General features: G+C 66.4%; 57 protein-coding genes and 5 tRNA genes (2 of these 62 cut by a window edge). 2 read left to right on the top strand and 60 right to left on the bottom strand.

What is annotated here, in order from left to right:
* From B5F70_RS01360 to B5F70_RS01250, 23 genes are all read right to left on the bottom strand, one after another.
* Window positions 1-948, bottom strand: the 5' portion of a protein-coding gene (locus B5F70_RS01360) for a MerR family transcriptional regulator (RefSeq protein ID WP_239463020.1). 45 nt of this gene lie to the left of the window's left edge; 948 of the gene's 993 nt are visible here — the first part of the coding sequence; the start codon lies at window positions 946-948; its stop codon lies beyond the left edge, outside the window.
* 1 nt (window position 949) lies between these two features.
* A complete protein-coding gene (locus tag B5F70_RS01355; protein WP_204554514.1) occupies window positions 950-1378 on the bottom strand; it encodes an FHA domain-containing protein in 429 nt (142 codons plus the stop codon).
* A gap of 93 nt (window positions 1379-1471) precedes the next feature.
* Window positions 1472-2179 (bottom strand): CDP-alcohol phosphatidyltransferase family protein, encoded by a 708-nt coding sequence (locus B5F70_RS01350; RefSeq protein ID WP_087203754.1) that lies wholly within the window; start codon window positions 2177-2179, stop codon window positions 1472-1474.
* A 111-nt stretch (window positions 2180-2290) separates the two neighbouring features.
* Window positions 2291-2367 (bottom strand) — tRNA-Pro (locus tag B5F70_RS01345).
* Between the two features lie 87 nt (window positions 2368-2454).
* Window positions 2455-3678: a bifunctional phosphopantothenoylcysteine decarboxylase/phosphopantothenate--cysteine ligase CoaBC gene (gene coaBC, locus B5F70_RS01340; protein ID WP_087203753.1), complete on the bottom strand. Its 1224-nt coding sequence runs from the start codon at window positions 3676-3678 to the stop codon at window positions 2455-2457.
* Window positions 3675-4394 carry a C4-type zinc ribbon domain-containing protein gene (locus tag B5F70_RS01335; protein WP_143753900.1) on the bottom strand — a complete coding sequence of 240 codons (720 nt, stop codon included), beginning with the start codon at window positions 4392-4394 and terminating at the stop codon, window positions 3675-3677. The genes coaBC and B5F70_RS01335 overlap by 4 nt, the downstream gene beginning before the upstream one ends.
* Complete coding sequence (locus B5F70_RS01330) at window positions 4391-5200, bottom strand: Nif3-like dinuclear metal center hexameric protein (RefSeq protein ID WP_087203751.1); 810 nt, start codon at window positions 5198-5200, stop codon at window positions 4391-4393. Before B5F70_RS01330 ends, B5F70_RS01335 begins: the two co-directional genes overlap by 4 nt.
* A gap of 34 nt (window positions 5201-5234) precedes the next feature.
* Window positions 5235-6398, bottom strand: coding sequence for an aminotransferase class V-fold PLP-dependent enzyme (locus B5F70_RS01325; RefSeq protein WP_087203750.1), 1164 nt, complete (start codon window positions 6396-6398; stop codon window positions 5235-5237).
* Between the two features lie 8 nt (window positions 6399-6406).
* Complete coding sequence (gene rpe / locus B5F70_RS01320) at window positions 6407-7084, bottom strand: ribulose-phosphate 3-epimerase (protein ID WP_087203749.1); 678 nt, start codon at window positions 7082-7084, stop codon at window positions 6407-6409.
* 3 nt (window positions 7085-7087) lie between these two features.
* Window positions 7088-8107: an NAD(P)H-dependent glycerol-3-phosphate dehydrogenase gene (locus tag B5F70_RS01315; RefSeq protein ID WP_087203748.1), complete on the bottom strand. Its 1020-nt coding sequence runs from the start codon at window positions 8105-8107 to the stop codon at window positions 7088-7090.
* Entirely contained in the window at window positions 8104-8772 is a 669-nt protein-coding gene (plsY, locus tag B5F70_RS01310; RefSeq protein WP_239462992.1) for a glycerol-3-phosphate 1-O-acyltransferase PlsY, read from the bottom strand. The genes B5F70_RS01315 and plsY overlap by 4 nt, the downstream gene beginning before the upstream one ends.
* Before the next feature lie 2 nt (window positions 8773-8774).
* Window positions 8775-10109 carry a ribosome biogenesis GTPase Der gene (gene der, locus B5F70_RS01305; RefSeq protein ID WP_087203747.1) on the bottom strand — a complete coding sequence of 445 codons (1335 nt, stop codon included), beginning with the start codon at window positions 10107-10109 and terminating at the stop codon, window positions 8775-8777.
* A 22-nt stretch (window positions 10110-10131) separates the two neighbouring features.
* On the bottom strand, window positions 10132-11541 hold the full coding sequence (locus tag B5F70_RS01300; RefSeq protein ID WP_087203746.1) for a DUF512 domain-containing protein: 1410 nt from the start codon (window positions 11539-11541) through the stop codon (window positions 10132-10134).
* Window positions 11538-12383 (bottom strand): 4-hydroxy-3-methylbut-2-enyl diphosphate reductase, encoded by an 846-nt coding sequence (gene ispH, locus B5F70_RS01295; RefSeq protein ID WP_087203745.1) that lies wholly within the window; start codon window positions 12381-12383, stop codon window positions 11538-11540. The genes B5F70_RS01300 and ispH overlap by 4 nt, the downstream gene beginning before the upstream one ends.
* Window positions 12384-12385: 2 nt before the next feature.
* Complete coding sequence (locus B5F70_RS01290; RefSeq protein ID WP_241145861.1) at window positions 12386-13111, bottom strand: lysophospholipid acyltransferase family protein; 726 nt, start codon at window positions 13109-13111, stop codon at window positions 12386-12388.
* Window positions 13108-13794 (bottom strand): (d)CMP kinase, encoded by a 687-nt coding sequence (gene cmk / locus B5F70_RS01285; RefSeq protein WP_087203744.1) that lies wholly within the window; start codon window positions 13792-13794, stop codon window positions 13108-13110. The genes B5F70_RS01290 and cmk overlap by 4 nt, the downstream gene beginning before the upstream one ends.
* The gene (locus B5F70_RS01280) at window positions 13795-14652 is read right to left on the bottom strand and encodes a pseudouridine synthase (RefSeq protein ID WP_239462993.1); all 858 of its coding nucleotides are present in this window, start codon (window positions 14650-14652) and stop codon (window positions 13795-13797) included.
* Window positions 14645-15358 carry an SMC-Scp complex subunit ScpB gene (scpB, locus tag B5F70_RS01275; protein ID WP_087203743.1) on the bottom strand — a complete coding sequence of 238 codons (714 nt, stop codon included), beginning with the start codon at window positions 15356-15358 and terminating at the stop codon, window positions 14645-14647. Before scpB ends, B5F70_RS01280 begins: the two co-directional genes overlap by 8 nt.
* 42 nt (window positions 15359-15400) lie before the next feature.
* On the bottom strand, window positions 15401-16201 hold the full coding sequence (locus B5F70_RS01270) for a segregation/condensation protein A (RefSeq protein ID WP_087203742.1): 801 nt from the start codon (window positions 16199-16201) through the stop codon (window positions 15401-15403).
* Window positions 16202-16255: 54 nt separating this feature from the next.
* Window positions 16256-16936 carry a site-2 protease family protein gene (locus B5F70_RS01265; RefSeq protein WP_087203741.1) on the bottom strand — a complete coding sequence of 227 codons (681 nt, stop codon included), beginning with the start codon at window positions 16934-16936 and terminating at the stop codon, window positions 16256-16258.
* A 9-nt stretch (window positions 16937-16945) separates the two neighbouring features.
* Entirely contained in the window at window positions 16946-17245 is a 300-nt protein-coding gene (locus B5F70_RS01260) for a hypothetical protein (protein WP_087203740.1), read from the bottom strand.
* Complete coding sequence (locus B5F70_RS01255) at window positions 17232-19268, bottom strand: ABC-F family ATP-binding cassette domain-containing protein (RefSeq protein ID WP_087203739.1); 2037 nt, start codon at window positions 19266-19268, stop codon at window positions 17232-17234. Before B5F70_RS01255 ends, B5F70_RS01260 begins: the two co-directional genes overlap by 14 nt.
* Window positions 19269-19363: 95 nt before the next feature.
* Window positions 19364-19438, bottom strand: a tRNA-Val gene (locus tag B5F70_RS01250).
* Between the two features lie 233 nt (window positions 19439-19671).
* Between B5F70_RS01250 and B5F70_RS01245 the strand changes: the two genes are divergently transcribed.
* Window positions 19672-19747, top strand: a tRNA-Ala gene (locus B5F70_RS01245).
* A 1260-nt stretch (window positions 19748-21007) separates the two neighbouring features.
* Here the strand turns inward: B5F70_RS01245 and B5F70_RS01240 are convergent.
* The 26 genes from B5F70_RS01240 to rpsP all read right to left on the bottom strand — a co-directional run bounded on the left by B5F70_RS01240 (window position 21008) and on the right by rpsP (window position 43945).
* Window positions 21008-21080: transfer RNA gene (locus B5F70_RS01240), tRNA-Ile, on the bottom strand.
* A 50-nt stretch (window positions 21081-21130) separates the two neighbouring features.
* A tRNA-Ala gene (locus tag B5F70_RS01235) sits at window positions 21131-21203 on the bottom strand.
* An 81-nt stretch (window positions 21204-21284) separates the two neighbouring features.
* Window positions 21285-23009 (bottom strand): proline--tRNA ligase, encoded by a 1725-nt coding sequence (locus B5F70_RS01230; RefSeq protein ID WP_087203874.1) that lies wholly within the window; start codon window positions 23007-23009, stop codon window positions 21285-21287.
* A gap of 30 nt (window positions 23010-23039) precedes the next feature.
* Window positions 23040-24104 carry a flavodoxin-dependent (E)-4-hydroxy-3-methylbut-2-enyl-diphosphate synthase gene (gene ispG / locus B5F70_RS01225; RefSeq protein WP_087203738.1) on the bottom strand — a complete coding sequence of 355 codons (1065 nt, stop codon included), beginning with the start codon at window positions 24102-24104 and terminating at the stop codon, window positions 23040-23042.
* A 12-nt stretch (window positions 24105-24116) separates the two neighbouring features.
* Complete coding sequence (locus B5F70_RS01220; RefSeq protein WP_087203737.1) at window positions 24117-25484, bottom strand: site-2 protease family protein; 1368 nt, start codon at window positions 25482-25484, stop codon at window positions 24117-24119.
* 30 nt (window positions 25485-25514) lie between these two features.
* Entirely contained in the window at window positions 25515-26681 is a 1167-nt protein-coding gene (gene dxr / locus B5F70_RS01215) for a 1-deoxy-D-xylulose-5-phosphate reductoisomerase (RefSeq protein WP_087203736.1), read from the bottom strand.
* Window positions 26678-27571 carry a phosphatidate cytidylyltransferase gene (locus tag B5F70_RS01210; protein WP_087203735.1) on the bottom strand — a complete coding sequence of 298 codons (894 nt, stop codon included), beginning with the start codon at window positions 27569-27571 and terminating at the stop codon, window positions 26678-26680. The genes dxr and B5F70_RS01210 overlap by 4 nt, the downstream gene beginning before the upstream one ends.
* A gap of 3 nt (window positions 27572-27574) precedes the next feature.
* Window positions 27575-28366 carry an isoprenyl transferase gene (locus tag B5F70_RS01205; protein WP_087203734.1) on the bottom strand — a complete coding sequence of 264 codons (792 nt, stop codon included), beginning with the start codon at window positions 28364-28366 and terminating at the stop codon, window positions 27575-27577.
* 3 nt (window positions 28367-28369) lie between these two features.
* Window positions 28370-28903, bottom strand: coding sequence for a ribosome recycling factor (gene frr, locus B5F70_RS01200; RefSeq protein WP_087203733.1), 534 nt, complete (start codon window positions 28901-28903; stop codon window positions 28370-28372).
* Between the two features lie 3 nt (window positions 28904-28906).
* A complete protein-coding gene (gene pyrH / locus B5F70_RS01195; protein ID WP_087203732.1) occupies window positions 28907-29629 on the bottom strand; it encodes a UMP kinase in 723 nt (240 codons plus the stop codon).
* Between the two features lie 111 nt (window positions 29630-29740).
* On the bottom strand, window positions 29741-30613 hold the full coding sequence (gene tsf, locus B5F70_RS01190) for a translation elongation factor Ts (protein WP_087203731.1): 873 nt from the start codon (window positions 30611-30613) through the stop codon (window positions 29741-29743).
* Between the two features lie 55 nt (window positions 30614-30668).
* The gene (gene rpsB / locus B5F70_RS01185; protein ID WP_087203730.1) at window positions 30669-31415 is read right to left on the bottom strand and encodes a 30S ribosomal protein S2; all 747 of its coding nucleotides are present in this window, start codon (window positions 31413-31415) and stop codon (window positions 30669-30671) included.
* Between the two features lie 194 nt (window positions 31416-31609).
* The gene (locus tag B5F70_RS01180) at window positions 31610-32551 is read right to left on the bottom strand and encodes a tyrosine recombinase XerC (RefSeq protein ID WP_204554165.1); all 942 of its coding nucleotides are present in this window, start codon (window positions 32549-32551) and stop codon (window positions 31610-31612) included.
* A complete protein-coding gene (trmFO, locus tag B5F70_RS01175) occupies window positions 32544-33884 on the bottom strand; it encodes a methylenetetrahydrofolate--tRNA-(uracil(54)-C(5))-methyltransferase (FADH(2)-oxidizing) TrmFO (RefSeq protein WP_087203728.1) in 1341 nt (446 codons plus the stop codon). Before trmFO ends, B5F70_RS01180 begins: the two co-directional genes overlap by 8 nt.
* A 30-nt stretch (window positions 33885-33914) precedes the next feature.
* Window positions 33915-34844, bottom strand: coding sequence for a DNA-protecting protein DprA (locus B5F70_RS01170; protein WP_087203727.1), 930 nt, complete (start codon window positions 34842-34844; stop codon window positions 33915-33917).
* A complete protein-coding gene (locus B5F70_RS01165) occupies window positions 34844-36349 on the bottom strand; it encodes a YifB family Mg chelatase-like AAA ATPase (RefSeq protein ID WP_087203726.1) in 1506 nt (501 codons plus the stop codon). Before B5F70_RS01165 ends, B5F70_RS01170 begins: the two co-directional genes overlap by 1 nt.
* On the bottom strand, window positions 36349-36843 hold the full coding sequence (locus tag B5F70_RS01160) for a YraN family protein (protein ID WP_087203725.1): 495 nt from the start codon (window positions 36841-36843) through the stop codon (window positions 36349-36351). Before B5F70_RS01160 ends, B5F70_RS01165 begins: the two co-directional genes overlap by 1 nt.
* A gap of 161 nt (window positions 36844-37004) precedes the next feature.
* Window positions 37005-37793 (bottom strand): ribonuclease HII, encoded by a 789-nt coding sequence (locus B5F70_RS01155; protein ID WP_087203724.1) that lies wholly within the window; start codon window positions 37791-37793, stop codon window positions 37005-37007.
* 65 nt (window positions 37794-37858) lie between these two features.
* Complete coding sequence (rplS, locus tag B5F70_RS01150; protein WP_087203723.1) at window positions 37859-38200, bottom strand: 50S ribosomal protein L19; 342 nt, start codon at window positions 38198-38200, stop codon at window positions 37859-37861.
* A 124-nt stretch (window positions 38201-38324) separates the two neighbouring features.
* Entirely contained in the window at window positions 38325-40421 is a 2097-nt protein-coding gene (glyS, locus tag B5F70_RS01145) for a glycine--tRNA ligase subunit beta (RefSeq protein ID WP_087203722.1), read from the bottom strand.
* Between the two features lies 1 nt (window position 40422).
* Entirely contained in the window at window positions 40423-41334 is a 912-nt protein-coding gene (locus tag B5F70_RS01140; RefSeq protein ID WP_087203721.1) for a glycine--tRNA ligase subunit alpha, read from the bottom strand.
* 103 nt (window positions 41335-41437) lie between these two features.
* Window positions 41438-41995 (bottom strand): signal peptidase I, encoded by a 558-nt coding sequence (lepB, locus tag B5F70_RS01135; protein ID WP_087203720.1) that lies wholly within the window; start codon window positions 41993-41995, stop codon window positions 41438-41440.
* Window positions 41996-41997: 2 nt separating this feature from the next.
* The gene (trmD, locus tag B5F70_RS01130; RefSeq protein ID WP_087203719.1) at window positions 41998-42768 is read right to left on the bottom strand and encodes a tRNA (guanosine(37)-N1)-methyltransferase TrmD; all 771 of its coding nucleotides are present in this window, start codon (window positions 42766-42768) and stop codon (window positions 41998-42000) included.
* A complete protein-coding gene (locus tag B5F70_RS01125) occupies window positions 42768-43289 on the bottom strand; it encodes a PRC-barrel domain-containing protein (RefSeq protein WP_256363438.1) in 522 nt (173 codons plus the stop codon). Before B5F70_RS01125 ends, trmD begins: the two co-directional genes overlap by 1 nt.
* Window positions 43290-43324: 35 nt before the next feature.
* Window positions 43325-43606, bottom strand: a complete 282-nt coding sequence (locus B5F70_RS01120) for a KH domain-containing protein (protein WP_087203717.1) — start codon at window positions 43604-43606, stop codon at window positions 43325-43327.
* A 3-nt stretch (window positions 43607-43609) separates the two neighbouring features.
* A complete protein-coding gene (gene rpsP, locus B5F70_RS01115; protein ID WP_087203716.1) occupies window positions 43610-43945 on the bottom strand; it encodes a 30S ribosomal protein S16 in 336 nt (111 codons plus the stop codon).
* 223 nt (window positions 43946-44168) lie between these two features.
* Here rpsP and dinB point away from each other — a divergent pair, with 223 nt between their 5' ends.
* Window positions 44169-45482 carry a DNA polymerase IV gene (gene dinB, locus B5F70_RS01110; protein WP_204554167.1) on the top strand — a complete coding sequence of 438 codons (1314 nt, stop codon included), beginning with the start codon at window positions 44169-44171 and terminating at the stop codon, window positions 45480-45482.
* Between the two features lie 38 nt (window positions 45483-45520).
* On the opposite strand, the gene rsfS is transcribed toward dinB, so the two are convergent.
* The 11 genes from rsfS to mrdA form a co-directional block, all read right to left on the bottom strand.
* Window positions 45521-45988 carry a ribosome silencing factor gene (rsfS, locus tag B5F70_RS01105; RefSeq protein WP_087203715.1) on the bottom strand — a complete coding sequence of 156 codons (468 nt, stop codon included), beginning with the start codon at window positions 45986-45988 and terminating at the stop codon, window positions 45521-45523.
* Window positions 45985-46626 (bottom strand): bis(5'-nucleosyl)-tetraphosphatase (symmetrical) YqeK, encoded by a 642-nt coding sequence (gene yqeK / locus B5F70_RS01100; RefSeq protein ID WP_241145859.1) that lies wholly within the window; start codon window positions 46624-46626, stop codon window positions 45985-45987. Before yqeK ends, rsfS begins: the two co-directional genes overlap by 4 nt.
* A 19-nt stretch (window positions 46627-46645) precedes the next feature.
* Window positions 46646-47299: a nicotinate-nucleotide adenylyltransferase gene (gene nadD / locus B5F70_RS01095; protein ID WP_087203714.1), complete on the bottom strand. Its 654-nt coding sequence runs from the start codon at window positions 47297-47299 to the stop codon at window positions 46646-46648.
* A gap of 21 nt (window positions 47300-47320) precedes the next feature.
* A complete protein-coding gene (gene obgE, locus B5F70_RS01090; protein WP_241145858.1) occupies window positions 47321-48736 on the bottom strand; it encodes a GTPase ObgE in 1416 nt (471 codons plus the stop codon).
* An 83-nt stretch (window positions 48737-48819) separates the two neighbouring features.
* Complete coding sequence (gene rpmA / locus B5F70_RS01085; RefSeq protein ID WP_087203712.1) at window positions 48820-49086, bottom strand: 50S ribosomal protein L27; 267 nt, start codon at window positions 49084-49086, stop codon at window positions 48820-48822.
* A 38-nt stretch (window positions 49087-49124) separates the two neighbouring features.
* A complete protein-coding gene (gene rplU / locus B5F70_RS01080; protein ID WP_087203711.1) occupies window positions 49125-49487 on the bottom strand; it encodes a 50S ribosomal protein L21 in 363 nt (120 codons plus the stop codon).
* Between the two features lie 105 nt (window positions 49488-49592).
* Window positions 49593-50360 (bottom strand): TIGR03936 family radical SAM-associated protein, encoded by a 768-nt coding sequence (locus B5F70_RS01075; RefSeq protein ID WP_087203710.1) that lies wholly within the window; start codon window positions 50358-50360, stop codon window positions 49593-49595.
* Window positions 50357-52234 carry a TIGR03960 family B12-binding radical SAM protein gene (locus tag B5F70_RS01070; protein WP_087203709.1) on the bottom strand — a complete coding sequence of 626 codons (1878 nt, stop codon included), beginning with the start codon at window positions 52232-52234 and terminating at the stop codon, window positions 50357-50359. The genes B5F70_RS01075 and B5F70_RS01070 overlap by 4 nt, the downstream gene beginning before the upstream one ends.
* 2 nt (window positions 52235-52236) lie before the next feature.
* Entirely contained in the window at window positions 52237-53181 is a 945-nt protein-coding gene (locus B5F70_RS01065; protein ID WP_087203708.1) for a hypothetical protein, read from the bottom strand.
* 28 nt (window positions 53182-53209) lie between these two features.
* The gene (locus B5F70_RS01060; protein WP_087203707.1) at window positions 53210-54415 is read right to left on the bottom strand and encodes an FtsW/RodA/SpoVE family cell cycle protein; all 1206 of its coding nucleotides are present in this window, start codon (window positions 54413-54415) and stop codon (window positions 53210-53212) included.
* Window positions 54416-54427: 12 nt separating this feature from the next.
* Window positions 54428-55969: the 3' portion of a penicillin-binding protein 2 gene (gene mrdA / locus B5F70_RS01055; RefSeq protein ID WP_087203706.1), read on the bottom strand. The gene runs 516 nt beyond the window's last position; only the last 1542 of its 2058 coding nucleotides appear in the window; its start codon lies off the right edge, out of view; its stop codon occupies window positions 54428-54430.

Below are 55969 nucleotides of genomic sequence, written 5' to 3'. Positions count from 1 at the left end.
GCCGGGAAGCGGCAGCGGTTCTATGCCGTGCGCATCATGGTCCGCGGAACCCGTTGCCGTGTGCGCCCGCTGCGCGCCTGCGGGCTTTTTCTGAGAGGTGGGGCGGGGTGAGGGTGCGGACGGAGCGTCCTCACCCTCGGCACGCGAGTCGGCGACGGTGGCGGACGCGTCCTGTGCCTTTCGCCCCTCGCTTTGATCGAGTTTCTCGTCGATCTCATCCATATCGGCATCTTCGACAACGGCGTTGAGGGACTCGTAGACACGGTTTTTGAGCAGGGCGGTCCGCACCCCGTCGGTCAGGTCGTGCAGCTTCTTGAACGCCCGCTCGATCTTGGTGTTGCGGTCGCCCTCGGAGGTGTCCATGCCGAGCATGCCGGTGAGGACCTGCTCGAACATCGTCGACTCGCGGTTGGCGGCGACGACGTACTGGCGCAAGTTGCGCGGCTCGATATGAAAGCGGGCGAGTTCGGAGGCGTACCGAATGATCTCGAAATCGCGTCCGTCTATGAGCTCGCGGTTCTTGGGGCTCCGCACGATCTTGATGAGGTCGTTTTCGGCGAGCTGTCGCAGGAAGGAGATCTTCACCCCGAGCAGGTCGGGGATGTCCTCGATGGGATGCAGTTTCTGCTGCGTCTCCTTCGGTTCCGTCTTCAGCGGCACGTCGGAGAGCAGGCCGACCTCATAGGCGAGCGTAGAGAGGTCGCTGGCGCTCTCCAAACGCTGCTTGATGACGTTGAGCGGCATGTAACGCGTCTTCTGAAGATGCAGGATGACCTCGAGCCGGTCGACATCCTCCTTGGAGTACTGGCGGTACCCCTTGGGCGTGCGATGAGGCGTGATGAGACCCTCGTCCTCCAGGAAGCGGATCTTGGAGTTAGAGAGGTCAGGATAGGAGCTGCGCAGGTAGTTGACGACCTGACCGATGCTCAGATAGCTGCGCTCGGCCAAGCTACTCACCCGTTTCGATGCGCTCCGGCTTGGTCTCGTGATAAATCAGCGTGAAGGTACCGATCTGCACCGAGGAGCCGTCGCGCAGGGGCGCCGCGTTCACGATGGCGCCGTCGACCCATGTCCCGTTGAGCGATCCCAGGTCCTCGATGACCATGCCGGTGGGCTTGCGCAGGATCTTGGCGTGCGCGCGGGACACCGTCATATCGTTCAGAAAAATCGCGTTCGCGGGATCGCGGCCGATCGTCGTCTCGAGGGCGTCGAGCTCGAAGGTGTTTCCCGTCTGGGGCCCCTTGATGATGGTGAGGACCGGCTGCGTAAGCGTGGCGCTCTTAAGCAGGTCTGGAGCCGTGGCGTCGTCGGCAGGCATACGGAAGACGCGGGTCTGATCGCTGGTGTGCTGGTCCGGTGCTTGCATATCTGGTGACATGGCCATAAGAACTCCTATCGGCTACGCGCTGCGCGTTTGCGGTTTAATCCATTGTACCCCACGGCCGGGGATTGAGCCGAATCTCTACCGTCCTCAGGATTCAACGATATCGGGATTCAGGAAATCCTCCTCTTCCTCCTCGGGGTGCAGGCGGGCCTGATGGATGGCGGAAGCCCCCTTGAGGGTGTAGATCACCGCCGTGAGAAGGGAGAACGCCACGCCGAGGTACACGAGGTAGATCCCTACGGGCTGGGCGGTCCCATCGAGCCCGGGGAGCCATGCCCCGGCATCGGGAAGAAGCGCGGGCCCGGCTACGAGCGGAAGGCCGAGGAGCATGAAGGAGAAGCCGGTCATGAGGAGGGCCGTCGCGGCCTTGCCCGTGTAGACGACGTCGATGGGGCGCTTGTGGAACCGGCGCACCACCGCGTTGCCGAGCGCGAGGTACACGTCGCGCAGGATGATGACCGCGCAGATCCACACGGGAAGCTCCCCGCGCCATACGAGCCCGACGACACCAGTGAAGAGAAGGGCACGGTCCACCACGGGGTCGAGAAGCTTGCCGAGCCAGCTCACCGTCTGCGTGAGGCGGGCAATCTGACCGTCGAGCCAATCCGTCGAGGCGGCAACCGCGTAGATCACCAGGGCTACATAGCGGTTGAAATCCGTCACGAACAGGTACAGGAACACGAAGGTGAGCACCAGGCGCAGAAAGGTGATGAAGTTTGAGATCGTGAAAACCTGGTTCGAGGGGTATTCGGAGGTGCCGATGAGCTCCTTCTTGATTTTTTTCCGCAGGCCCACAGGTCTCCCCCACCTCGGTTTCGCTGACACTAGACGGCATGATACCCAACGGAGGCGCTCTCATGCCGTACATATGAAAAGGGCATCGGATACCCGATGCCCTGAAGCTTCTGGTCGGGACGACTGGATTCGAACCAGCGACCCCTTGACCCCCAGTCAAGTGCGCTACCAAGCTGCGCCACGTCCCGAAGCGATTGCTGCTCGCGAGCAGCAAGTGATACTTTACTCAACTCTTCCGGTGAATGCAAGGACTATTTTGCGATTCACCACAGGAGCTATACAGCGGCCGCCAACGCATGGGCTCGGGTGAGGATTTCCTCGGCGAGGGCGCGCTTGGTGAGCGTGGGGAGCTCCTCCTCCCCCTGCGCGTCGATCCACCACGCCTTATTGGTGTCGCTTCCGAATCCCGAGTCGGGGCGCGTTACGTCGTTGGCGACTAGGGCGTCGCAGCCCTTGCGCGCCAACTTCGAACGCGCATGGACCAGCAGGTCGTCCGTCTCGGCGGCAAATCCGATGACCCGCCTCGGGCCCTTCTCACGCGCGAGCGCGGCGAGGATGTCCACGGTGGGGACAACGGGGATGTCCTCGAGCGGCCCATCCTCCTTCTTCAGCTTATGCTGAGACAGCACGGCGGGTCGATAGTCGCTCACCGCGGCGGCGCATACGGCGAGGGTGGCGCGCTCGAACGCGGCTCTCGCGGCGTCGTGCATCTGGGACGCCGTCTCGACGGAGACGACGCGTACGCCGGAGGGCGCGGCGATCGCCGTCGGCCCGAGCACGAGCGTCACCTCGTCGGCGCCCAGATCGCGCGCCGCCTCAGCGAGTGCGATGCCCATCTTGCCCGAGGAGCGGTTGCCGATGAAGCGCACGGGGTCGATGGGCTCGAAGGTGGGCCCAGCCGTGATGAGGACGCGCTCGCCGGCGAGTTCGCGGGAGCGCGGGAGCGCGTCGAGCGCCGCCCGTGCGATGCGCTCGGAATCGGCGAGGCGGCCCTCGTCGATGTCGCCGCATGCAAGATATCCGGAATCGGGACCGACGAAGGCGATGCCGCGGCCCTTGAGCACGGCGACGTTCTCGCGCGTCGCCGCGGCACGCCACATTCCGGAGTTCATGGCCGGCGCCACCACGATAGGAGCCGGCGTGGCGAGCAGTGTGGTGGACATCAGGTCGTCGGCGATCCCATGCGCCATCTTGGCTAGGATGTTCGCCGTCGCCGGCGCCACGAGGACCACATCGGCCTCCTGAGCGAGCGAGATGTGGTGGATGGGGTCCTCGGGGTCATCGAAGAGACCGAGGGCGACCTTCTCGTGCGTGAGGGCGCGGAACGTGACGGGGTCCACGAACCGGGTGGCGTGCTGGGTCATGAGCACCTTCACCCGGGCGCCCGCCTTCTGCAGGAAGCGCACGATCTCGCAGGATTTGTACGCGGCGATGCATCCCGTCACGCAGACGAGGACGCGGGGTTGCGCGACGGCTGAGGTTTCCGGCTGATCGTTCATGCGCGCTCAGGCTCCTCTCGAAGCAGGAGACGGCCGCAGTACGGGCACGTGGCGATATCCCCCTCGCGGACGAGGTCGTCGAGCGAGGCCTCGGTCAGCTTCATGCGGCAGACGGAGGGTGTGTCGCCGTGTAGCACCTCGACGCCGATGCCGTGGTGCGCGCGCACGGAGGCGGTGTAGCGCTGCAGCAGCCCCTCGTCGATGTTAGCGGCGCAAGCCTCTCGCTCGCGGCGTGCGGAGGCGACGCGCTCCTGCACTTCGGTGGCCGCCTCCTTGGTGGCCTGCGCCTCGGCGATGAGGCTCTCCTCGAACTTCTGCGTATACTGCGACACCTTGGTCTCGCGCTCCCGAGCCTCGGCGAGGGCGCGGCGCTTGTCGTTCAAAGAGAAGGCAATCTTATCGAGCTTCTTGGCCAGATCGGAGAGCTCGACCTCCAGCGCCTGCACCTCGCGGTAGTCCTTAAGGCGCTGGGCGTCTTCCTGGGTGATGGTCACCTCGTCCTCCGTCGCCTTCTGCTCGGCAACGAGGTCCTCGATCTCCGCCTCGAGATCCTTGCGCACACCCAGTAGACGCGCCTCCTCGCTCTTGAGCTTCTGATAGGCCGCGCGCTTGCGGGCGAGCTCCTTGAGCGCGGGCAGCTCGCGCAGGGTCTGCTCATCTCGATCGAGGGCGAGGTCGAGTTCTTGCATCTTCATAAGAATCGCAGCGGGGGTCATCGAATCTCCTCTTCCCGATAGGAACGCCATTGGCGATGCTCGTTAAGTATACTAACCTGCTCCGTCTGAACGCCCGCTTCACGCGCACAGGCGGCGAGGACCGACGCAAACGGCAGCTCAGACGCATCGTGGCCGATGAGTATCACCGAGCAGCCGCGCGCCGTCAAGTCCTGGCAGACATGATAGCCGGCTTCGCCGCAGATGACGGCTCCCGCGCCGTCCGCAAGGGCGTATGCGCCCACGTCGCCGAGAGATCCGCCGAGAAGGGCGTAGCGCGTGACGGGCATATCGCTTGCCCGCCAGATGCGCGGAACGCTCATAAATGCCGTGGCCGCCCGACCTGCAAGATCGTCCAAGAGCACGGGGCGCGTGTCGATAAGGGCGCCTAGCCCCGGTGCTTCGGGGTCGCGGGGATGCTCCAAAGAGCTCACCGGCACGGCCCCCATGAGGCCCGCGAGGCAGCGGCGCGCTTCGACCGAGCGGTCGAGGTTCGTGTGAAACGAGAGAATCGCGACGCCGCTTTTCACGGCGGCCCACACCGTTGCCGCAGCCATGGGCGTCGAGGCGCCGGGAACCGGGCTAAAGGTGTCGGGCGCCTTCAGATAGACCGGATGGTGCGTGATGAGGACGTTCGCCCCCCGGGCCGCGGCCGCCTCCACGTGGGCGGGCGTCGGGTCGAGGGCGCAGGCGACGCCCGCCACCTGCGCCTCGGGGTCGCCGACCGATAGGCCCACATGGTCCCACGGCTCGGCATCCGAGACGGGAAAACGCGCGAAGAGCCGGGACTCGAGCTCTTTGACGAGCATGCGCTTCAGCTCCTTTCCAAGATGCGGGGATACCCTACACCATATCGCGGAGAACATCGGCAAACCGCGTGAGCGACGAGGGGTCGACGCGGTCATCGAACGAGATGCGCAGCGAGCCCGCCGCCTCATCTGCGGTGAGACCCATGGCCCGAAGGACGTGGCTCGCCGCGGTGGAGCCGCTCGAGCAGGCAGACCCCGCGGAGACGGCGAAACCGGCGGCATCGAGCCTAAGCACGAGCTCCTGGCTGTCGGCGCCCTCGATGAGCACCGAGACGATACCGGGCAGGCGGTCCACCTGAAAGGGATCCCCCATGCTCGCACGGATTCGAGGATGCGAGAGGAGGCGCCGGTAGAGGTCGTCGGCAAGGGCCCCGACGCGACATCTCTCCTCGGCGACATGCGGGCCGAGCGCGCGGGCCACGGCCGCCAGGGCGAGCGCACCGCGCACATCCTGCGTCCCCGCACGGCGTCCCGCCTCCTGTCCGCCTCCGAAGACGCGCGGACGCAGCGGCGTGCGTGAGGCGAGGTAGAGCGCGCCCGTCGAGACCGGTCCACCGACCTTGTGGCCGGCGAGGGACAGGGCGTCGACGCCGAGCTCCCCCACATCGAAGGGGATGTGCAGGTATCCCTGGATGGCATCGGTGTGGATGCGGGCACCCGCCTCGTGGGCTACGGCGGCGAGCTCGCGCACGGGCTGGATGACGCCCGTTTCGTTGTTGGCGAGCATGATGGAGACGAGGGCGACGTCGCGGCCCATGAGGTCCCGCAGCGCCCCCGGCTCGACAACGCCCTGCCGGTTGGGGTACACGAGCGCGGTCTCAAAGCCGGCGGCGCGCAGGAGCGGCAGGTTGTCGAGGATCGCGTCGTGCTCGATAGCGGAGACGACCACGCGCGTGCGCGTACGGTCGCGCTCGCGCACGCCCTCGGCGATCCCCAGCAGGGCGAGCTGGTCCGCCTCCGTGCCGCCTCCGGTGAGTACCACCTCGGAGGGCCTGATGCGCGCACCGAGCGACCGGGCTATAGAGCGCCGTGCCTCCTCGAGTGACTGCGCGGCGGCGCGTCCGAGGCGGTGCAGCGCGTTGGGGTTCGCGCCCGCGATCGGTGAGGCATCGTAGGTGCGCTCCGCCTCGCGCGCCTCGTGCCTGAGAGGCGTTGAGGCGGCGAAGTCGAGGTTGACGATTGGGGCGACGTCGGCCATCAGGGGCCCTATGCGCGCGGAGCGCGCGCGGCCTCGCCGGCGTCGCGCAGGTCGCGCACCATCTGGGCGGGGTCGTCGGCACCGAAGACGGCTGAGCCCGCTACGAGCAGGTTGGCGCCGGCCGCGACGACGCGATCGATGGTGGCGAGCGAGATGCCGCCGTCGACCTCGATGAGCGGGTCTGCGTCATGGGCGCGGCAGAGCTCGGTGAGCTTACGGAGCTTCGCCACGGTGCCCTCGATGAAGCTCTGACCGCTGAATCCCGGGTTCACGCTCATGAGCATGACCACATCGACATCGTCGATGATGTCCTCGAGCATGCACACCGGCGTCGAGGGGTTGAGCACAACGCCCGCCTTGATGCCGCGGCTCTTGATGTGGTTCACGACGCGGTTCAGGTGCGAGGCGGTCTCGTAGTGGACGGTGACGAGGTCGGCGCCGGCATCGATGTACCAGTCGATGGTCTCGTCGGGGTTCGTGATCATAAGGTGCACGTCAAGCGGCAGGTCGGTCAACCCCTTGCAGGCGCGCACCATCTCGGGACCGAAGGTGAGGTTGGGGGTGAAGTGCCCGTCCATGACGTCGATATGTACGTAATCGGCGCAGCTGATGCTCTCAAGGCTGTGGGCGAGGTGGCCCAAGTTGACTGAGAGTATGGAGGGTGCGATCCGGATGGGGTGCGTCATGGGTTAGCCTCTTTCCGTGGGAGTGATGCCGTAGAACTCTTCTGTGGGGAACCGGTCGGTGAGGATGCCGAGGGCCTCGTCGATACCCATGCCGTGGTAGAGCGTGTTCTCGAGCGCGAAGGTGAGGGGCGCGTCGACGCCGAGCGCACGGGCGAGCTCGGCGGTGCTGCGCGCCGCGGCGGCGCCCTCGACCACCATATGGGTGCGCCTCTGGTACTCATCGAGCGACTCTCCTTGGGCGAACGCGACGCCGAAGGAGCGGTTGCGGGAATGCGGCGAGGTGCACGTTGCCACGAGGTCGCCCATGCCGGCAAGACCCATGCAGGTCATGGGATCCCCGCCGCGGGCGGACACGATGCGGCTGATCTCGGCGAGGCCGCGCGTCATGATGAGGGCGAGCGTGTTGTCTCCGTATCCCACACCGGCGGCGATGCCGCAGACGATGGCGATGACGTTCTTCACGGCGGCGCATGTCTCGACGCCGATCATGTCCTGCGAGGTGTAGATGCGAAAGACCGGCGAGATGAGGAGGGTCTTGAAGAACTCCGCGACGACGGGGTCCGGGGAGGCTACCACGGCGGCGGAGAGGCTGCCGCGGCAGATCTCCTCGGCATGATTGGGTCCGGAAAGGGCCGCCACGCGCTCGGGGCGCCCGATCTCGTCGGCGACGACCTCGCTCATGAGGGCCCCCGTACCGGCCTCGATGCCCTTCGTGAGGCAGAGGACGGGCGTGTCCTTAGCGATGTCGGGCGCCGCGCCGCGGATGGTCGAGCGGATGAAGGGCGAGGGCACGACGACGATGATCCCGTCGGCCCCGGCAAGCGCGTCCGCATAGGATCCCGAGGCGGTGACGTTCTCAGGAAGCTCGTAATCGCTGAGGTAGAGCGGGTTCACGTGGCGTTCGTTGATGCCGCGCGTCGACTCCTCGTCAAACGACCAGAGCTCGACTTCGTCGGCGTGAGCTGCCGCCACGCCTGCGATTGCCGTGCCCCATGAGCCGGCGCCGATGACCGTTATCTTCACTTGGGCTCCCCTTTCTTCTTGAACGAGAGCTTCGATTCCGTACCCGCGCGCAGGCGGCTGATGTTTCCTCGATGCGCCCACACGACGGTCCACCCCAGCAGCGCCCAGACCGCGAGCGCGGCGAGGGGCAGGTATGGGAACGCAAGGTGCACGGTCAGGGGTACCACGGCTGCTGTGGCGATGGAGCCCACGGACACGTAGCGCGTGAGCGCGACGAGCACGATGAAGATGGCGAGATGGATGAGGGCGAGCGGCCAGCAGAAGCCGAAGAGGATGCCCACGCCCGTGGCGATGCCCTTGCCCCCGTGGAACTTGAGGTACGGAGAGAAGATGTGGCCGTAGAGCGCGGAGAGCGCTACGAGGGCGACCATGAGGTCGACGGGCACGTCGGGCGTCCACGAGTTGCCGCCGATGACGACATCGCGGAACACCATGACGCAGACCATGCCCTTGAGGAGGTCGAAGGCAAGGGTAAGGGCGGCGACTTTGGGGCCGCCCACGCGCAGGGCGTTCGTGGTGCCGATGTTGCCGGAACCCTCCTTCTGGATGTCCTTGTGCATGGTGAGCGCGATGATGATCTTCCCGAAGGGGATGCCGCACACGAGGTAGGATGCGACCATGGTGATGGCGGTGTAGAGAACCGCCGCGCTCATGCCGTCAGCCATGGCTAGTCACCTGCCTTGTCGGCGGTCTTCGCGCGGAAGCGCAGGCGTACGGGCGTGCCCTTGAGCTCGAACTTCTCGCGCATGCGGTTCTCGATGTAGCGCGCATAGGTATCGTTCACGAGGTCGGGATGGTTCACGAAGAAGGTGAACGCGGGCGGCTCGACTCCGGTCTGGGTGACGTAGTGCATGCGCAGACGGCGCTTGCCGTCGACGACGGTGTGCCCGAATTCGCGCAGGTCGGTGAGGAACTGGTTCAGGCGGGCCGTGGAGAGCTTCTGCGCGCGGTGTTCTGCCGCGCTGTCGACCATCGCCCAGATCTTCTCGACGGAGCGGCCGGTGAGGGCGGAGATGCGCAGGAACTCGGCCCACGGAGCCATCGTCAGCCGCCGGTCGACCGTCTCCATCACTTGCTCACGGGCTCGGTCGTCGGTGAGCAAGTCCCATTTGTTGAGAAGCACCACCAGGGCGCATCCGCGCTCGATGGCGAGGTTCGCGACCTTCTGGTCCTGCTCAGTTACGCCCACCGAGGAGTCCACGACGAGGAGCGCCACGTCGGCGCGGTCGATGGCGCGCAGGCCGCGGACCATGGAGTAGTACTCGATGTTCTCGTATACCGTGCTCTTCTTGCGGATGCCGGCGGTGTCGACGAGCCGGTAGCGGCGCCCGTCGCGTTCGACGATCGTGTCGATGGCGTCGCGCGTGGTGCCCGCGACGTCGGAGACGATGGAGCGCTCGCGGCCGATGATCTTGTTGAAGAGCGAGGACTTGCCCGCATTGGGCCTGCCGATGATGGCGACGCCGAGCGCCTCGGGATAGTCGTCCTCGTCGACGGTCTCCTCGGGAAGCACAGCGATGAGGTCGTCGAGCAGGTCGCCCGTGCCGTGACCGTGCGTGGCGGATATGGGGATGGGGTCGCCTACGCCGAGCGAGTAGAACTCCCAAAGGCGCTCCTGCTCCCGGTCAGGGTTATCAAGTTTGTTGACGAGGAGAAACGTTGGTTTCTTGACGCGCTTGAGCAGGCGGGCGACCGTCTCGTCCTCCTCGGTGACGCCGACCGAACCGTCGACGACGAAGAGGATGGCGTCCGCCTCCTCGGCGCCGGCGAGCGCCTGGTCGCGGATGCTGGCGGCAAAGACGTCGTCGCTCTTCAAGGGCTCGATGCCGCCGGTGTCGATAAGGGTGAAATGGCGGCCGTTCCAGTCGGCGTCATGGTAGCTGCGGTCGCGCGTGACGCCGCGGCTCTCGTGCACGATGGCGTCGGCGGTCTCCGCCAAACGATTCACCAGGGTCGACTTGCCCACGTTGGGGCGGCCGACGACGGCGACGATCGGTTTCATATATGCTCCTTTGCCGGGCGCGCTAGGCAAGTGCGCCCTCGATAGCGTTGAGAAGGTCGTGCGGGAGCGTGGCGGCTACGTATGCCACGGCGCCGCGCGCGGCCAGGCGGTCCAACAGGTCATCACGATGATAGCCGTCCAAGGTGAGCCCGTCTGCGTTGAACATCACGTCCGGCAGAAAGAGCATAACACCGGTGAGGTCGCCGGGAAGCTGCTCGATAAGGTCGCATCCGCAGATCAGCCCCGTCACGTCTACGTTTCCGCCGAAGTAGCGGTTCTCGATGGCAAGCACCCGACCGCAAAGCGGGCGCGCCTCTACGAAGCCCGCGACCGTATCGCGCGCGGCCTCTCCCGATACCGCAACGAGGGTAAGCGCGCGCTCCTCAAGCTGCATGGCGACGTGAGCCAGACGCTCCCCCTCCTCGGAGAGCAGGCGATGCGTATCGTCAAGATAAGAGCGCACCATGCCGATGCCGTCGTAGAACTGGGGGTATCCGTCGTACCATGCCGCGGGCGGCACCTCTATACCCGCATCGAGGTAGAACTCGTCGGAGAGCTGGAACACGGTGCGACCCGTGCGTGCACGGGCGCGCTCCTGATACGGGCGGACCATATCGATGACGGCGCGCGCGGAGGCTGGGTCATCGGAATATGAGGAGGAGAATCGCTTCTGGAACTTCGTGTAGCCGAGCGGGACGATGCCCAGGCTCGTGATGGCGGGGTGGGCCTCGGCGTAGGCGAGCGTGCGAGCGAGCTCGTCGCCGTCGTTGAGGCCCGGGCACAGCACGATCTGCGCGTGGATCTCGATCCCTGCCCCCATGAGGCGCTCGAGCACCTCGATGCCTCGCGATGCGTTCTTGCCCATGAGGCGGCGGCGCACGTCGGGCGAGACCGCATGCAGCGAGACGTTCATCGGGCTGAGCTGACAAGCGACGATCCGGTCTGCCTCGGCGTCCGTGACGTTGGTGAGCGTGACGAAGTTGCCCTGGAGAAAACTCAGGCGGTAATCGTCATCACGGATATAGAGCGAATCGCGCATGTGCGCGGGCAGCATGGTCATAAAGCAGAAGACGCAGCCGTTCACGCAGGTGCGCATGCCGTCGAACACCGCGCCGTCGAACTCGATGCCCCAGTCCTCGCCGGGGAACCGCTCGAGGGTGCAGGGGTTGTACGAACCGTCCCGCGGGTCGTAGACGACAAGGTCGACGGCGTCGTCATCTGCCTGCCAGAGCCAAGTGACCATGTCGGTGAGCGGCTCCCCCTCCACCTTGGTGACGACCATAGAGGGCTCGATGCCGGCGTCCCACGCGGGCGAGTTCTCGCGCACCGCGGCGACACGGCCCCCGAGGGGCGCTCCCTCAGCAGGCGCGGGCTGAGGGTCCCCGTACCCGGCGCCGCCCTGAGCATACGGGGTATCGCCGACGCCGCTCATGCGTCCATCAGCGCCTCGACGCGCTCGCGCGTGCGCTCGATCTGCTGGGCGGGGGTCGAGGCGCCCGCCGTAATGCCGATGAGGGAGGCGCCGGACAGCCAGGACGACTCGATTTCGTCGGCATCCTCGATATGATGGGTGCGGGGGCAGCGGCTCTGGCAGATCTCGGCAAGACGGCGCGTGTTGCCCGAGGAGCGCCCGCCGATGACGATCATGACGTCGGCGCGCCCTGCGAGCTCCGCCGCGGCACCCTGACGCTCGGCGGTCGCCTCGCAGATGGTGTTCACGACCTTGAGCTCCCGCACGCGCACGGCGAGGGCGCCCACCACGGCCGAAAGCGTCGCCGCCGTCTGCGTGGTCTGGACGACGACGCCGACGCGCTCGGCGTAAGCGTTGCGCGCGACATCGTCCGCATCGCTTACGACGACAGCGTTCTCCCCTGCGTGTCCGAGGATCCCGACGACCTCCGGATGTCCGCACTCCCCTACGACCACCACCTGGTAGCCGTCTTCGCTAAGGCGCGCGGCGGCGCGGTGGACGCGCTTGACATAGGGGCAGGTCGCGTCGATCACGGTAAGCCCGCGCTCCTCGGCCTCGGCGACCACGGCGGGCGTGACGCCGTGCGCGCGAATCACGAGCGTGCCCCGCTCTGCCTCAGCCGGCGTCTCCGCCGAGGCGACGCCCCGCGCGGCGAGATCGGATACGACGGAGGGGTTATGGATGAGCGGTCCCAGCGTGTGCACGGGCTGCTTGGGAGCCGCCGCCGCCTCGAGCGCCATCTTGAGGGCGCGCTCCACGCCGTAGCAGGCGCCCGCTTGGCGCGCGATCTCGATCGATGCCATGCCTACCTCCTGCCGGGATGCTCACGGCGGAGCTCGTCGCGCACGCCGTACATGCGCGCGATCGCCTCGTCCTCGAACCACTGAAGTCGCTCGGAGCGCTTGAGGCCCTGCGGCGCGTCGGAGAGATGCACGCGGGGCGCGCAGCGCATCCAGGTCTTGACGGGCCGCATGAGGTGCTTGCCCTCGGGCGTCACGTCGCGAAATCCGCATACCGCCATGGGGGCGATGTCGGCCTTGCCCATCTGCGCCATGAGAGCGAATCCCCCGTGGACCTCCACGGGCTGGTCGTCGCTGCGGATTCGCGTCCCTTCGGGAAAGATGAGGACGTCCTCGCCGCGCTGCAGGGCATGCTGCGCGCGGCGCAGCGCCTTCATATCAGCCGTTCCGCGCTCCACCGGGATGCCCCCCACGCGCGCGAAGAACCAGCGCACGATGGGATTCTTGTTGAACTCCGACTTCATGATGGGGCGAACCCGGCGCCCCGAGCGCACGATGTGCGGCACGAGCGACACGACCTCCGCCATGGAGGTGTGGTTGCAGATGATGACCGAGCCGGTATCGCCCTCAGGTTCCAGATAGGAGGCGTTCTCGACGTTCCAGCGCCACATCAGCTTGCTGAAGACGAAGAGGATCGCGATGACCACCAGATAGAACCCGCGGAACACCGCCGGGTAGTCGCGCATGGCGTTGTCGTAGAAGTCGTCGCGCGTGTAGTGGAAGAGCTTCACCGGGCCCTCCTCTCAGCGATGAGGGAGGCGACGCGCGCCACCACCTCGTCGATCGTGAACGCCGTGGAATCGAGCACGACCGCGTCCGGCGCGGCGGCGAGCGGGGCCAGGGCGCGGGAGCTGTCGAGGGCGTCGCGGCGCTCGATGGCGGCACGGGTTTCCTCGATTTCTGCGGCGAGCGCGCGCTCATCCGTCGCGCTATCGCCGTGCCGCTGGAGAACGCGGCGCCGCGCCCGCTCTGCCGGGTCAGCCGTGAGGAACACCTTGATATCGGCATGGGGGAAGACCACCGTGCCGATGTCGCGCCCCTCGGCAACGACATCGCGCCCCTCAGCGAACGCGCGTTGCGGGACGAGCATGGCGGCGCGCACGCCCGGATACGCGGCGACCTGCGAGACGCACGCATCGATGCGCGGCGTGCGGATGGCATCGCTCACGTCGACCCCGTCGACCTCTACGCGCGTCGTCGCACCCTCTTTGGGCGGAAAGGTGAGCGTGATGCCCTCGGCCAAGCGGTCGACCGCCTGCTCATCTTCGAGCGCGATGCCGCGGTCGAGGGCGGACAGCGCCACGGCGCGATACATCGCACCCGTGTCGAGCTTCTCGAATCCATATCGATGCGCTATCTCGCCCGCAATGGTCGATTTTCCCGAGCCGGCGGGCCCGTCGATGGCGATTATCATCTATCTTCCTTCCCTTTCGAGGTGTTCGATCGTTTCAGATGCCGCGGCCGCGGCCGAGCGGAGGCGTCGCACCTCATCGGCATCGAGCAGCCGCCAGGTGCCGGGGGCGAGCTCGCCCAGCGAGAGGTCCCCCATGCGGTCGCGGTGCAGCGCGAGGACCGGATGGTGCAGCGCGCCGAACATGCGCTTCACCTGGTTCTTGCGCCCCTCGCGCAGCGTGATCTCGACCGGGGTCGCAGAGCCCAGCAGGAGGCGTTCGCGCAGCTCCGGCCACAGGAGCGCTGCTGCGGCGGCGTCCCAGAGTGCGGTGGGTGCGGGCTGGCAGGGACCGTCGTCGAGCGTGATGCCCCGGCGAAGCGGCTCCAGCTCCCCGTCGGCCATGGTGCCGTCGACGACGGCGACGTAGTGCTTCGGCACATGATGGGCGGGGTGCAGCAACAGGTTGCCCAGATCCCCGTCCGTCGTGAACAGCAAGAGGCCCGTCGTGTCCTTATCGAGGCGCCCGACGGGAAAGAGCCCGGGATAGCGGTCCCCCGGAACAAGGGACGCCACGCACGGGCGCCCCTGAGGGTCCGCCATCGTGGTGAGATAGCCGGCAGGCTTGTGGAGCATGAGGTATACCGCGCCCTGGTTCAGGGTGACCGCGACCCCGTCGACGGCTACGCGGTCGCGGTCGACGTCGACCTTGGTGCCGAGCTCGGTCACGACACGGCCGTTCACAGAAACGCGGCCGGCGGTCATGAGCGCCTCGGAGCCGCGCCTGCTCGCCACGCCTGCACGGGCGAGAAAGCGCTGCACGCGCATGGTATGCGGATACCCGGTCGTCTCCTGCGGGCTGTCAGGCCGCCCCTCAGTCATCGAATTCCTCATCGGTCGCGTTGCCCACGAGCATGAGGTCGTCATCATCGTCGCCGTCGTACCCGTCGATGAGCTCGCGCTCCTCGGCCAGGTCCTCGTCCGCCTCCTCGAGCGTGGACTGGATGCTGCGGCCGGAGAGCCGCTCGCGGATGTACTGGCGCGACTGTTCGTCCGGCGCAAACTGCTCGAGGTCGGGCAGATCCTTCAGGGAGCGCAGGCCGAACTTCTCGAGGAAGGCGTTGGTCGTGCCGTACAGGATGGCCTGGCCGCGCTCCGGGTCGCGTCCGAGCTCGCGCACCAGCCCCTTGTCCACCAGAGACGAGATGACGCCGTCCGAGTTCACCCCGCGTATGCCGCGGACCTGCTCGCGCGTGGCGGGCTGGTGGTACGCGATGACGGCGAGCGCCTCGAGCGCCGCTTGGCTGAGCTTCTGGGTGTCCCACGACAGGACGAACGACTCCACCTGCTCGTGGAAGGCCGGATGGGTGAACAGGCGCCACCCGCCGGCGACCTCGCGCAGCTGGAAGCCGCGGTTCGCCTCCTCGTACTCGACCTTGAGCTCGGCCAAGAGCGACGCCGCCTCACCGGGAGCGATGTCGAGCGCCTGCGCGAGCGCGCTGGCGCTCACCGGGTCGCTCGACACCAGGAGCAGCGCCTCGAGCGCCGCTTTGGGTGAGAGCGGGTTCAACTTCTCCAGATCTTCCATCTTCTATATCTAACCAATCCCTTCGCGCCCGGGGCGCATCGGCTATTCCTCTACGGTGAGCGCCTCGCCCGGATGGTACTCGGGGGCGCCGGGCACGCGCTCGATCATGATCTCGCCAAAGTTCTCCTCTTGGGTGAGCAGGAGCGCGCCGCGCTTCGCGAGCTCGAGTATCGCCAGAAAGGTCGAGACGAGCTGGTCGGTTGTCTCCGCCCCGGCGATGAGGTCGCTGAAGGTGCATGAGCCCTTAGTGGCGGTGAGGCGGTCTACCGAGGCGACGGTGAGCTCCAGCGGCACGCGATGCGGGGCGACGTGCTCGGCCTCCAAAAGAAACGTCTCGCGCCGGCTGTCGAGATCCGCGCATATGACGGCGAGACCGCGAAGGGTGATGCCGGCAAGGTAGTCGGGCATGAGGTTCAGAAAAGCAGGGTCAGGCCCGGCGACGCGCGGATGCATGCGGCTCTCCGCCTCCATGCGCGCCCCGAGCGCCGATGCGGCGCCCTTGAACTGCTTATACGCGATGAGGCGCTGGATGAGCACCTCGCGCAGGGCATCGGCGTCGAGGCCTGCCAGCTCGTCGTCCTCCTCGAGCTCGTCGCCGGAGGGGCGACTCGCCTCCTCGGGAACGAGCGATGCGGCCTTGATATCGAGCAGGGTCGCCGCGACGAGCAGGAAATCGCTCGCAACGTCGAGGTCGACGTCGGTCATGCGGTCGACCTCGGCGAGATACTGCTCGGCGACCTCGGCGATGGATATCGCACCGATATCGACCTTCTGACGGCTGACGAGCTGGAGCAGAAGGTCGAAGGGGCCGGTATAGCCCGCCGTGCTCACGCGATAGGACATGCCGCTCCCCTCCTTTGCCCTCGATGCCCCTGTTGAGGCGCAGGTTCTCCCATTCTAGCCCAACGCAAGCCCGGTCAGAAGGTCGAAGAGCGGGTAGACGGTGAAGTTGAAGTAGATGCCCACGAGGTCGATGCGCAGGACCTGGGGTACCAGATAGAGCACGATGATGAGGATCGGCATCGCATAACGCTGGATTTGATAGTACGTATCGAGCGCGCGGCCCGAGAGGAAGGGCACGACGAGCGACGACCCGTCGAGGGGCGGCAGAGGTATGAGGTTGAAAAAGGCGAGCGACAGGTTGCAGAGGACGGCGAGCTGCAAGAACGTGGCCGCCGCGTAGAGCGCCCGTGCGGTGCTGGGTGTAAAGGACAGGCCCGCAACGCCGTGGAGCAGCAAGGCGAACGCCACCGCAAGGACGATGTTCGACACGGGCCCAGCCAGCGATACGATGACCTCGTCCCGTTTGGGGTGCTTGAGATTGCCCAGGTACACGGGTACGGGTTTGGCGAAGGCGAATACGGGCCCGCCGAGCACGATCATGATGAGCGGCAACAGCACGGTGCCGAAGGGGTCGATATGCGCGAGGGGGTTGAGCGAGACGCGCCCCCGTGAGCGCGCGGTCTTGTCGCCGAGCGCCCAGGCAGCGAGGGCGTGGGCGCTCTCGTGCACGCAGAGCCCCACGATGACCGCAAGAGCCTGCATGAGGAGGTAGAGGATATAGGAGAAGTCCAGCATGCTCACTCCCTAATGCCTGAGCGCATCGGCGATGCGCAGCAAGACGTAGTCCGCGAGGAAGAGGACGAGGGCGACGATAACGAAATCGAGGCGGAACACGCCGCCGAACGGCGTGGCCACAAGGCCCCATCCGGCAATGACGGCGGGCAGCACCTGCGCGATGTCGAGTACGAGGTTCACGATGCCGAGACGCGTCGCCATGCCGGAGAACGAGAGCGCGATCGTCAGGGCGATGAGCCCGATGGCGCACAGCCTGAGCCCCCAAGCGAGAAGGGTGCAGGCGAGCGCGGCCGCTTTACGCCCCGACATGAGAGGTCTCCTCTTCGATCTCGGTCGAGAGCTCGAGCCATTCGTCCTCGGCGGCGGCTATGCGCTTCTTGAGATCGTTGTATTCGGAGAGCGCGGCGGCGAAGCGGTCCTGATCTGCGTACAGCTCCTCGGAGGCCATGAGCGCCATGAGCTCGTCGTAGCGCGCCCGGTCTCGCTCGAGCTCCCGGTCGATTTTTGCCAGACGGTCGCGTTTCGGCTTCAGGCGCTTGTTGAGGGCGGCGCGCGCCTCGGCCTCGGCCCGGCGCTGATCGCGTGACTTATGGCTCTCGCGCGCGGGCTCCCCGCGCTCCTCGGTGCGATGCACGCGCGGTACGCGCCGGGCAGGCGCGGCTGCTCGGGGCTCAAGGGTCGAAGCTGCCGCTTCTTCTGCCGCCGCCGCGCGCTGCGCCAAATCCTCGCGCTTGTAGAGGTAGTACTCGTAATCACCGTCGATCACCGTCATCTTACCGTCGCGGATGTCAATGACGCGATTCGCCACGGCGCGCACGAGATGCTCGTCATGGCTGATGAGCACAATGGTGCCCGGGAAGTTCTTGAGCGCGCTCTCGAGTATATCGACCGAGTCGATGTCGAGGTGGTTCGTGGGCTCGTCGAGGCAGAGCAGCGCCTCGGGCGCCACGAGCATCTTGGCGAGCGCGAGTCGCGCCTTCTCACCGCCCGAGAGCACCCCGACGCGCTTATCGACGTCCTCGCCTGAAAAGAGGAAGGCGCCGAGAAGGCTCCGCTGCTGCGGCACGGTCCACGTCGGAGCGACGGTATCGATCTCCTGCAGCACGGTGTTGGCCTCTTTGAGACCTTCCAGCTGATGCTGGGCGTAATAGGCGACACCGACGTTGACGCCAAGCTCACGCGTGCCAGACGTCGCTGGCTCGATGCCGGCGAGGATCTTCATCAGCGTCGATTTGCCGGCGCCGTTGGGTCCGACGAGCGCCACATGGTCGCCGCGGTACAGCGTAAGGTCGATGCCGTCGTAGATCTTCTTGTCGTCATAGGATTTGGAGACGTCTGAAAGCTTCACCACCATATCGCCGGAACGGGGCGGATCGGGAAACTTGAAGTCGACATGCTTGTGTCCCTCGGGAAGGATCACGAGCTCGCTTTTGATCTGCTCGATGCGCCGTATGCGCTCCTGCGCCTGGGCAGCCTTGGTCGGCTTGTAGCGAAACTTATCGACGAATACCTGCATATGCGCGATCTCGCGCTCCTGGGCGGCGCGCTTGGCGCGCATCTGCTCGAGGTTGTCCTCGCGCTGCTTGAGATAGGCGCTGTAGTTGCCGGTGTAGGTGGTGATGCGGCGGTTCTCGATGGCGGCGACATGGTCTACGCAGGCGTCCATGAACGCACGGTCATGGGAGACGATCAGCACGGCGCCCTCGTAGGAGGCGATGAAGCCGCGAAGCCATTGAACGCTCTCGAGATCGAGGTGGTTCGTGGGCTCGTCGAGGAGCAGCACATCGGGGTGGCGGAGAAAGAGTTTGGCGAGCGCGATGCGCATCTGCCAACCGCCGGAGAATTCGGCGCAGGGCTTGTCGAAATCAGCGACCGGGAACCCCAGGCCGGCGAGAATCTGCCGCGCGTTGCTCTCGAGCTCGTAGCCTCCCAGGCGCTCGAAGCGGTCCTGAACGTGTCCGTATTCGTCTAAGAGCTGCTGGGGGACCTCGCCCGTCTCCCCCGCCTCGGCGATGCGGAGCTGGAGCTCCTCGGCACGCTCGCCGAGCTGCCTGATCTCCTGAGCGGATGCGACCACCTCATCGATGACGGCAACATCGGAGGCGAGCTTCGTCTCCTGTTCGAGATAACCGACATTCACGCCCTTGGCGAAGGTGATCGCGCCGGCATCGGGGGAATCGATGCCCATGATGATCTTGAGCAGGGTTGTCTTGCCCGCGCCGTTTGGCCCCACCAGGGCGAAACGGTCCCGGGGATTCACCTGAAAGGAGGCGCCGGAGAACAGCACGCGGCTGCCAAAGCTCTTCTCGACCTTGTCCACATTCAGAATCATCGTGCGTCATCCCTCGGTGCGGTCCGTTGCGCGGGCAACAGCTGTGTCTTCCTAGCAAAAGGGCCGGGGATTTCTCCCCGGCCCCGAACAGGTGATGGTGGGCGTTACAAGATTTGAACTTGTGACCCCTTCCGTGTGAAGGAAGTGCTCTACCCCTGAGCCAAACGCCCCTGTGCTTTTCAGCGATAGCTACTATAGCATGGACGTCCATGTGCGCCAACCCCCAATTTCAAATCTCTCCACAAGTCCGCTATCCGGCGGAGCTCGGCAAGGCATCTCGCGGCACATGGAACCGATGGCGTCCGTCTCCGTCTCCCCGATGCCCCCAACGTCGCATCGCAACTTTTTTCGAAATGCCGCTTGCAATGTCGTGCGCAATTTCGTATAGTCTTCTCCGTTGCTTGGGGGCGTAGCTCAGCTGGGAGAGCGCTTGACTGGCAGTCAAGAGGTCAGGGGTTCGATCCCCCTCGTCTCCACCATCGACTTTTCTGACCCTGCTCAGGCAGGGTCTTTTCATATTCATTCACGTTATAGCGTGCATGCGCATCGGCCGAATACACGTCCCGGCCCTCTTCGGAGAGGGCCGGGACGACTGTGACTCAACGATTGTTTGGATGACGGCGCCATGAGCCCCACATGCCTACGTGAGCGGCGCAACGCGAGGGCACCTATGATGACCCCGAATAAGCCTGTAAGGGCCGCGATCCCCATCGTGACAGGAGCCGCATCGCCCGCCTTGGGCAGCACCCCGTGATCATGCCTACCGGATACGGGCTCTTCGGCACCGGGATCGGTTGAGAAGCCCGAACCTCAGCCCTCACCCGGGTCGGAGTCCGGTGAGGGTTTTGAGTCGGGCACAACATAATCACCCGGCTGCGGCACCGTTTCCATATGCGTTGTGCTGAAGGCGCAATAGGGAGATCCAAGCGTGCCCGCTAAGACGTACAGCCTCCCCTCGTAGGCGATCGTCGAGCTCATATGCAGAAACTCCGCAGACGCGCGCTTGCAAAAGGCAACAGGGACGGCGCAGGCCTGTGTCCTAGGCCTCGTCGTGGTATAGCGCTATACCTGCGAGAAGGCTTGGGAGACGTAGCTCTGGTGGCGCGTGCCGGGGCATGTCCTCTTGAGTGCCTTCGCGAGGCCGTCCCCGCCGTCGGACGCTATCAGCACACGGCCTTGCGGCCGAGGTGGATCCCGTCCACGTAGACGACCCTCCTCGGCGCCTCAACCTTCGGCGGCATGGGCCGTATCTCCTAGAAGCGGGCCGTCTTCCGCCTGAAGGTCCGCCCGCCGCCCGGCATGTCGGCCTGCCTCTTCCCGGTGGGCAGCCTTGACAGGAGGAGGTCGAGCAGCTTAGCCGCGTTGTCGATCCTCCGCACCGTGCTCGAGCCGCAGGACGTGCACCTCCACCGCGTCCTGCCCGAGCTCGTCCTGCCGTTCCTCTTCATCTTCGCCCCGCACAGGGGGCATGCGTGAGCCTTCATCGGGAACCCGCCTCATCGACCAACTTCTCAGGTAGTTTCAACATGGTCTAGCTGGGGTTACGCGGCAAACCGGACACACATTCTGTCCAAGCGGGCAGTTGGCGCTAACCAACTTCCCGAGCTTATTTACATGCGTCTACCTGTAAGAACGGGGCGATATGGGACACACATTTTGTCCTATAACCCGCGCAGTACCTCGTCGAGAATTCACGCCATATGGAAAGACCCCGCATGGCGGGGTCTGAAAAGTGCGGGTGGGCCCAGCAGGATTCGAACCTGCAACCCAGGGATTATGAGTCCCCTGCGCTAACCGTTGCGCCATGAGCCCGATAGCAAAGCGGCCTCTGAGTTTACCCAGAGGCCGCGAGATCACTTGGGTGGAGACGAGGGGGATCGAACCCCTGACCTCTTGACTGCCAGTCAAGCGCTCTCCCAGCTGAGCTACGCCCCCAAGCGGTGCGGGAAATACTATACGGAAACTGCCGGTACGTTGCAAGCGAAAACCGGCAAAAAGTTTTCGCTTGTGAAGATACTACGAACGGACGGCGTACGAGGAGCGGGCGGAAGCGACCATCTGGGTTACGTGCGCAACGATGCCCTCCAGCTCGATGTCGGAGCGCTCCCCCGTGGCGCGGTCCTTGCACTCGACCGTGCCGTTGGCAAGTCCGCGCTTTCCGACCACGATCTGATACGGGAAGCCCATGAGATCGTTGTCGGCGAACTTCACGCCCGGGCGCTCGGCCCGGTCGTCGAAGACGACGTCAAGCCCAGCGGCGGCGAGCTCGCGGGCGATGCGCTCGGCCTCGTCGAACGCCTCGCCCTTCTTGTCGAGTGCGATGACGGAGACCTCGTAAGGGGCAACCGGAAGGGGCCAGACGATACCGTGCTCGTCGTGATGCTGCTCGACGATGGCAGCGAGCGTGCGCGAGATGCCGATGCCGTAGCAGCCCATGTAGAAGGGCTGCTCGCGCCCGTTCTCGTCTGCAAAAGTGGCACCCATCTTGGCAGCGTACTTATCGGGACCGATCTGGAAGACCTGCCCGCACTCGATGCCGCGGCCGCCGTGGAGCGGTTTCCCGCAATGGGGGCAAGGGTCGCCGGGAATGACGGTGACGAGGTCCTCCCACGCGTCGACGGTGAAGTCACGTCCCGGACAGGCCCCGGTGTAGTGGAAGTCAACCTCGTTGGCGCCGCAGGTCCAGCTTTGGCTCGCCTCGAGCGAGCGGTCGCAGACAAGGCGGATGCCCTCGGGCAGGCCGACGGGCCCGATGAAGCCCTTGAAGAGCCCGTGCTCCTCGAGCTCCTCATCGGTCATGAGGCGATAGCCCGCACCGAAGACCTTGGCGGCCTTGATGTCGTTGAGCTCGTGGTCACCGGGCACGATGGCGACGACCGGAGCCCCCTCGCCATCGATCAGCGCGAGGGACTTGCGCGTCCCGTTCTCCGGGAAGCCGAAGAACTCCGCCACGGCCTCGATCGTGCCGAGCCCCGGGGTGGAGACCTTGGTGAGCGTGCCGTCGCCCGGCCCCTCCGTCACGGTGACGGTGGTCGAGGCGGCCTCATCGTCTGCCGCGAAGCCGCAGTCGCACCACACGAGCGACGCCTCGCCCGCCTCAGCGAGCGCCATGTACTCGATGGAGGAGTCACCGCCGATCTCGCCGGAATCGGCCGCGACGGGCAGGGCCTTCAGGCCGCAGCGTGCGCAGTAGCGCTCATAGGCGCCCTTCATGTCCTCGTAGACCTCGGAGAGGCTTTCCTGCGTAGCGGAGAAGGAATAGGCGTCCTTCATGATGAACTCGCGGCTTCTCATGAGGCCGAAGCGCGGGCGCAGCTCGTCGCGGAACTTGTCCTGGATCTGATAGAGCACCACCGGCAGCTGCTTGTAGCTCTTGAGCTCGTTGCGCACGAGGTCGGTGAACGTCTCCTCGTGCGTGGGCCCGAGGCAGAAGGTGCGCTCGTGGCGGTCGGTGAGGCGCATGAGCTCGGGGCCGTAGGCGCCGATGCGCCCGGACTGCTCCCACAGCTCGGCGTCGGTGAGGATCGGGGCCATCATCTCCTGCGCGCCGATGCCGTCCATCTCATCGCGGCAGATGGCCTCGATCTTCTGGATGGAGCGCCAGGCGAGCGGCAGGTAGCTGTAGAGGCCGGACGCCTGCTTGCGGATCATGCCGGCCCGCAGCAGGAGCCGATGGCTGGCGAGCTCCGCCTCGGCCGGATCCTCCTTGAGGGTCGGCGCATAGAGGCGGGACATCTTCATAAACGACATGCTTGACTCCCTAGTCGTAGGTTACAACTGGTCTATCTCGGCAAACAGCTCATCGATGATAGCATCCTCATCGACTTTGCGCAGCACCTCGCCATGGCGGAAGATGAGGCCGCAGCCGCGCCCGCAGGCGACGCCCACGTCGGCCCCCGACGCCTCGCCGGGGCCGTTGACGACGCATCCCATCACCGCGACGGAAATGGGCTTGCCGACGCGCGCGAGACGGCGCTCGACCTCCTCGGCGATGGGAATGAGGTCGACCTGCGTCCGCCCGCACGTGGGGCAGCTGATGAGCTCCGGGCCGCGGCGCCTGAGGCCCAGGCACTCGAGGATGCCCCAGGCGACCGGCGGCTCCTCGACCGGGTCGGCCGTGAGCGAGACGCGGAGCGTGTCGCCGATCCCCTCGGCGAGGAGCACGCCAAGGCCGACCGAGCTCTTGATGGTGCCCTGCCGCACCGTACCGGCCTCGGTGACCCCGAGATGGAGCGGTACGTGCGGGAGCTCGCGCGAGAGGGCGCGATAGGTGGCGATGGTCGTCGGCACGTCATGGGCCTTTGCGGAGAGCACGATGGAGGTGAACCCGCGCGCCTCGAAATGCTCGACGAACCTAAGCGACGAGGCGACGAGCTTCTCGGGCAGTGTGAGGTCGTCGCGGGCCGCGAGATCGTCTTCAAGCGATCCGGCGTTCACGCCGATGCGAATCGCTGCACCGGTCTCACCCGCCTTGTCGATGACGGCATCTACCTTATCCCAGGAACCGATGTTGCCGGGGTTGATCCTGAGCTTGGCGGCGCCTGCATCGAGCGCGCCCAAGGCAAGGCGGTAATCGAAGTGGATGTCCGCCACGATGGGAACCGGCGCCGCGGCGCAGATCTCGGCAAACGACGCGAGCGCGGCCTTGGTGGGCACCGATACGCGCACAAGGTCGCACCCGGCGTCCGCCAGGGCCCGGACCTGGGTTAGGGTCGCGTCCGTATCTGCCGTATCGGTCGACGTCATCGACTGGACGACGACCGGCGCCCCGCCGCCCAAGGGCACCCCGCCGATGGACAGCCGGCGCGTCGCGCTGCGCGGGACGGATTCTGTCATGAAGACCCCCTTCTACAGGATGAAGCGCACGATGTCGAGGCGCAGCATGTACAGGAACAGCAGTCCGAAGAGCGCCACGCCCACGTAGGAGATGCGCTCCTGGACTTTAGGCGACACCGGACGGCGGATGATCGCCTGTATGACCTCGATGAGGAGCTTGCCGCCGTCGAGCGGGGGTATGGGCAGGAGGTTCATGAAGCCGAGCGAGAAGGAGATGAGGGCGCTTACGCTCAAGAACGTGGACGCACCGCTCTCGGCCGCCGCGGCCGCCATAACGGAGATGCCGACCACCGAGGTGGAGCTGTTCAGCACCTCCATGGTGTGCTGGGGATTGAGGAGGTTTCCGATGCTCTGCGCCGTCATGGCGAGGTACGACCAGGTCACGCGGGCTGCCTGGCCGATATCAAGGTGCACCGTCTCCTGCGGGACGTTGATCCCGAGGGCGCCCTCATCATCGAGGGTCGCCGTGATGGTCAAGGCATCGCCGCCGCGCTCGATGGCAAGGGACGCCGCTCCGCCCGGACCGACGGTCTCGAGCTCGTCGCCGACCTCCGTAAACGTGGCGGTCTCGACACCGTTGACGGCCGTGATGACATCACCCGCCTCGATGCCCGCGGAATCGGCGGGTGACCCCGCCTCAACGGAGCCCACTTGGTTGATATCGAGCGACACCGTGACACCCACGAGGCTGTAGATGGCCATAAGCAGGAGAAACCCGGTAACCAGGTTGACGGCGACGCCTGCAACAAGGATGAACGCGCGCGCCCAGAAACCCTTGCCGGCATAGGTGCGCGACCGCTCCGCCTGGAAGAACTCCTCGTCGGGCGTGGGCGGCGCCCAGACCTCGCCCTCCGCCGTGGCATGGGCGCGGTCGAAACCACGTCCGTCGTAGAGCGTGTTGCCCTTGGCATCGCGCGGCATGGCGGCGTACGTGGTCGCATAGTACACACCGGGCCGCTCCCCCGCCTCGGTGTCGTAGACCGATGCGATCGACCCCCAGTCGGCCAACTGGATGCAGGCCGCCATGACGGCGTCCTCCGAGACGGAAAGACTCTGGGCGAGATCCTCGACGGTCGCTTTGCCCCTGCGGTGCACCGACCCCAGGACGCGCGCGGCGAGCGCGCTGTCACCTTCCGGCTCCATGCCGCACACCATCGCGTACCCGCCGAGCAGTATCGGCGTCACGCCGAACTTGGTGCCGATGCGCCGAGACGCGCGGTGCAGGTTGAAGCGGCAGGGCAGGCCGAGGAAGAACTCCGTCACCCTCACGCCCATCAGACGGGATGCGAGAAAATGCCCACCCTCGTGAACGAAGACGAGCAGTGAGAGCATGAGCAGGCCCCAGAATACCGTGCGCACGACGGTGAGGATTCCCTCCATACCTTCGACTCCTTTGAGCGGGGCGATGCGCTAGGCGTGCGCCTTCAGGTAGGCGCGGGCGCAGTCGCGGGCCCAGCGATCGACGTCTTGCAGCTGTCCGAGCGATTCTACCCGCTCGCGCTCGTGGGCGTCCAGGCAATGGGCGACGCAGGCGTCGATAGCAGTGAAAGAACACGCATCGGAAAGGAAGCTCGCGACGGCGACCTCGTTCGCAGCGTTGAGCACGCAGGGCATCGTGCCGCCCTCGCGTGCCGCGCGCTCGGCGAGGGCAAGGCAGCGGAACGCCTCGGCATCGGGCTCGGCGAATGTGAGTGACCCAATGGAGCGGTAGTCGATGCGCTCTGCGGGCGTGTCCCAGCGCTCGGGGTACGAGAAGGCGTACTGGATGGGTATGCGCATGTCGGAGGCTCCCAGATGCGCGATCACCGAGCCGTCGGCGTACTCGACCATGGAGTGGATGCGGCTCTCGCGCTGGATAAGCACGGGAATCTGCTCGACAGGAAGCCCGAAGAGCTGCATGGCCTCGATTCGCTCGAAGCCCTTGTTCATCAGCGTGGCGGAATCGATGGTGATCTTCGCCCCCATGCTCCACGTGGGATGGGCGAGCGCCTCGGCACGGGTGACACCGGCGAGTTCCTCCCGCGTGCGCCCGAAGAAGGGCCCTCCCGAGCAGGTGAGCCAGATAGCGTGTATGGGCTGGTGCTCCTCCCCCAGCAGGCACTGGAAGATGGCGCTGTGCTCGGAGTCCACCGGGAGCATCTGCTGGGGATCCGCCAGCGGCATCAGAAGGTCCCCGCCCACGACGAGCGACTCCTTGTTGGCGAGGGCGAGTCGCTTGTGCCCGGTAAGAACCGTGTAGCTGGCGGCGAGGCCCACGGCGCCGACGACCGCCACGAGCACCGTGTCGACCTCGGGAAGCTCTGCGAGCTCGGTGAGAGCCCCGGTTCCGAAAAGGATGCGCGTGGAGGCGGGGAGCTCGTCTAAGACCGGGTCGTGTCGATGCGCCTCGTCCGTAACCGCCACGAAGGGGCTGGAGAACTCGCGTGCCGCCTTGACGAGGACGTCCGTCTGTCGATGGGCGCTCAAGGCGACGACCTCCAGGCGGTCGGGGTGTTTCCGGCAGACGTCAAGCGCCTGCTGACCGATCGACCCCGTGCAGCCCAGGATCGCCACGCGCTGGCGCGCCCCTTCAATCATAGTACGCCTCCGATATAGAGCATGAGCTGCGCCGTGATGCAGCCGAAGATGAGCGAGTCGCAACGGTCGAGCATGCCGCCGTGACCGGGAATGAGGTTACCGGAATCCTTTACCCCCACGCCCCGCTTGATACGGGACTCGATGAGGTCGCCGAAAACACCGAGCACCGAGACCACCACGCCGGTAGCGAGGGCGAAGGGAAGCGACAGCGGGAACAGGTGCGTAGCCCACACGATGAGCCAGATGACGACAGAGCCGACGATGCCCCCGGCAAAGCCCTCCCACGTCTTCTTGGGCGAGATCTTGGGCGCCATCTTGTGCCGGCCGAACTGCCGTCCCACGAGGTAGGCGAAGGAATCGGAAACCCAGAGCGAGGCGCACGAACCGATGGCGAGAAGGGCGCCGGAGAACCCGGGCTCGGCATCGCGCAGAAGAACGATCGACGAGAGCATGAATCCGGTATAGAGCGGGCCCATGAGCGTGACGGCGACATCGGCGATGCGCGTGCGGGGCGTGTAGACGTACCACAGGCCGCAAGCGAGCACGAACAGGAAGATGAGGGCCGTCATGGTGATGCTCTCGCCCAGGGCCGTCAGGGGGAAGAGCGCGCTCACGATGATGCCGAGGGCCTGGTTGGGCACCTTGCCGTCCCGTCGCATCATCATGAAGAACTCGTAGCAGCAGAGGGCGCTGATAAGCGCGACGAAAAGTGCTGCCGAGACGGTGCCGCCCAAAAGGCAACCGATAAAGAGCGCGGCGTACACCACGCCGGAGACGATCCTTGTGGCGAGGGCGTGCGTGCTGTCCTTCGGCGGCTCGCTGACCTGGGGCCGCGGACGCCCCGCCGTCTCGTGATCGGTTGAGGGGCGTCCCGGTTGCGATTGATTCATCGTTTACGATTCCTTCGTGGCGGAAAGGCCCCCGAAGCGCCGGTCACGGCCCTGGAAGGCGATGATGGCGCGGAGGAGCTCCCAGCGGTTGAAATCCGGCCAATAGGTCGGTGTGATGTAGAACTCGGCGTAGGCGACCTGCCAGAGCAGGTAGTTGGAAAGGCGCATCTCGCCCGAGGTGCGCACCACGAGCTCGGGGTCGGGCAGGCCCGCCGTGTAGAGCTCACCGGCAACCGCGGCCTCGTCGATACCGGTCGGATCGAGCTCGCCGGCCGCCACCCGCTCCGCAAGCCTCCGTGCGGCCCGCGCGAGCTCCGCGCGCGCGCCGTAGTTGACCGCGAGGGCAAGCGTCATGCCGGTGTGCTGAGCGGTCTCCTGCAGGCCGTACTCGAATACCTCGCGCGTCTCCTTAGGGAGGGCGGAGATGTCGCCCAGGAACACAACCTTGACGTTCTCTCGCCTAAGGAGCGGCAGCTCCTGGATGAACGTCTGCGCGAACAGGTGCATGAGCAGGTTGACCTCGGCCTGCGGGCGCGACCAGTTCTCGGTAGAGAAGGCGTAGGCGGAGAGCACCTCGACATCGAGGCGCACGCACGCGGTGATGATCTCGCGTAAAGAGACGATGCCGGCACGATGGCCCTCGCCGCGCGCGAGGCCGCGCTCGGTGGCCCAGCGGCCGTTCCCGTCCATGATGCATGAGATGTGGCGCGGGATGCGGCTGCGGTCGAGCGCGGTAAGATCGATGCCGGCCGGGGGATTGGCGAAATAGGTCTCAAACGTTGCGTCGTCGCCCATGGATCAGATCTCCATGACCTCGGCCTCTTTGGCCTTCAGAAGCTCATCGATCTTCTTGATGTAGGCGTCGGTGTGCTTCTGCACCTTTGCCTGCTCGCGACGGACCTCGTCCTCAGAGAGCTCCTCGTCGCGCTCGAGCTTGTTGTTGAAGTCGCGGCGGATGTTGCGGATGGAGACACGCGCCTGCTCGGCGATCTCGCGGCACTCCTTTACGAGCTCGCGGCGGCGCTCCTCGGTCGGAGCGGGGAACGGGAGACGGACGACCGTGCCGTCGGAGCTCGGGGTGATGCCGAGGTCGGATGCATTGATGGCGTGCACGATGGCGTTCAGGATCGACTTGTCCCACGGCTCGACCATGAGCATATGCGCCTCGGGAACCTTTACTGCGGCAACCTGCGTGATGGGCGTGGCGACTCCGTAGTAGTCGACCGTGATGTCGCCCAAGATGTTGGGGTTGGCGCGGCCAGTGCGCACCTTGGAGAAGTTGTGCTTCAGGCTCTCGATCGATTTATCCATATGAGCGGTGATGTCGGCCATGGTCTAATCCTCCCGAACGACGACGGTTCCGATGGGCTCGCCCGTAAGGGCGAGCTTGATGTTGTTCTCGCCCTCGATGTTGAGGACGATGATGGGCATGCGGTTGTCTTGGCACAGGGCGGTCGCCGTAGAGTCCATGACCTGCAGACCGCGCAGCAGGACCTCATGATAGGAGATCTTCTCGAAGCGGACGGCGTCCTCGAACTTCGCGGGGTCCTTGTCGTAGATGCCGTTGACCTTGGTCGCCTTGATGAGGCAGTCCGCGTCGATCTCGCAGGCGCGCAGGGCGGCGGCGGTATCGGTGGTGAAGTAGGGGTTGCCGGACCCGGCTGCGAAGATGACGATATCGCCCTTCTCGAGATGGCGCATGGCGCGACGGCGGATGTAGGGCTCGCAGACCTCGTTCATCTGGATGGCGCTCATGACGCGGCACGGGCACTCGGCGCGCTCGAACGCATCCTGCAGGGCGAGGGCGTTCATGATCGTGGCGAGCATGCCGATATAATCCGCCTGAGCGCGGTCCATGCCGCCGGCGGCACCGGCGATGCCGCGGAAGATGTTGCCGCCTCCGACTACGATGCCGATCTCAACCCCATCGTCGTGCAGAGCCTTGATCTCACGAGCGAGACGGTCGGTGACGGCGGGATCGATGCCGTACTCCCCCTCCCCCATGAGCGCCTCTCCCGAAAGCTTGAGAAGCACGCGTTTGTATTGGTAGTCGGACACAGGTTGCCTCCTTCGACGGGCACGGAACTGAAGCCTATTCTAACAAAGTTGCGATATGAAAAAGGGAAGGACCGGAGCCCTTCCCTTTTGCGAGCCTTGGATGCGCGGAGCTTACTGCTCGCCACGCGCCAGACGGTCGAAGGCGACGATCTTGATGGTGTCGCCGAGCTCCTTGCTGACCTTAGCGGCGTATGCCGAGATGGTCATGCTGGAGTCCTTGATGAACTCCTGCTCGTTGAGGACGACGCCCTTGTAGAACTTCTCGAGACGACCGATGGCCATCTTCTCCTGAATGGCCTCGGGCTTACCGGACTCAGCGGCCTGGGCCTTGTAGATGGAGACCTCGTGGTCGATAACGTCCTGCGGGACGTCCTCGCGAACCGCGCAGATGGGCGCAGTGGCGGCAACCTGCATCGCGACGTCGTGCGCGAAGGTCTTGAACGCGTCGGCAGAGGCAGTCTCGGCCTTGTCGAACGAGAACTCGACGAGGACGCCGATCTTACCGCCCATGTGGACGTAGCTGGAGACGGCGCCGGCGGCAGGCTTGCGGACGGCGAAGCGGGTGATCTTCATGTTCTCGCCCATGGTGTGGATGAGCTCGGTGAGCTCGGCCTGGACGGTCTCGGTGGCCATCGGGGCGGCAAGGAGCGCCTCGACGTCAGCCGGCTCGGTAGAGGCGGCAACCTCGGCGACGCCAGAGGCGAAACCGGTGAACTTGGGGTTGGAGCCGACGAAGTCCGTCTCGCACGCGACCTCGACGAGCGCGCCCTCGCGGCCGTCGGCGGAGACGTAGGCGCCCACGGCGCCCTCGTTGGTCTCGCGGCCGGCCTTCTTGGCTGCAGCGGCGAGACCGTTCTTGCGGAGGATGTCGACCGCGGCGTTCATGTCGCCGTCAGCCTCGACGAGCGCCTTCTTGCACTCCATCATCGGCGAGTCGGTCATCTCGCGGAGCTCTTTAACCATTGCGGCGGTGATCTGTGCCATGTTGAGATCCTTTCTCAGAAGCGATGTTTCCAGAAGGGACAGGTGCTATGTTGCGCTACTCGGCAGCGACCTCAGCGGGGGCCTCTGCGGGAGCGGCCATCTCGGCCTCGGAGATCTGCTCCTTGCCAGCACCGGCGAGGCAGGCATCTGCCATGAGCTCGCACATGAGGGTGACCGCGGAGATGGCGTCGTCGTTGCAGGGGATGCCGTAATCGACCTCGTCGGGGTCGGAGTTGGTGTCGATGAGGGCGACGACCGGGATGTTCAGGCGACGCGCCTCCTTGATGGCGTTCTCCTCGCGCTTGGTGTCGATCACGAAGAGCGCGGCGGGCAGGCCCTTGAGGTCGCGAGCGCCGCCGAGGTTAGTCTGCAGCTTGGCGAGCTCCTTGCCGAGCACCGCCTGCTCCTTCTTGGGGAGCACGGCCATGCGGCCGTCCTCGACCATGGTCTCGAGCTCCTCCATGCGGTTGATGCGGGAGCGGATGGTGACGAAGTTGGTGAGCATACCGCCGAGCCAGCGCTGGTTGATGTAGGGCATGCCGGCGCGCTCGGCAGCGGCGCGCACGGGCTCCTGGGCCTGCTTCTTGGTGCCGACGAAGAGCACCTTGCCACCCTTGGCGGCGTTGCGCAGGAACGAGTAGGCCTGGTCGGCGTTGATGATGGTCTGCTTGAGGTCGAGGATGTAGATGCCGTTGCGCTCACCGAAGATGAAGGGCTTCATCTTGGGGTTCCAGCGACGGGTCTGGTGGCCGAAGTGGCACCCGGCCTCGAGCAGCGTGCGGATGGTGATCTTGGTAGCCATGGTAAACCTCCTGTGGTTCGCCTCCGCGCGGGGTCGACCTCCTCCTACCACCCGGGACCTGCTACCGAGCCCGGGCACCACGGCGGAGAAGTAGCCGCGCGTGTGTGATGAGTACGCGTTGCCGACGGCAACGTTCGAAATGATAGCAGGAGCGCGGCGTCATTCCAAGGGGGATTTTCCGCTCCCGCAACTCTTCACGCCTCGTCCCCGCGCGGATGGGATCGGCGAAGCGCCTGCTTCAACCGGTCGGGCGTGAGATGGGTGTAGATGGTGGTCGTCGACAGGCTCGCATGGCCGAGCAGCTCCTGCACGCTGCGCAGGTCCGCCCCGCCCTCTAGAAGATCGGTGGCGAAGGAGTGCCGCATCGCATGGGGCGTGACGTCGTCGGGCAGGCCCGCCAGCCGGGCGAGGAGATGGAACCGGCTTCTGAGCGCGGCGGCGCTCATGCGGTTGCCGCGCGCGGATATGAACAGCGGACGGGCCCCCGGGGCGGCGTCGCAGCGCTTGGCGGCGGCGAGAAGGGCAGGCCTGCCCTCCCGGAGATAGCGCTCGACCGCATCGAGTGCGCGCCGGTATAGGGGGACGATGCGCTCCTTGGAACCCTTTCCGAACAGGCGCACCGTGCCCTCGGCGGCGTCCACGCTCTCAATGTCCATGCCGGCGAGCTCGGAGATGCGCGCACCCGATGCATAGAGCAGCTCCAGCATGGCCTGGTCCCGAAGGCCCGCGGGCTTGGAGAGGTCAGCGACGCCGAAAAGGCGCTCCATGCCCGCGTGGTCGACCGTGGCCGGCAGGGTCCGCCCGATCTTCGGCGACTGAAGCGAGAGCGCCGCATCCGAGGCAGGGACGCCCTCGAGCTGGCACCAGCGGAAGAACGCGCGCAGCGCGGATAGGTGCGCCGCGAGCGTGCGCGGGGCATAGCGTGCGCGGCGCAAGTCGCCGAGGTACGACCTGAGGTCGGCGACAGTCGGCTCGAGTGGCGGCACCTCGCACCGGGCGGCCCAGCCGCCATACTGCTCCAGATGGGTGGTGTATGCCCGCACGGTCTCGGGAGAGAGGCCGCGCACCCGTGCGATATAGGCTATGAAGGCGTCGAGCGCCTCCAGGTAGGCGGGGTCGACCGCGCGATCACCCAAGGCCCGCCGCACCCCAGATATCCGGACGCGAGGCGATGTAGGCGTCTAGGTCGGCGAGGGCGCGCTCGCTGTACGCCGCATAGCGATCGCGCTTGGAGCGGCGCCTGCCGTCCGAGAGAGGCGGTACCAGCCCGAAGTTGACGTGCATGGGCTGATAGCCCTCGGTGGCGGGGTCGGTCGCATAGGCGACGAGCGATCCCAGCGCACCCGTGCGCGGCAGCGCGACGGGTGGCATCCCGGCGAGCTCGGCATGGGTCTGAAGCGCGGCCAGCAGCCCCGACGCGATGGCTTCCACATACCCCTCGGTCCCGCAGATCTGTCCCGCGAGCCGCACGCCCGTCCCGGGAATGGCGAACGTGGGGTCGAGCACGTGCGGCGCATCCACGAAGGTGTTCCTGTGCATGACGCCGTAACGGAAGAACTCCGCCTGCTCGAGCCCCGGGATGAGGCGAAAGACGCGCCGCTGCTCCGGCCAGGTGAGGTTCGTCTGGAATCCGACGAGGTTGTACGCGGTCCCCTCTCGGTTCTCGGCGCGCAGCTGAACGGCCGCCCAGGGACGATGCCCGGTGCGCGGGTCGGTGAGGCCGACGGGCTTGAGGGCGCCGAAGCGCAAGGCGTCGCGGCCCGTCCGCGCGATCTCCTCCACCGGCTGGCACGCCTGGAAGAGGTCTCCGCGCTCGAAATCCTTCTGCACGACGCGGTCGGCAGCGACGAGCTCGTCGATGAAGCGCTCGTACTCCTCGCGGTTGAAAGGAGCGTTCAGGTAGTCGCCCGCCCCCTGATCCTCATAGCGCGATTGCGCGAAGAGCACGTCGCGATCGACCGTCGAGGCATCCACGATGGGCGCGGCCGCGTCGAAGAACGCGAGCGAGGAGCCCCCCACCCTCTGCCGTATGTCCTCGGCAAGAGCCGGGGCGCAGAGGGGGCCCGCCGCGATGACGGCGGGTGCCAAAGGAAGGCTCGTCACCTCGTCGCGCACGACCTCGATCAAGGGCTCCGAATCGATGCGGGCCTCGACGGCAGCCGAGAACCGCTCCCGGTCGACCGCGAGCGCGCCGCCGGCGGGCACGGCGGCCTCCCGCGCGCAGGAGAGAAGCGCCGAGCCCATGCGCTCCAGCTCGGCCTTGAGAAGCCCCGCCGCGGAGTCTATGCGCGTCGCCTTGAGCGAGTTTGAGCACACGAGCTCCGCCAGATGCCCCGTATGGTGCGCAGGGGACATGGTCTCGGGGCGCATCTCGTGCAACCCCACCGGTATGCCGCGCGCCGCCAGCGCGAGCGCGCACTCGCAGCCGGCGAGCCCTCCCCCTACAACCGTTACGCGTGGCAGCCCCATGGTCTCCCCTCCCGTTCGAAGTGTTCCGCCCTATTGTGCACCATGCAGCGACCGTTCGAGCAGAGCCGCGGCAGAAGCCGCGTAACGTCCATCGATGAGGCGCTCGACGCGGCCCGCAACCGTCAGCTCGCTCAGCAGCTCGAGGCAGCTCCTGGCATCGCACCCGATCACGCATCGGAGCTCCTCTGCCGTGAGCGGCGTCGCCGCCAGCGCGTCCAGGACCTGTTGCGCGACCGTATCCGGAGGCGGGGCCGACGAATCGGGAACGTACTCGTGGCGGAGCGTCCCGTAGATGCGCGAGAGGGCGCACTCGAGGCCGGCTGCGTCGGGCACGATAGTGGCACCCGCCTCGATCAGGTAGTTGGACCCCCGGGAGGCGGGCGAGAACACCGAACCCGGTGCCGCCAGGACCTCGCGCCCCACCTGCACCGCCGCCTCGGCGGTTGAGAACGTGCCCGAGGGCATGCCCGCCTCGGCCACGAAGACCGCAGCGGAGAGCGCCGCGATGATGCGGTTCCGCTTGGGAAACGCATAGCGGCGCGGCTGCATGCCCCAGGGTTCAAGGGATACGACCGCTCCCCCGCGGCGGATGGCCTCTTCGAAGAGCCCGGCGTTCCGCGCGGGGTACGCCACATCGGCGCCGGTTCCCAGAACGACGATGTGGACGCCGCCCGCATCGAGCGCCTTTCTGCCCGCCACCATGTCGCACCCGAGCGCCCCGCCCGATACGACCGCAAGGCCGCTCTCGACCGCGATCTGGGCCGCGAGCTCGCACAGAGCCTCCCCGTAGGGCGTGATGCGCCGCGTGCCCACAATGGACAGGCTCGGGAGCCGCAGAGCCTCGATTGCGCCCCGTCCGAAGAGGCGGGCAGGGGGATCGGGGAGGTCCTCGAGCGCCGCGGGGTAATCCGCATCGCCCCGGCGGAGCACCCACCCGTCCCGGGGAATGGAAGCCGTCATCACAACCTCCCCTCCGCACCGTACATTGAAGCCTCCATGATGTGCCGCCGCTCGACATCGGGCCTCTCGTCCAGATCGGCGATGGTCCGCGCGATGCGGCAGAGGCGTGCGAGCCCCCGCGCGCTCAGATGCTGGGATCGGGCGATGGCGAGGGCGCACCCCTCCTCCCGGGCCCGCAGCGCGACCTCGCCCACGCCCGGCTCCCCCGCGCGCCCGGATTCCGCCTCCCCGTTCTCCCGGGCACGGCGCCACCCCCTGAACGCGCGACCGCGCTGCACCTGCTCGGCCATGGACGCGCTCGAGAGCCCCTGCTCGCCGTGCAGCACCTGTCCGGCGTCCGGCCGAGTGATGCTGAGAATGAGGTCGATGCGGTCTAGAAGGGGCCCGGATAGGCGCGCGCGGTACCGCTCGATGGAAGCGATCGAGCATCTGCACGGCACCTCGGGGTCGCCGAGATACCCGCACGGGCAGGGATTGCTCGCCGCCACGAGCTGAAAACTGCAGGGAAACGTATACGTGCCGTCGACGCGCACGATGCGGACGCATCCCTCCTCAAGGGGCTGCCTGAGCGTATCGAGCACTGACGGCGGATACTCCGCGAGCTCGTCGAGGAAAAGGACCCCTCCGTGAGCGAGGCTCACCTCACCCGGCCGCACCGGGCGCCCGCCCCCGAGAAGCCCGGCGGCGGAGGCGGTGTGATGCGGGCTCCTAAACGGCCGCTCGCCACCGAGGATGCCGTCGATGGGCTCTCCTGCGACGGAGTGGATGCGGAGCGCCTCCTGCTGCACAGCGGGATCGATGGGAGGAAGGATGGTGGTAAGCCGCTGCGCGAGCATCGTCTTGCCCGACCCGGGGGCGCCGATCATGAGCATGCCGTGACCGCCCACCGCGGCGATAACGCAGGCGCGCTTGGCGCCCTCCTGCCCGATCACGTCCGCGTAGTCAAGCGGGACGCTGCGCAAAGGGGGCGTCGCCGACCCCTGCGGGTAGGCGCACAGCGCTTCGCCCAAGCCGCCTTTCAGCTCTCCGAGCCCCGTGAGCAGACCCGTGCGGACGCCGCTCAGCTCGACGTGGTCATAGATCCAGTTTCCCACGAGCATGCGACCGGTATCGCGCGCGAGAATCTGATAGGCGACCTCGCCTCTCACGGGCCGCACCATGGCATCGAGCGTCAGCTCGCCTACAAAGAGCGCCCCCTCGAGCCCGTTCAGGGGAATCTGCCCCGACCCGGCGAGAATGCCGACGGCGATGGCGAGATCGAGCCCCGTACCGGTCTTGCGAATATCGCCGGGCGTGAGATTGACGACGATGTTCTTACGGGGAAGCTCGTATCCCGCCGATCTGAGGGCGCTGCGCACGCGCTGGCGCCCCTCGAGTACCGAGCCGTCCGCCATACCCACGTAGTGTATCGAGGGTATGCCCCCGCTCATGGCGACCTCGACCGTCACGGGCACCGCCTCGACCCCGCGCAGGCATGCGGCGTTGATGGAGACGAAGCTGCCCATCACTGCTCGCATTCCCAGTCGAAGGCCCCGCAGGCCTGCTCGATCTCGATGGCATTCTGACGGTAGACGGTGATGCCGACGGTATCGAAGCGCAGCGAGGGAACGGGAAAGTTGTCCATCTGGTAGCTCGCCGCGATGCGCCGGTACCGGCGCTGCTTGCGCGCGTCGACCGCCTCCTCGGGATACGCGTCGCCCGATCGCTCCCGCGCCCGCCGCGTCTTGACCTCGACGAGCACGATGCATTCCTCTATCTGGTCGTACGCGACGTAGTCCGCCTCCCCTTCGGGACAGCGGTAGCTATGCTGGATGAGCTCGTAGCCGTTGCGCACCAGAAACAACCCGGCCAGGTACTCACCGAGCTCGCCGAGCTCATGGGGCGTCAGATTCTGCACGGGGACGTCGTGCCACAGGGGCGCCTCCCCTTCCTCGAACGCGTCGTCCCAATCGATCTCACCCAGGTTCCACCGTTCGTGAATAGTCCGCTCTCGCTGCATGTCCTCTCCCTTCTCGTTGGGTGAGAACATCGTCTCCCGGCGGCCTGACCAGACGGCGACCGAAATCCACGCGCGCCGCACGCCGGGCAAACGGATATCAACGTGGTTCTGACCGTGCAGGTCACAGGGCGGAAATGAACCGCCCACACGAGGGGCGGCGACTAAAAGAGGCTCTCGGTCTCCAGAAAGTTTCCACAGAAGCTCACCCGATGCTCGGGGCAGAGGCCCCGCTCCTTGATAGCGGCGATGTGCTCGGGCGAAGCGTAGCCCTTGCTCTCGGCAAGATGATAGCCGGGGTACTCGGCATCGAGCTCGACCATGAGCTCATCACGGGTCACCTTGGCGACGATGGAGGCCGCGGCGATGCAGGCGACCTCGGCATCGCCGTGCACGACGTCGCGCTCGCGCTCGACGGCATGGAGCGGATTGCCGTCCATGAGCACGCAATCGTATGCGATACCGAGATCGGCGACCGCCAGCTGCACGGCCCTCCTCAGGGCGCGCGCCATGCCCCCCTCGTCGATCTCCGAGGCGGGGATCTGCCCGAAGCCGATGGCGACGGCGCTCTCGGCGATACGCTCCGCCAGCAGCTCGCGTTTGGCCGGGGTGAGCTTCTTTGAGTCGTTGATGCCCCAGATGAGGGGCGTGTCGGGTAGAACGACGGCGCACACGAGGAGAGGCCCCGCAACGGATCCGCGACCGACCTCGTCGACTCCCACGATGACGCCGTCGCCTCCGAGCGCGCGCATGCGCGCGTACATCGCCCGGACCCGGTCGCGCTCAGCAGTCTCCCGGTCATATCGGCGCCGCGCCCTATCGAGCGCCTGCGCCACCTGGCGGCGCGGGTCGTCTCCGTAGCGCTCGATCAGATGCGGGATCTCCTCGAACGAGGCGCTCGAGATCTCCCCCGCGATATGCGCCGCCGGCTGAGAGCTATGCTGGTTTGCCATGGAACCACCTCGTGGATACGAAAAGGGCCGCCCTCGGGCGGCCCTCGCTCGTGCTATGGGAGCTCTTAGCGCTTCTCGGGGATGCGCGCAGCCTTGCCCACGCGATCGCGCAGGTAGTAGAGCTTGGCGCGGCGCACGCGACCGTGGCGCACGACCTCGAGCTTACCGATCTTGGGGCTGTGAAGCGGGAAGGTGCGCTCGACGCCCACGCCGAAGGAGATCTTGCGCACGGTGAAGGTCTCGCGCGCGCCGGCACCGCTCATGCGGATGACGTCGCCCTGGAAGACCTGGATGCGCTCGCGATCGCCCTCCTTGATGCGATAGTGCACCTTGACGTTGTCGCCAACGCGGACCTGCGGGATGTCCTCGCGGATCTGCTGACGCTCAATAGCGCGGATGTAGTCCATTTCTCGTCCTTACTCTTGTCCAGAGGTGCCCCGCCCGTAGACGGACACATGGGTTTGACAAACGAAATAAGTATACGCAAAGCTCATCGCTTGGCAAGTGGAGATTTGAGGTGCCCCGACCTGCCTACTTCTTCTTCGCAAGTGCGCTGATGTCGGCGACGTCGGCGAACACCGAGGAGAAGCGGTTGAGAAGCCGCAGGCGGTTCTCGCGCAGGGCCGTGTCCTCCGCCATGACCATGACGTCGTCGAAGAAGCGGTCGATGGGCTCGCGAAGCGCGGCGAGCGCGGCGATGACACGCGAGAAGTCGCGCGCCTCGAGCGCTTCGGCCACAGCCGTGCGGGCCCCGTCGGAGGCGCTAAGGAGCTCGAGCTCGGCGTCGCCCATGAGCGCCGCATCGACCTCGGTGCCCAGCCCGTCGTCTGCGAGATGGCTCGCGCGGGCATAGGCGGTGGCGAGGTTCTCGAACGTCTCGGGGTCGCCCTGGCGCGCCGCGCTCAGAGCCTCGCAGAGCGCGAAGTAATCGCGGGGTGCGGAGACGCTACCCGCAGAGACCGCTGCGACGACATCCGCGGGAATCTTGGCGTCGCGGGCCATCTGCTCCATGCGGCCCTTCAAGAAGGCCACGATGGATGCGGAGACCTCAGAAGCATCACAGGTGATGCCCTGCTCCGCATAGGATGCGAGGGCGGCATCGACGAGCTTCTCGAACCCGCAGCCCAAACGCTCGCGCAGGATGTTGATGACGCCGATGGCGGAGCGACGCAGGGCGAAGGGGTCCTTGGAACCGGTGGGAGGCTCGCCGATGGCGAACATGCCGGCGATGGTGTCGAGCTTGTCCGCGACGGCAACGACGCATGCGGCCGTTCCCTCGGGGAGGTCGTCCCCGGCGAAGCGCGGACGGTAGTGGTCGCGGATGGCGGAGGCGACCTCGGGCCTCTCACCGGCGGCGAGCGCGTAGTAACCGCCCATCACGCCCTGCTGGCTGGTGAACTCGACGACGGCGTTCGACACGAGGTCCGCCTTGGCGAAATGCGCGGCGCGCTGGGCGTCGGAAGCGGCCTCGGCGCCCACGCGGGCCTCATGGGCGATGGCGAGGGCGAGGTCCTCGAGGCGCTCGGACTTCTGCAGGACCGAGCCGAGCTTCTCCTGGAAAGATACGGTCGCGAGCCGGGAGCGGAACTCCTCGAGCGGCACCTTCAGGTCCTCGTCGTAGAAGAACTTGGCATCGAAGAGGCGGGCGCGGACGACGCGCTCGTTGCCGTCGACGATGGTCTCGGCGCACGAGGGGCGGCCGTTGGCCACCACCACGAACTGCCGCGTGAGGGCGCCGGAGGCGTCGTAGATGGGGAAATAGCGCTGGTTGGAGAGCATCGACTCGCAGATGATCTCGTGCGGCACCTGGAGGAACTCCTCGTCAAAGGAGCCTACGAGCACCGTCGGCCACTCGCAGAGGTTAACAACCTCGTCGAGCACCTTCTGGGGCGTATCGACGCGAGCCCCGCCGAGCTGCTCCTCGATGGCGGCGATGCCCTCGGCGATGACGGCGCGGCGGCGCTCCTCGGTCAGGACCCCCGCCTCCTCGAGAACCTGCTCATAGCAGGAGGGGTCGGCGACGACGTGCGCACCCGGCCCGAGCACGCGGTGGCCGCGCGTCGTGTTGCCGGAGGAGACGCCGGCGTACGTGACGGGAATAACCTCGTCGCCGAGCAGGACGCAGAGCCAGCGGATCGGCCGTACGAACGTCTCGCGGTGCACGCCCCAGCGCTGGCTGCGGTAATTGGGCCATTCGAGCGCGGCGATGGTCTTCTCGCAAAGGGACGAGAGCAAGGGCTCAGCCGCGGTCGAGGGCACGAACTTCTCAGCGAAGACGTACTGGCGCCCATCGGTGTCCTCACGGCAGACGAGGTCCGCGGCAGCAACGCCGCACTTGCGCGCGAAGCCCTCGGCAGCCTTCGTGGGATTGCCGTCCGCGTCGAAAGCGATGGCGGCGGCGGGCCCGCGCTTTATCTCGCGGACCTCGTCGGTGGCTGCTGCAACGTCGCGAACGAGCGCGGCGAGGCGGCGCGGGGTGGAGATGACGCGGACTTCGCCGTGCGCGAGCCCCGCCTCGTCAAGACCGCGGGCCACCAGCGGCCCCAGCTGCTTCACGGCGTTGATGAGCGGCGCGGAGGGCATCTCCTCGGTGCCGATCTCGAACAGGAAATCACGGGTCCCGGCCATGTTACGCCACCTCCCCTTCCTTGTTTGAATCATCGGTCGCACCGGCGACCTCGGCAAGATATGCCTCGCAGCAGGCCTTGGCGACGGTGCGGACGCGCAGGATGTAGTTGGCGCGCTCGACCGCGGAAAGCGCGCCGCGCGCGTCGAGGATATTGAAAGCGTGGCTGCACTTCATCACGCAGTCGTATGCGGGCAAAGAGAGCCTCGCCTCAAGGCAGGAGTGGCACTCGCGCTCATAGTCATCGAACTTCTCGCGCATTAGGGCGACGTCCGCCACCTCGAAGTTGTAGGCGGAGAACTCGCGCTCGTTCTCCAGGAACACGTCGCCGTACGTCATGGGCGTGCCGTCCGGCAGGCAGCTCCAGACAAGGTCGTAGACCGAGTCGACGCCCTGGACGTACATGGCGAGGCGCTCGAGACCGTAGGTGATCTCGACCGGCACGGGATCGACCTCGATGCCGCCGACCTGCTGGAAATAGGTGAACTGCGTGACCTCCATGCCGTTCAGCCAGACCTCCCAGCCGAGGCCCCACGCGCCAAGGGTGGGGCTCTCCCAGTCATCCTCGACGAAGCGAACGTCGTGATCGGCCGGATCGATGCCGATGGCCTTCAGGGAATCGAGGTAGAGCTCCTGCGCGTTATCCGGGCTCGGCTTGATGAGCACCTGGAACTGATAGTAGTGCTGCAGGCGGTTGGGGTTCTCGCCGTAGCGGCCGTCGGCAGGGCGACGGCAGGGCTGCGCGTAGCAGGTTCGCCATGCGGCGGGACCCAGCGAGCGCAGGGTCGTCGCGGTATGGAAGGTGCCGGCTCCGACCTCGGAGTCGTAGGGCTGCATGATGACGCAGCCCTGGCTACCCCAATACTGCTGGAGCTTGAGGATGATGTCTTGGAAGGTGAGTGCGGAAGCGTTCATACGCTCTTCTATCCCCTCAACGCGTTTGGACACAACATGGCTAATGGTAGCCCAAGGCGGAGCCGTAAGCGGGCGCGGCGGCGCCTTTTGCAGGAAAACGATGCTAGGAGACCGGGCCGATGCGGTCGAGCGGCCAGTAGCGGACGAGGACGACGGCGACGAGGTTCTCCTCGGGGATGGCGCCGAAATAGCGCGAGTCGGCCGAGTTCTCGCGGTTGTCGCCCATCACCCAGACCATGCCCTCGGGAACGGTGTAGGGAAAGCTCACCGAGATCCCCGGCGCCTGCTGCGCGAGCTCGTAGGAGTAGCCGACGGCATAGGGCTCCTCGAGGGGAACGCCGTCCACGTACACGACGCCGTCTATCAGGTCGACCGTCTGGCCGGCGGTGGCGATGACGCGCTTGACGAGGATGTTGTGATCGCCCGTCGTGGGGTTGCGAAACACGACGATGTCGCCCGATACGACCGGCATGCCGAGCTCGAGGGTGACCTTCTGGCCCACCACCTGGTCGCCGACCATTATCGTCGGCTCCATGGAGGCCGTGGGCACATAGTAGGGCTCCGCCACGAAGAGCCTGACCACCACCATGAAGATGCAGGCGATGGCGAAGATCACGACCCATTCGATGAGACCGGATGCCACAGAGCGCAGACGCTCCATTTTCAGCAACCTCCTTCGTCTTTGGAAGCACCTTCGCGCGCGCGGAGAAGATCGGCGGCGCGGGCGCGCTCCTCAGGCGTGAGGTCGGCACCCTCGAGCAGGTCGGGGCGCCATGCCACGGTACGCTCGAGGGCGTTGGAGCGCCGCCATGCCGCGACCTTCGCATGGTCGCCTGACAGCAGCACCTCGGGGACCGTCTCGCCGCGAAAATCCGCCGGGCGCGTGTACTGGGCGTATTCGAGAAGGCCGCCGCCCGCCCCCGTCGAGAAGGACTCGTCGACGGAGCTCATCTCATCTCCCAGCGCACCGGGGATGAGGCGGACGACGGCATCGGTCACGACCATGGCGGCGAGCTCGCCCCCCGTGAGCACGTAGTCCCCGAGCGAGATGCGCTCGTCCGCATACGCGTAGGCGCGCTCGTCGATTCCCTCGTAGCGGCCGCATACGAAGAGCACGCGCTCCCGTTTGGCCAGGCGCTCGGCAGACTTCTGGGAAAACGGCGTCCCGCAGGGCGTGAAGAACACGATGTGCGGGCGGGGCCCGCGGGCGATGAGGTCGTCGAGCGCCTCGGCGATGGGCTCAACCTTCATGAGCATGCCCTGCCCGCCGCCAAAGGGGGCGTCGTCGACGGTGCGGTGCCGGTCGTGCGTCCAGTCGCGCAGGTCGTACGCGTGAAAATCAAAGAGCCCCATACGGCGGGCGCGCCCGAGGATCGACGTCGACATCACCGGATCGAACATCTCCGGAAAGACGGAGAGCGTCTCGATGCGCATCAGGCGTCCTCCCCTTCCATTTCACCCGACGGCGCCGCCGCCTCGATCAGCCCGTCCATCACGGCCACGCCGATGGCCCCCTTCTCGGGGATCTCGGCGACGACAGAGGGCACCACAGGGACGAGCACCTCGCCGTAAGGACCGCCCGCGACGACCCAGACGTCGTTGGCGGGAAGCTCCATGACGTCCTCGATGCTGCCCAGAAGCCCGTACCGGGCATCCTGAACGGTGCGGCCGATGAGGTCGTCCGCCGCCGCGTCGAGCGGCCCCAGGTCAAGATCCGCGTCGCGGGCGAGAACGTAGCAGCCCGCGACGGCCTCCGCATCGGACATGGTGTCGATGCCGGAGAGGCGCACGAGCGCCTCGGCGCCCTGCTGGTTTACGGACAGGACGGTGCAGAAGCGGTCACGTTTGAGCGCCGGGGGCGTCAAGGCCACGGTAAGCCCCTCGCGCAGAACGAAAGGGAGGCCGCGCAGTGCTTGCACGCAGACCTCCCCCTTTTTGCCGTGCGGACGAACCACACGGGCGATATTTCGATACCGGACGGGCAAGATGCCTAGCCCAGGACCTCGACCTCGACAGCAGTCCCCAGACGTGCTGCGAGCGCGCGCGCAAGCGTGCGAATGGCCTTGATCGTACGGCCGTGGCGACCGATGACCTTGGCGACGTCGCCATCGGCGACGGTCACCTCGATAGTGGAGGCATCCGTACGGTCGATGACCTCGAGACTCACGGCATCAGGCTCGTCGACGACGCTCACCACGAGGTACTCGACCAGGTCCGCGATGCGGTCCGAGACGAGCTCCTCGTCGACGGCGTCGATACGCTCCTCGGCCACGGGTTACTCCTCGGCACCCTCAGCCTCAGCGGCCTTAGCGGCCTCGGCTTCCTTGGCGAGCTGCTTCTTCGACTTCTTGACAGCGGTCTCGGCCTTGGGGCCCTCCTCGGCCGCCTTCACGAGCGCCTTGACGGCATCCGTGAGCTGAGCGCCCTTGGTCTGCCAATCGCTGATCTTCTCGAGGTCGAGATCGATGGTCTTAGGGGTGGTGAGCGGGTTGTAACGGCCCACCTCCTCGATCAGGCGACCATCGCGCGGCGCGCGGGCATCGGCGACGACGACGCGGTAGTACGGACGCTTCTTAGAGCCATGACGGGCGAGACGAATCTTGACTGCCAATGAAAACTCCTCCAACCAGGCAGCCCCCAGGGCTGCGACAACAGACAAACAAATGGGTATGATACGCCAACGGAGGGGCGTGAGTCCCGCCAACGCGCGGGATATTCGGTATTTCCGCAGGCAAATCCATATCATACGCACTTCTCACCAGATTGCAAGCATCATTTTGCGCACCGTGCGCCCATCGCCCGTCCGAGGAGGCCTGCGATGCTATACTCTGACTATGGGAAAACACGAACAGACATACGATGGCGAGCACGGTGCGTCCGCCGGCATGGAGGCGCTCTTCGGTGCGTGGGCGGGCCCGGCGATAGGGCTCATGGACCTCGATGCGTTCTTTGCGAGCGTCGAGCAGCTCGACCACCCCGCTTGGCGCGGCAAGCCCGTCATCGTCGGCGGCCTGCCCGAGGAGCGCGGCGTCGTTTCCACCGCCTCCTACGAGGCGCGGCCGTTCGGCGTGCGCTCGGCGATGCCCTCTGCCCAGGCAAAGCGATTGTGCCCCCACGCCATATGGACGCGCGGCCATTTCGACCGGTATCGGGAGATGAGCGCGCGCGTGATGTCCATCATCGCCGATGAGACCCCGTTCATCGACCAGGTCTCCATCGACGAGGCGTTCTTCGATGTGACGCCCGGGCGCTTTGCGGCGGAGAGCCCCATCGCCATCGTCGAGCGCATCGCGCAGCGCGTGAGCGAGCTCGGCATCACGTGCTCTATCGGGCTCGGGTCCAACAAGACGGTGGCCAAGATCGCGAGCGAGCGCGACAAGCCCCGGGGCCTCACGGTGGTTCCGCCCGGCACGGAGGCCGCCTTCCTGGCGCCGCTCCCCGTCCGCGCCATGAGCGGCATCGGCAAGGCTGCCGAGGCCGCCCTGCACAAGGCGGGCATCCGCACCCTCGGCGCGCTGGCGGACGCGCCCCTCGAGCGCCTCAAGCCCATCTTCGGTACCAACGCGGCGCTGGTGCGCGATCGCGCCGCGGGGCGGGAGATAAGCCCCGTGCGCGCGCTCGACGACCCCGATGACGTAAAGTCGGTCAGCAACGAGCGCACGTTCGCACACGACCTCACCGCACGGGAGGACGTCTATGCGGCGCTATCCCTTCTGGGTGAATCCGTGGGAAGGCGTCTGCGCCGTCGCGGCATCGCGGGCCGTACCGTGACGGTGAAGGTCCGCTACTCCTATGGAAACGGACACACGGCGCAGCGCACCCTACCCCACCCCACCGACGATGAGAACCTGTTTGTCGCCACCGCGAAGGAGCTCGTCGACACGCTCTGGCAACCGGGCACGCCCGTGCGCCTCCTCGGCATCGGCGTCAGCGATTTTCGCCGGGACGAGGGCGTGCAGACGGACCTGTTCTGCGAAGTGGACGAGCGCGGCGCGGTGGCAAGCGACAGGCGCGACCTCTCTGTCGCCATGGACCGGGTGCGCGAGAGGTTTGGGAGCTCGGCCGTCTCCTTCGGCCGGGCGCAGCGCTTCGAGCGCGACCTCGTGAGGCCGGACAAGTTTCTCAATCAAAACAAACCGGCCCCCTGACAGGGGGCCGGGGGGACCAATGGGGATGTGCCGCGCGCCTAGGCGATGGGGACCTGGGGCGCGTCACCCCATAGCGTTTCGAGACGATAGTAGTCGCGCGCCTCGGGCGTGAAGACGTGCACGATGACCGAGCCGTAGTCCATGAGGATCCAGGTGCGCTGGTCGCGCCCCTCAATGGAGAAGGGATGCTCGCCGCACGTCTTGGCGACACGCTCCTCCACCTCGTCGACGACGGCGTCGACCAAGCGCGCGTTGGAGGCGCTCATGATGACGAAGAAGTCGCACACGTCGGAGAGCTCCGTCAGGTCGAGCACGCGCACGTCGTCGGCCTTCTTGTCATCGCCGGCGCGCGCAGCGACGAGCGCGACCTCGCGCGCCTCGACGCCGGTTGAGGAAGCCGTCGCCGCCGTGCGCTCGGGGAGAGCCTCGCCAGACGCGTCCTCGAGCTCGTGTGCGCCAGACGCCTCTCGCGCTGCCGCGTCCCCGGTCAGAATGTCTTCGTTCATGCGTTGCCTTTCTTTGTGAGCACGTAGTGGTTGTAGATGGTGGCAGCCAAAGGATACAGGTACCGGTGCGACTCGAGCACGTACACCAGTCCCTCGCTGAAGCACGTGAAGAAGAGCTCGTCAAGCGGGACCTCCCCCACGAGTCCGCGCTGGCGGTCGGCATAGTCACCGCGTCGACCGGGCTCGAGCGCGTCGGCGATAAAGACTACCATATCGAGGGGCGTCATATCGCAGGCGGCCACCGTATGGCGCGCCACAGCCTGGAAAACGGCCGGCGAGAGCTCGGGGAAGAGCTCGGGGAGCTCGCGGGCGGCGACAGGGCCGTGCAGCAGGGGGACCGCGAGCGCCGGCGCCCCTTCGATGGGCACGCGGTAGCGCAGCGCCCGGGCGAGGACCTCGTCATCAGAGATCACCTTGTCCCAGTCATGGACGAGGCCGGCGACGTACGCGTCGAACACGTCGACGTCATACGCGAGGGCAAGCGAGGCCGCCGTTCGAGCGACGCCGAGCGAATGACGATGGCGTTTGGCGGCGTCGCGCATCCGGTGGGCGAGCAGGTCCTTGATGCGGGCGATGAGGGCGTTCTGCTCCGATGAGAACGCGAGCTCCCCATCGTCTATGAGCCATGTACTGTTCACGAGGGTCCCTCCCCTTCCTTCACGCGGTGTAAAGCCGGTTCTTCCGCATATAGCCAATGACCGATTCGCTCGTGAGATAGCGGATGCTCTTGCCGAGGCGCACGCGGTCGCGGATGTTGGTCGAGCTGATGGCCAGCGCCGGAATCTGGATGTAGCGCACATCGAAGTCGAGACCCGATTGCGCGATGCGGGCCTGGGCCTGGCTGATGTCGTAACCCGGCCGCGTGGCTGCGATGAGCGTCGCCAGGCTGGCGATGGAGGACGCATCGTGCCACGTGACGATATCGATGATGGCGTCGGCACCGGTGATGAAATAGAGCTTCACGTTGTCCGGATAATGGGCGCGCAGGAGCTTGAGCGTCTCGGCGGTATAGGTGACCCCCGACCGGTCGATCTCGAAGCGGCTGGCATAGAAGCTGGGGTTCGCCGCGGTGGCGAGCACGGTCATCGCGTACCGGTCCTCCGCATCGGTCACCGGGCGGTCCTGCTTGAAGGCGGGATTGCCCGCCGGCATGAACAGCACGAGGTCGAGCGCGAGCGCCTCGCGCGCCTGCTCGGCCGTGACGAGATGACCGTAGTGGATGGGGTCGAACGTCCCGCCCATGATGCCGAGCCGACACTCGCGTCCCGGGTCCCCACCGATATCGGGGAGCTGGATTTCGTGTCGCGCCATAACGCCCCTCTCGCCGGGTGCCTACCGAGCGTCCGCGGCGCCGTCGACCCCGTCCTCGGTTGCGGGGCCCGCCTCGTCCGTCCCCTCAAGCATAGCATCTTCGGCCTCGTCGGCGAGCTCCTCGGCCCCCTCGAAGGTAAAGGCGCGCCCCACGATGCGCACCTCGTCGCCCGGAAGGCAGCCCGCCTTCTCGAGGGCGTCGTCCACGCCCATGCGCGCAAAACGCCGCTGGAGGTAGATGACGGCCTCCTCATTCTCCCAATCCGTCTGGACGACGAGTCGCTCCACCTGCGTTCCGATGACGCGGAACGCGCCCGGCTCCTCGCACACGACCTGGAAGCGCTTCTCTCGCGCGCGGCGCCGCCGCTCCCACGGCGCGTCAAGCGCGGCGGCGGGCGCCTGCGACGCGAGCTCGCGCCTGAGCTCCGCCACCATCTCGCCGCAGGCGAGCATGAGCGTGTTGAGGCCGGCACCCGTAACCGCCGAGACCGCGAAGAAGCGGTGCCCGTCGGCCACGGCGGCCTCCTTCAGAGCCGCCACGCGCTCCTCCATGCCGGAGACGTCGCACTTGTTTGCGACGACGATCTGCGGCCGCTCGGCGAGCTCGCGGGCATAGCGGGCAAGCTCGTCGTTGATGACGCGGTAGTCCTCCACCGGGTCGCGCCCCTCGAAGCCGCCCGTGATGTCCACGACGTGCATGATGAGCGCGGTCCGCTCGATATGGCGGAGAAACTGGTGGCCGAGGCCCTTGCCCTCGCTAGCGCCCTCGATCAGGCCCGGGACGTCGGCGACGACGTAGGAGTACTCGCCGGCGCGCACGACGCCGAGGTTGGGGACAAGGGTGGTGAAGGGGTAATCGGCGATCTTCGGCCTCGCCGCGCTCATGCGCGCGATAAGCGAGCTCTTGCCCACGCTCGGCAGGCCGACGAGCGCCGCATCGGCCATGAGCTTCATCTCGAGCTCGATCCAATGCTCCTGAGCGGGCTCGCCGAGCTGCGCGAAGGCGGGCGCACGGCGCACCGAGGTCACGAAATGCGTGTTGCCCAGCCCACCGACGCCGCCGGGAGCGACGACGACGCGCTCGCCGTCATGCGTGAGGTCGGCGATGTCGTAGAGCACCTCCTGCGTATCGGGGTCGAGTTCCCGCACGACCGTGCCGACGGGCACCTTAAGGACAAGGTCCTCGCCGTCGCGCCCGTCCTTACGGGAGCCGCGCCCATGGGTGCCGCGCTCGGCGCGGAAATGATGCTTGTAGCGGTAGTCGATAAGGGAGGAGAGCTGAGAAGTCGCCTCGACGATGACGTCGCCGCCGCGGCCGCCGTCTCCGCCGTCCGGGCCGCCCTTCGGCACATGCGCCTCACGGCGGAACGACATGCAACCGGCGCCGCCGTCGCCGCCCTTGACGTTGATGCGGGAAAGGTCGGTAAACTGAGCCACGAAAATCTCGCTTTCATACAGCGAGAGACCCCCGGCTATGCGCGAGGGTCTCCCGACTATCATGCGTTATGAAGGGTGAGCTGTTACGCCTCGACAGCCTCAGCAGCGGGGATGACGCTCACGCGATGCTTGACGCCCTTGTGGTACTGAACCGTACCGTCGACGAGGGCGAACAGCGTATCGTCCTTACCACGGCCGACGTTGGCGCCGGGGTGGATGTGCGTGCCGCGCTGACGAACGAGGATATTGCCCGCCTTCACAACCTGACCGCCGAAACGCTTGCAACCAAGTCGCTGCGCGTGCGAGTCACGGCCGTTGCGGGAGGAACCGAGTCCTTTTTTGTGTGCCATGTCTGTACCTGCTCTTTCAAATTACGTAGGCAGCTTGCCTACTCGGCAGCCGGAGCCTCGGCCTCAGCGGCAGCGGCCTTCTTGGCGCGCGAGGTGGCCTGGACCTTGGTGACCTTCAGCTTGGTGAGCTGCTGACGGTGACCCTTGAGACGGCGATAGCGCTTGCGCTTCTTGAACTTGAAGACAAGCTGCTTCTCGCCCTTGAACTGATCGAGGATCTCGGCCGTGACCTTGGCCTTGGCGAGCTTGCTGGCATCGGTGACGATCTTCTTGCCGTCATTCAGGAAGATGACGGGAAGCTCGATCTTGTCGCCGACGTTGCCCTCGATCTTCTCGACGGTGATGACATCGTCGGTGGCGACTTTGTACTGCTTGCCGCCGGTGGTAACGATTGCGTACATTCTCTAGCCCTTCATGCATCTGTTAGTGCAACAGCCGGAAATATTAGCATCCGCCTGTGTCTTCGTCAACGGCGATTGTGTGCAAATTCCCTGCATACACACAAGTTAGAAAAACGGGTGCCCCTGCGCGCCGTCCTGAGCCAAGGGGTCGACCCGTGCGCCCTCTTCGGTCACGCCGTACTGCGCGATGCGGGTGACGCTCCGGACGGCGAGTACGCGGGTATCGAGAGCCCCCGAGGTGACCGGCGTATCGGGTGCGCCGGCGAGATGGCCGTCGACCGCCGCGAGCAGGATCTCGGGGCGGAGCGACCCTGCGTTGCTCGAGCGCGTGTAGAGCGTGAGGGCGCAGCCGTCGCCATCGGCATCAACCTGATAGGCGGCGAGGGTGGCCGCGAGATCGAGCGCCTTGTGCTTTTTGCCGCGCCTATACGGGATCTCGCCTTGGGCGACGAGCGCATCGAGCGCCCCTGTCAGCGCGACGGGGTCGCAGCCAGCAAGACGGATCAGGTAGTCTTGGCGAGTGATGAGGAGGCCGAGCGTCTCATCGTGCATGTCGCGGTAACCCGCCGCGAGCGGAGCGAGGTCATGGGGCGTCGACGCCGTGAGCCGCGCGAGCGCCTCGGGTGCGGGGACGTACGAGGTCAGGATGACGTCGTACCACTCGTCGTTGGAGCCGGTGCCCACGGGCAGCGCCGCTGAGAACGCGATGCGCATATGGGGGGAGAACCCCTGTGTGACCGCGAAGGGCAGGCCCGCGCGACGGATGCTCCGCTCGACCGTGCGGGCGACCTCCAAGTGCCCGAGGTAGATGAGGCGTCCCGCTTTCTGGTAGCGGACTCTCAGGCGAAAGAGGGTCGGTTCGGTCTCGGTCATGCGCGCTCACCCACCAATTGGTTCTCGGCACCGAGCGTGGGGCACACGCCGCAACCGGTGCAGCTCCCCCGCGTGCAGTCTTCTGTGGTCACGCCGGCAAGAGAGCGACGCCACTCTCGTTCGAGGAAGCCGCGGGAAACGCCGGGGCTCGTGTGCTCCCAGGGCAGGCGCGCCGCAAGGTCGAACGCCTCGTGGGCGGCTTCGTGCAAGTCGATGCCGGCCTCCCGCGCCGCCTCCTCCCAGCGCGCGATATCGAACTGCTCCGTCCACGCGTCGAACCGCTGCCCGCGCCGCCAGGCCCCGACGATGACCGGGGCGAGCGCGCGACCGCCGCGCGAGAGAACCGCCTCGATGAGCGAGGTGGCCGCGTCGTGGTAGTGCACGCGCACCGCCTTGCTCCTGACACTGTGCAGCAAGAGCTGCTGCCGGCGCCGAACCTCCTCGTCATCGAGCTGGGCGCACCACTGGAACGGCGTCCACGCCTTGGGGATGAACACGGCGACCGATATCGAGACCCCGATGCCGCCCCGCTGGCCCTTGGGCACGACTTCGCGGGCGATATCGAGCACCCGGTCGGCGAGGTTGGCGATGGCGACGATATCCTCATCCGTCTCTCCGGGGAGCCCCATCATGAAGTAGAGCTTGCAGCGCCGCCAGCCCGCTTCGAAGGCGGCGCGAACCGCGCGCTCCAGGTCCTCCTCGGTGACGTTCTTGTTGATGATGTCGCGTAGGCGCTGGCTGCCCGCCTCGGGCGCAAACGTGAGGCCGCCCTTCTTCTCGCCGGCGACGGCGAGCGCCATCTCGACGCCAAACGAGTCGAGCCGCTGCGAGGGGACGGACACCTTGGTGCCGGTGCCCTCGAGCCTGCGGTTCAGGCGCGTGAGCACCTCCTTGACGCAGGAGTGATCCGTCGTGGAGAGCGAGGTGAGCGAGACCTCGTCGTACCCGGTGCGCGCGAGCCCCTGCACCACCGAGGACACGATCTGGTCGGCGGAGCGCTCGCGCACGGGACGGTAGGTGATGCCGGCCTGGCAGAAGCGGCACCCGCGTGCGCAGCCGCGAAGAACTTCCACCGAGAGGCGGTCGTGCACGAGCTCGGTGTAGGGAACGATGGACTGCGCCAAGGGGTCGGTCGCACCGAAATCTCTCGCCACGCGCTTGTAGACGACGGGCGGCACGTCCGCGCCCTCACGGGGAACGGTATAGCCCCACCGCGTGCAGGGCTCGTCATAGCGCACCTCGTAGAGCGACGGCACGTACGTACCAGGGACATCGGCAAGAGCGCGCAGCGTCTCGGCGCGCGACGCCCCCGCGTCGCGCAGCGCCCGATGGCGCTCGCACACCTCTACGATGGATTCCTCTCCCTCGCCGATGAGGAGGGCGTCGAAGAACGCGCAATACGGCTCGGGGTTGTAGACGGAGGGCCCGCCGGCGATGACGATCGGGTCGTCCTCGCCGCGGTCCTCGGCAAAAAGCGGTATCCCCGCCAGGTCGAGCGCCTCGACAAAGTTGGTGACCGCCATCTCGTGCGGGATATGGAAGCCGACGATGTCGAACGACGCAACCGGCGCCGCGCCCTCAAGCGAGAGCAGCGGCACGCCGGCGGCGCGCATGGCGTCCGCCATGTCGATCCAGGGAAGATACCCGCGCTCGCAGGAGATGCCGGGCGTCCGGTTGAGGGCGGCGTAGAGGATGGCGATTCCCTGATTGGGCAGGCCGACCTCGTAGGTATCCGGATAGATGAGGCAGGCGCGGTACGCGGCGTCCTCATGGGAGAGGGTCCCCCACTCGTGGTCGAGGTAGCGGCTCGGTTTCTCGACATGGGCGAGCAGGGGCTCGATCTCGGTGAACCGGTTCTCATAGGGTACGCGCACTGCTACCTCCCCTGGGACGCGGCGGCAAGCGGGCCGTCCGAGGCGGAGACGCGCTCCCCTACCCGGTCGGCGGCGGCGCGCACGGAGGAGACGGCCGTCTGGACGCGCTCGTTCAGCGCGCCGTAGTCGACGTCGTGGGCGTACCAGGCCGCGAGCGCCATACCCATGCCGTATGTACCGAAGCCGCCGATGAGGCCCTTGACGATGAAGGCGAGGCGCGGAACCTGGCCACATACGGCGCGTGAGAGGGACCGCAGCATGAGGCCGCTCGCCACCACCGCGGCGATCTCGTACCCGCGCTCCGGGCGGAGGCGGTAACCGTAGGTGGAGGCGAGCTTGAGCGCCATTCCCACCTCGGCGAACGTCATGACGGGGAAGTTTGAGCCGGGCATGAAGACGAGGACGCCGGTTGCGAGGTTCGCGAGGGCCGTCGTGGTGACGATGCGGTTCGCCGCCGCCTCGCGCATGAAGGGGAAGTTCGCGGCAAAAGCGGCGTCCTTCTCGGTGCGCTCGAGGATCCAGCGGGCGAGGGCGTCTTTCAGATGATCGTCGTCGCTCGCGGCGACGAGCCCCAGAAGCGGGGTATCCGCCTCGATGAAGGGCACCTCCACGCTCGACTCCGCGATGACGCACACGGGCGCGCCGGAGATGACGAGGCGCTGCACAGCATCCTCCAGGATCGGCGAGCCTGAGGTCAGGACCAGCACGACGTCGGTATCGGCCTTAGGGGGCACGGGCTCTGCCGCCAAGCGCTCCACGCGCACGAGCGCCGAGGTGGTCTGGGGCACAAACGCCTCGCGCACGCAGGCCACGATGCGCCCGGGCGCCGTCGCGTCGACGTACACGGCGACGCGCACCGGCGTATCCGACTCAAGCGTGGCGTCCATACCGAGCTTGAAGGCGTTCATGAATCCGTTGAGCGGAAGCTGCTCCCAAGGAATCTTCATCTCACTCCCCTTGACCTAGGCGAAAGCGCTACGCAGACTTGGTGCGACAGCGCCAGATGGACTGTACGATACCGATCGCGCAGCACTGCGCGATCATCGATGACGAGCCGAAGCTGATGAACGGCAGCGGGATGCCCGTGATGGGCATGAGACCGATGCACATGCCAATGTTCTCGAAAATCTGAAACATCCACATGCCGACGATGCCGACGCACACGAGCCGCAAAAACAGGTTGTCGCTCTTGATGGCGACGCGGACGGTCGAGAGCATGAGGATGCCGAAGAGCACGAGCAGAAGGAGCGCGCCGGCGAAACCGAACGTCTCGGAGAGCAGGGCGAACACGAAGTCGGTATGCGCCTCGGGCAAAAAGCCCGATCCCGATTGTGTGGCGTTGCCGATGCCCTTGCCGAAGAAACCGCCCGACCCGACGGCGATGAGCGACTGCAGAAGGTTGTAGGCCTCGTCGGAATCGCTCGAGGTCGGGTCCATGAACACCAGCAGGCGGTTCATCTGGTACTGCTTGATGAGCGACGCGCTGTCCCCCAGCATACCGTCGATGATCGAGTCGGTGGCGAGGATGAGCGACACGAGTCCGATGATGACCGCGATGGTCGAGAGCACCCATTCCTTGCGCGCCCCGCTCATCATGATGACGACGGCACCGGCGAAGAACACGACCAGCGAGCTGCCGAGGTCGCCCTGGATGATGATGCACACGAACGGGATGGCGAGCATGCCGCAGAGCTTGAGGTAGTCGCGCACGGTATCGATGCGCCCGTTGTACTGCGCGCCGAGCGACGACATGAAGAACACGGTGATGAGCTTGACGATCTCGACGGGCTGAAACGTAAGGCCTATGAGGGGGAAACGGATCCAGCCCGTCATGCCTTTCGCGTTATAGGAGAGACCGGGGACATACGGCAGGAAGATGCAGACGATATCGATGACGAGCAGCGCTGTCGAGATGTTGGCGAGCTCGCGCAGGTCGCTCCGCCAGATGACGATGGCGCAGGCGACACCGAGACCGATACCCAGCAGATGACGCGAGATGGATGCGTCGGCTATGGTGAGCGATGCGGACCAGACGACGAGGGCGCCGAACGCCATGAGGCAGACCCAGGCGGCAAGAACCCCCATATGGACCGACGAGCGCCAGCCGCCCTGCGCGGCGCTACGGCTCCTGTTGACGCGGTTCAACGTGTTTTTGGTGCGAGACTGCGAAGCTTGTGACATAGATCCCACCTCCTAACGGACCGCGCTGTTGCCGGAGTCGGACGAGGTGTCGGGCGTCTGGTAGATGGCGCCCAGGACATCTCGGATGCAGCGAGAAGCGGTTGCCGAACCGCCGCCGCCCTGCTCGAGCACCGCGGCGACGACGTATTTGGGGTCATCGGCGGGTGCGTACGCGCAGAACCATGCGTACTCGTCCTCATCGGTTCGCTCGCCCGTTCCGGACTTGCCGTACACCTCGACGGGCAGGTTGGTGAAGTGCGAGGCCAACGACGTGTCGGTCGTGTAGATGACGTCGTGGATGCCGCCGCGGACGAGCGCCAGGTCCTCCTCCGAATTGATGTGCGCGGTCAGCCGCTCCTTCGAGCCCGTGCCGTTGTAGCGGTAGGCATCCCCCTCGCCGTCGCGGCCGACGGCCGAGTAGAAGATGTGCGGGGTGTACTCCACGCCGCCCATGGCGACGCCAGCGTACACGCAGGCCATCTGCAGGGGCGTCACCAAGATGTCGCCCTGACCGATGGCGATGTTGGTCATATCGCCCGCGTTCCATGCACGCTGATCCGCCGGCCAATCGGAGAAATACGACTCCTTCCAGGCGGCATCCGGCACGCGCCCTTCGGCCTCGCTCGGCAGGTCGACGCCCGTCACAGAGCCCAGGCCCCAGCGCCGGAACATCTCCTGCAGACCCTCGGGGTTGGCATCGTTGTAAAAGAAATCGCGTCCGATGTCGTAGAACACCGGGTCGCATGAGTTCGCGATGCCCGAGCGCAGGTTCATGGTGCCGTGACCGGTCTCGAGCCAGCATTTCTTGCCGTTCGCCTCGCCGTTGCCCGTCCAGAAACCGGTGCACACCGTCGTACGGGACGAGGAGTAGATACCGTATTCCAGACCGGCGAGCGCAGAGAGCACCTTGATGGTGGAGGCGGACATGTACTGACCGTTTATGGCGCGGTTGAGCAGCGGGGTCCCGCTCTCTTCGCTGTTGAGCTCGCTCCACACCTCCGAGGACACGCCGCCCACGAATACGCTCGGGTCGAACGTCGGCAGGCTCGCCATCCCCAAGATGTCGCCGTTGGTGCAGTCGAGGCAGACGCAGGCGCCCGCGCCCGCGTTCTCATACCCCGAGTTCTTCGCTATCTCGATGGCGTGCGCGAGGCCGTCTTCGCAGGCCTTCTGGATCGTGAGGTCGAGCGTGAGGCGGATATCCGATCCGGCGCGCGGCTCGACCGAGGAATTCTGACCCGTGACGTTGCCCGTAGCATCGACGGTCACGACCTGCTCGCCCTTGATGCCCTGGAGGAGCGATTCGTACTCGTACTCCACGCCCGCCTGGCCCACGACGTCGCCAGACGAGTAGGTTATCCGGTTTGGGTCGTCGTCCCCGGCCTCCTCCTGAGCCTGGAGCTGCTCCTGGGTAACCGTGCCCGTGTAACCGAGCACATGCGCCGCGAGCGTGCCGTACGGGTACTGCCGCTCGGTGCGCTCGTCGACGAGCACCCCCGCGAAATCGGCCGCGTGCTCCTGCACGTAGGCGATGGTGGAGCGGCGCACGTCCGA

This window comes from Collinsella sp. An268 (assembly GCF_002159765.1).
In the GTDB taxonomy this organism is placed as follows: domain Bacteria; phylum Actinomycetota; class Coriobacteriia; order Coriobacteriales; family Coriobacteriaceae; genus Coprousia.
Note: the sequence above shows the minus strand (reverse complement) of the source record. Positions and strands in the feature narration are given on the sequence as shown.

Bases quoted from the DNA above. Each gene is read 5' to 3' on its own strand.
- dinB (WP_204554167.1), top strand. From the start codon at position 44,169: ATGGGAAAACACGAACAGACATACGATGGCGAGCACGGTGCGTCCGCC.
- B5F70_RS01170 (WP_087203727.1), bottom strand. From the start codon at position 34,844: ATGACGGCTTCCATTCCCCGGGACGGGTGGGTGCTCCGCCGGGGCGAT.
- der (WP_087203747.1), bottom strand. From the start codon at position 10,109: ATGAAACCGATCGTCGCCGTCGTCGGCCGCCCCAACGTGGGCAAGTCG.
- B5F70_RS01065 (WP_087203708.1), bottom strand. From the start codon at position 53,181: ATGAAGATTCCTTGGGAGCAGCTTCCGCTCAACGGATTCATGAACGCC.
- rpmA (WP_087203712.1), bottom strand. From the start codon at position 49,086: ATGGCACACAAAAAAGGACTCGGTTCCTCCCGCAACGGCCGTGACTCG.
- glyS (WP_087203722.1), bottom strand. From the start codon at position 40,421: ATGGCCGGGACCCGTGATTTCCTGTTCGAGATCGGCACCGAGGAGATG.
- plsY (WP_239462992.1), bottom strand. From the start codon at position 8,772: ATGGCTGACGGCATGAGCGCGGCGGTTCTCTACACCGCCATCACCATG.
- rpsB (WP_087203730.1), bottom strand. From the start codon at position 31,415: ATGGCTACCAAGATCACCATCCGCACGCTGCTCGAGGCCGGGTGCCAC.
- B5F70_RS01205 (WP_087203734.1), bottom strand. From the start codon at position 28,366: ATGGGCGACGACGCAACGTTTGAGACCTATTTCGCCAATCCCCCGGCC.
- B5F70_RS01335 (WP_143753900.1), bottom strand. From the start codon at position 4,394: ATGACCCCCGCTGCGATTCTTATGAAGATGCAAGAACTCGACCTCGCC.
- B5F70_RS01265 (WP_087203741.1), bottom strand. From the start codon at position 16,936: ATGCTGGACTTCTCCTATATCCTCTACCTCCTCATGCAGGCTCTTGCG.
- nadD (WP_087203714.1), bottom strand. From the start codon at position 47,299: ATGGCGCGACACGAAATCCAGCTCCCCGATATCGGTGGGGACCCGGGA.
- coaBC (WP_087203753.1), bottom strand. From the start codon at position 3,678: ATGAACGATCAGCCGGAAACCTCAGCCGTCGCGCAACCCCGCGTCCTC.
- trmFO (WP_087203728.1), bottom strand. From the start codon at position 33,884: ATGGGGCTGCCACGCGTAACGGTTGTAGGGGGAGGGCTCGCCGGCTGC.
- B5F70_RS01330 (WP_087203751.1), bottom strand. From the start codon at position 5,200: ATGCTCGTCAAAGAGCTCGAGTCCCGGCTCTTCGCGCGTTTTCCCGTC.
- rpe (WP_087203749.1), bottom strand. From the start codon at position 7,084: ATGACGCACCCCATCCGGATCGCACCCTCCATACTCTCAGTCAACTTG.
- scpB (WP_087203743.1), bottom strand. From the start codon at position 15,358: ATGGAAGATCTGGAGAAGTTGAACCCGCTCTCACCCAAAGCGGCGCTC.
- tsf (WP_087203731.1), bottom strand. From the start codon at position 30,613: ATGGCACAGATCACCGCCGCAATGGTTAAAGAGCTCCGCGAGATGACC.
- trmD (WP_087203719.1), bottom strand. From the start codon at position 42,768: ATGCGCATCGAGACGCTCTCCGTCTTTCCGGAGATGTTCGATCCGGTG.
- B5F70_RS01165 (WP_087203726.1), bottom strand. From the start codon at position 36,349: ATGGGCAGCTTCGTCTCCATCAACGCCGCATGCCTGCGCGGGGTCGAG.
- dxr (WP_087203736.1), bottom strand. From the start codon at position 26,681: ATGATTGAAGGGGCGCGCCAGCGCGTGGCGATCCTGGGCTGCACGGGG.
- B5F70_RS01230 (WP_087203874.1), bottom strand. From the start codon at position 23,009: ATGAAGATGTCCCGCCTCTATGCGCCGACCCTCAAGGAGGATCCGGCC.
- B5F70_RS01075 (WP_087203710.1), bottom strand. From the start codon at position 50,360: ATGACCGAGACCGAACCGACCCTCTTTCGCCTGAGAGTCCGCTACCAG.
- B5F70_RS01140 (WP_087203721.1), bottom strand. From the start codon at position 41,334: ATGAACGCTTCCGCACTCACCTTCCAAGACATCATCCTCAAGCTCCAG.
- B5F70_RS01210 (WP_087203735.1), bottom strand. From the start codon at position 27,571: ATGAATCAATCGCAACCGGGACGCCCCTCAACCGATCACGAGACGGCG.
- B5F70_RS01255 (WP_087203739.1), bottom strand. From the start codon at position 19,268: ATGATTCTGAATGTGGACAAGGTCGAGAAGAGCTTTGGCAGCCGCGTG.
- B5F70_RS01060 (WP_087203707.1), bottom strand. From the start codon at position 54,415: ATGTCACAAGCTTCGCAGTCTCGCACCAAAAACACGTTGAACCGCGTC.
- B5F70_RS01270 (WP_087203742.1), bottom strand. From the start codon at position 16,201: ATGTCCTATCGCGTGAGCACGGCGGGCTATACCGGCCCCTTCGACCTT.
- B5F70_RS01160 (WP_087203725.1), bottom strand. From the start codon at position 36,843: ATGCAGCGAGAGCGGACTATTCACGAACGGTGGAACCTGGGTGAGATC.
- B5F70_RS01355 (WP_204554514.1), bottom strand. From the start codon at position 1,378: ATGTCACCAGATATGCAAGCACCGGACCAGCACACCAGCGATCAGACC.
- B5F70_RS01260 (WP_087203740.1), bottom strand. From the start codon at position 17,245: ATGTCGGGGCGTAAAGCGGCCGCGCTCGCCTGCACCCTTCTCGCTTGG.
- rplS (WP_087203723.1), bottom strand. From the start codon at position 38,200: ATGGACTACATCCGCGCTATTGAGCGTCAGCAGATCCGCGAGGACATC.
- ispG (WP_087203738.1), bottom strand. From the start codon at position 24,104: ATGACAGAATCCGTCCCGCGCAGCGCGACGCGCCGGCTGTCCATCGGC.
- cmk (WP_087203744.1), bottom strand. From the start codon at position 13,794: ATGATAATCGCCATCGACGGGCCCGCCGGCTCGGGAAAATCGACCATT.
- ispH (WP_087203745.1), bottom strand. From the start codon at position 12,383: ATGGCATCGATCGAGATCGCGCGCCAAGCGGGCGCCTGCTACGGCGTG.
- B5F70_RS01155 (WP_087203724.1), bottom strand. From the start codon at position 37,793: ATGGCAAACCAGCATAGCTCTCAGCCGGCGGCGCATATCGCGGGGGAG.
- B5F70_RS01325 (WP_087203750.1), bottom strand. From the start codon at position 6,398: ATGGCCGACGTCGCCCCAATCGTCAACCTCGACTTCGCCGCCTCAACG.
- frr (WP_087203733.1), bottom strand. From the start codon at position 28,903: ATGGCCGACATCACCGCTCATATGGATAAATCGATCGAGAGCCTGAAG.
- B5F70_RS01280 (WP_239462993.1), bottom strand. From the start codon at position 14,652: ATGACTGAGGGGCGGCCTGACAGCCCGCAGGAGACGACCGGGTATCCG.
- B5F70_RS01300 (WP_087203746.1), bottom strand. From the start codon at position 11,541: ATGAGCGGCGTCGGCGATACCCCGTATGCTCAGGGCGGCGCCGGGTAC.
- rplU (WP_087203711.1), bottom strand. From the start codon at position 49,487: ATGTACGCAATCGTTACCACCGGCGGCAAGCAGTACAAAGTCGCCACC.
- rsfS (WP_087203715.1), bottom strand. From the start codon at position 45,988: ATGAACGAAGACATTCTGACCGGGGACGCGGCAGCGCGAGAGGCGTCT.
- B5F70_RS01220 (WP_087203737.1), bottom strand. From the start codon at position 25,484: ATGGAGGGAATCCTCACCGTCGTGCGCACGGTATTCTGGGGCCTGCTC.
- lepB (WP_087203720.1), bottom strand. From the start codon at position 41,995: ATGGAGCGTCTGCGCTCTGTGGCATCCGGTCTCATCGAATGGGTCGTG.